The sequence below is a fragment of the Qipengyuania sp. 902 genome, from assembly GCF_051195295.1.
In the GTDB taxonomy this organism is placed as follows: Bacteria; Pseudomonadota; Alphaproteobacteria; order Sphingomonadales; family Sphingomonadaceae; genus Qipengyuania.
Window position 1 is genome coordinate 164,369 of sequence record NZ_JBNJLJ010000003.1, and the last position, 56,773, is coordinate 221,141.

The 56,773-nt window shown below is 64.6% G+C and carries 51 protein-coding genes and 1 tRNA gene (2 of these 52 cut by a window edge); 40 read left to right on the top strand and 12 right to left on the bottom strand.

The window, feature by feature from the left end; genetic code table 11:
• The 6 genes in view from lepB to ACSH0F_RS10470 are tightly spaced (at most 59 nt apart) and all read left to right on the top strand, a layout consistent with a single transcriptional unit that may run on beyond the window.
• Positions 1–682, top strand: the 3' portion of a protein-coding gene (gene lepB / locus ACSH0F_RS10445) for a signal peptidase I (protein ID WP_435202517.1). 203 nt of this gene lie to the left of the window's left edge; 682 of the gene's 885 nt are visible here — the last part of the coding sequence; its start codon lies beyond the left edge, outside the window; the stop codon is at positions 680–682.
• 26 nt (positions 683–708) lie between these two features.
• Entirely contained in the window at positions 709–1,812 is a 1,104-nt protein-coding gene (locus ACSH0F_RS10450) for an AI-2E family transporter (protein ID WP_435202519.1), read from the top strand.
• 4 nt (positions 1,813–1,816) lie between these two features.
• Positions 1,817–3,058 carry a DUF3089 domain-containing protein gene (locus tag ACSH0F_RS10455; RefSeq protein WP_435202521.1) on the top strand — a complete coding sequence of 414 codons (1,242 nt, stop codon included), beginning with the start codon at positions 1,817–1,819 and terminating at the stop codon, positions 3,056–3,058.
• Complete coding sequence (gene ruvX / locus ACSH0F_RS10460) at positions 3,037–3,522, top strand: Holliday junction resolvase RuvX (RefSeq protein ID WP_435202523.1); 486 nt, start codon at positions 3,037–3,039, stop codon at positions 3,520–3,522. Before ACSH0F_RS10455 ends, ruvX begins: the two co-directional genes overlap by 22 nt.
• Before the next feature lie 59 nt (positions 3,523–3,581).
• Positions 3,582–4,040, top strand: coding sequence for a PaaI family thioesterase (locus tag ACSH0F_RS10465; protein ID WP_435202525.1), 459 nt, complete (start codon positions 3,582–3,584; stop codon positions 4,038–4,040).
• Complete coding sequence (locus ACSH0F_RS10470) at positions 4,033–4,449, top strand: PaaI family thioesterase (RefSeq protein ID WP_435202527.1); 417 nt, start codon at positions 4,033–4,035, stop codon at positions 4,447–4,449. Before ACSH0F_RS10465 ends, ACSH0F_RS10470 begins: the two co-directional genes overlap by 8 nt.
• Here the strand turns inward: ACSH0F_RS10470 and ACSH0F_RS10475 are convergent.
• Together ACSH0F_RS10475 and cobS are read right to left on the bottom strand one after the other, a co-directional pair.
• Positions 4,446–6,671 (bottom strand): transglycosylase domain-containing protein, encoded by a 2,226-nt coding sequence (locus ACSH0F_RS10475; RefSeq protein WP_435202529.1) that lies wholly within the window; start codon positions 6,669–6,671, stop codon positions 4,446–4,448. The two genes, ACSH0F_RS10470 and ACSH0F_RS10475, sit on opposite strands and share 4 nt — an antisense overlap.
• 49 nt (positions 6,672–6,720) lie before the next feature.
• Positions 6,721–7,713, bottom strand: coding sequence for a cobaltochelatase subunit CobS (gene cobS, locus ACSH0F_RS10480; RefSeq protein WP_435202531.1), 993 nt, complete (start codon positions 7,711–7,713; stop codon positions 6,721–6,723).
• A 55-nt stretch (positions 7,714–7,768) separates the two neighbouring features.
• On the opposite strand from cobS, the gene ACSH0F_RS10485 reads away from it, so the two are divergent.
• Entirely contained in the window at positions 7,769–8,614 is an 846-nt protein-coding gene (locus ACSH0F_RS10485; RefSeq protein ID WP_435202533.1) for an oxygenase MpaB family protein, read from the top strand.
• On the opposite strand, the gene ACSH0F_RS10490 is transcribed toward ACSH0F_RS10485, so the two are convergent.
• Positions 8,611–9,306, bottom strand: coding sequence for a winged helix-turn-helix transcriptional regulator (locus ACSH0F_RS10490; protein ID WP_435202535.1), 696 nt, complete (start codon positions 9,304–9,306; stop codon positions 8,611–8,613). The two genes, ACSH0F_RS10485 and ACSH0F_RS10490, sit on opposite strands and share 4 nt — an antisense overlap.
• Before the next feature lie 83 nt (positions 9,307–9,389).
• Between ACSH0F_RS10490 and ACSH0F_RS10495 the strand changes: the two genes are divergently transcribed.
• Together ACSH0F_RS10495 and ACSH0F_RS10500 are read left to right on the top strand one after the other, a co-directional pair.
• A complete protein-coding gene (locus ACSH0F_RS10495; RefSeq protein ID WP_435202537.1) occupies positions 9,390–9,752 on the top strand; it encodes a DUF1428 domain-containing protein in 363 nt (120 codons plus the stop codon).
• 132 nt (positions 9,753–9,884) lie between these two features.
• Entirely contained in the window at positions 9,885–10,325 is a 441-nt protein-coding gene (locus tag ACSH0F_RS10500; protein ID WP_435202539.1) for an SRPBCC domain-containing protein, read from the top strand.
• Here the strand turns inward: ACSH0F_RS10500 and ACSH0F_RS10505 are convergent, their stop codons facing one another.
• Positions 10,326–10,919 (bottom strand): J domain-containing protein, encoded by a 594-nt coding sequence (locus ACSH0F_RS10505; RefSeq protein WP_435202541.1) that lies wholly within the window; start codon positions 10,917–10,919, stop codon positions 10,326–10,328. It abuts the gene before it with no gap.
• 60 nt (positions 10,920–10,979) lie between these two features.
• On the opposite strand from ACSH0F_RS10505, the gene ACSH0F_RS10510 reads away from it, so the two are divergent.
• The 5 genes from ACSH0F_RS10510 to ACSH0F_RS10530 are packed head-to-tail and all read left to right on the top strand — an operon-like array spanning position 10,980 to position 14,598.
• Positions 10,980–11,252 carry a BolA family protein gene (locus tag ACSH0F_RS10510; protein WP_435202543.1) on the top strand — a complete coding sequence of 91 codons (273 nt, stop codon included), beginning with the start codon at positions 10,980–10,982 and terminating at the stop codon, positions 11,250–11,252.
• Positions 11,249–11,980: a glutathione S-transferase gene (locus tag ACSH0F_RS10515; protein ID WP_435202545.1), complete on the top strand. Its 732-nt coding sequence runs from the start codon at positions 11,249–11,251 to the stop codon at positions 11,978–11,980. The genes ACSH0F_RS10510 and ACSH0F_RS10515 overlap by 4 nt, the downstream gene beginning before the upstream one ends.
• Positions 11,977–12,867 (top strand): pirin family protein, encoded by an 891-nt coding sequence (locus ACSH0F_RS10520; RefSeq protein ID WP_435202547.1) that lies wholly within the window; start codon positions 11,977–11,979, stop codon positions 12,865–12,867. Before ACSH0F_RS10515 ends, ACSH0F_RS10520 begins: the two co-directional genes overlap by 4 nt.
• 10 nt (positions 12,868–12,877) lie before the next feature.
• Positions 12,878–13,690, top strand: a complete 813-nt coding sequence (locus ACSH0F_RS10525; RefSeq protein WP_435202549.1) for an SDR family NAD(P)-dependent oxidoreductase — start codon at positions 12,878–12,880, stop codon at positions 13,688–13,690.
• Positions 13,690–14,598 (top strand): alpha/beta fold hydrolase, encoded by a 909-nt coding sequence (locus ACSH0F_RS10530; protein ID WP_435202551.1) that lies wholly within the window; start codon positions 13,690–13,692, stop codon positions 14,596–14,598. The genes ACSH0F_RS10525 and ACSH0F_RS10530 overlap by 1 nt, the downstream gene beginning before the upstream one ends.
• Here the strand turns inward: ACSH0F_RS10530 and ACSH0F_RS10535 are convergent.
• Positions 14,595–15,659 carry a DUF2332 domain-containing protein gene (locus ACSH0F_RS10535; RefSeq protein WP_435202553.1) on the bottom strand — a complete coding sequence of 355 codons (1,065 nt, stop codon included), beginning with the start codon at positions 15,657–15,659 and terminating at the stop codon, positions 14,595–14,597. The genes ACSH0F_RS10530 and ACSH0F_RS10535 overlap by 4 nt on opposite strands.
• Before the next feature lie 41 nt (positions 15,660–15,700).
• Between ACSH0F_RS10535 and hisG the strand changes: the two genes are divergently transcribed.
• The 11 genes from hisG to ACSH0F_RS10590 all read left to right on the top strand — a co-directional run bounded on the left by hisG (position 15,701) and on the right by ACSH0F_RS10590 (position 30,525).
• On the top strand, positions 15,701–16,357 hold the full coding sequence (gene hisG / locus ACSH0F_RS10540; RefSeq protein ID WP_305932098.1) for an ATP phosphoribosyltransferase: 657 nt from the start codon (positions 15,701–15,703) through the stop codon (positions 16,355–16,357).
• Positions 16,357–17,649 carry a histidinol dehydrogenase gene (gene hisD, locus ACSH0F_RS10545; RefSeq protein WP_435202555.1) on the top strand — a complete coding sequence of 431 codons (1,293 nt, stop codon included), beginning with the start codon at positions 16,357–16,359 and terminating at the stop codon, positions 17,647–17,649. The genes hisG and hisD overlap by 1 nt, the downstream gene beginning before the upstream one ends.
• Positions 17,646–18,098: a transcription antitermination factor NusB gene (gene nusB / locus ACSH0F_RS10550; RefSeq protein ID WP_435202557.1), complete on the top strand. Its 453-nt coding sequence runs from the start codon at positions 17,646–17,648 to the stop codon at positions 18,096–18,098. The genes hisD and nusB overlap by 4 nt, the downstream gene beginning before the upstream one ends.
• Positions 18,099–18,159: 61 nt before the next feature.
• Positions 18,160–18,660: a tetratricopeptide repeat protein gene (locus ACSH0F_RS10555; protein ID WP_435202559.1), complete on the top strand. Its 501-nt coding sequence runs from the start codon at positions 18,160–18,162 to the stop codon at positions 18,658–18,660.
• Between the two features lie 53 nt (positions 18,661–18,713).
• Positions 18,714–19,571 (top strand): thiamine-phosphate kinase, encoded by an 858-nt coding sequence (gene thiL / locus ACSH0F_RS10560; protein ID WP_435202561.1) that lies wholly within the window; start codon positions 18,714–18,716, stop codon positions 19,569–19,571.
• A gap of 151 nt (positions 19,572–19,722) precedes the next feature.
• On the top strand, positions 19,723–21,879 hold the full coding sequence (locus ACSH0F_RS10565; protein WP_435202563.1) for a sodium-translocating pyrophosphatase: 2,157 nt from the start codon (positions 19,723–19,725) through the stop codon (positions 21,877–21,879).
• A gap of 181 nt (positions 21,880–22,060) precedes the next feature.
• The gene (locus ACSH0F_RS10570; RefSeq protein ID WP_435202565.1) at positions 22,061–24,127 is read left to right on the top strand and encodes an alpha/beta hydrolase family protein; all 2,067 of its coding nucleotides are present in this window, start codon (positions 22,061–22,063) and stop codon (positions 24,125–24,127) included.
• A gap of 22 nt (positions 24,128–24,149) precedes the next feature.
• Positions 24,150–25,478: a GNAT family N-acetyltransferase gene (locus ACSH0F_RS10575; RefSeq protein WP_435202567.1), complete on the top strand. Its 1,329-nt coding sequence runs from the start codon at positions 24,150–24,152 to the stop codon at positions 25,476–25,478.
• On the top strand, positions 25,475–26,350 hold the full coding sequence (locus tag ACSH0F_RS10580) for a transcriptional regulator (protein WP_435202569.1): 876 nt from the start codon (positions 25,475–25,477) through the stop codon (positions 26,348–26,350). The genes ACSH0F_RS10575 and ACSH0F_RS10580 overlap by 4 nt, the downstream gene beginning before the upstream one ends.
• A 21-nt stretch (positions 26,351–26,371) precedes the next feature.
• Positions 26,372–27,271 carry an acyl-CoA thioesterase gene (locus ACSH0F_RS10585; protein ID WP_435202571.1) on the top strand — a complete coding sequence of 300 codons (900 nt, stop codon included), beginning with the start codon at positions 26,372–26,374 and terminating at the stop codon, positions 27,269–27,271.
• Between the two features lie 371 nt (positions 27,272–27,642).
• Complete coding sequence (locus ACSH0F_RS10590; protein ID WP_435202573.1) at positions 27,643–30,525, top strand: Ig-like domain-containing protein; 2,883 nt, start codon at positions 27,643–27,645, stop codon at positions 30,523–30,525.
• Between the two features lie 109 nt (positions 30,526–30,634).
• On the opposite strand, the gene ACSH0F_RS10595 is transcribed toward ACSH0F_RS10590, so the two are convergent.
• The 3 genes from ACSH0F_RS10595 to ACSH0F_RS10605 form a co-directional block, all read right to left on the bottom strand.
• The gene (locus ACSH0F_RS10595; protein WP_435202575.1) at positions 30,635–32,548 is read right to left on the bottom strand and encodes a hypothetical protein; all 1,914 of its coding nucleotides are present in this window, start codon (positions 32,546–32,548) and stop codon (positions 30,635–30,637) included.
• A 229-nt stretch (positions 32,549–32,777) separates the two neighbouring features.
• Positions 32,778–33,521 carry an anti-sigma factor gene (locus ACSH0F_RS10600; protein ID WP_435202577.1) on the bottom strand — a complete coding sequence of 248 codons (744 nt, stop codon included), beginning with the start codon at positions 33,519–33,521 and terminating at the stop codon, positions 32,778–32,780.
• Positions 33,514–34,032 carry a sigma-70 family RNA polymerase sigma factor gene (locus tag ACSH0F_RS10605; protein WP_435202579.1) on the bottom strand — a complete coding sequence of 173 codons (519 nt, stop codon included), beginning with the start codon at positions 34,030–34,032 and terminating at the stop codon, positions 33,514–33,516. The genes ACSH0F_RS10600 and ACSH0F_RS10605 overlap by 8 nt, the downstream gene beginning before the upstream one ends.
• A gap of 218 nt (positions 34,033–34,250) precedes the next feature.
• Between ACSH0F_RS10605 and ACSH0F_RS10610 the strand changes: the two genes are divergently transcribed.
• Positions 34,251–36,038 (top strand): DEAD/DEAH box helicase, encoded by a 1,788-nt coding sequence (locus ACSH0F_RS10610; RefSeq protein WP_435202581.1) that lies wholly within the window; start codon positions 34,251–34,253, stop codon positions 36,036–36,038.
• A gap of 15 nt (positions 36,039–36,053) precedes the next feature.
• On the opposite strand, the gene ACSH0F_RS10615 is transcribed toward ACSH0F_RS10610, so the two are convergent.
• Positions 36,054–36,881, bottom strand: a complete 828-nt coding sequence (locus ACSH0F_RS10615; protein ID WP_435202583.1) for a universal stress protein — start codon at positions 36,879–36,881, stop codon at positions 36,054–36,056.
• A 191-nt stretch (positions 36,882–37,072) separates the two neighbouring features.
• On the opposite strand from ACSH0F_RS10615, the gene ACSH0F_RS10620 reads away from it, so the two are divergent.
• Positions 37,073–37,810, top strand: a complete 738-nt coding sequence (locus ACSH0F_RS10620) for an EcsC family protein (RefSeq protein ID WP_435202585.1) — start codon at positions 37,073–37,075, stop codon at positions 37,808–37,810.
• A 17-nt stretch (positions 37,811–37,827) separates the two neighbouring features.
• On the opposite strand, the gene uvrC is transcribed toward ACSH0F_RS10620, so the two are convergent.
• Entirely contained in the window at positions 37,828–39,786 is a 1,959-nt protein-coding gene (uvrC, locus tag ACSH0F_RS10625) for an excinuclease ABC subunit UvrC (RefSeq protein ID WP_435202587.1), read from the bottom strand.
• A 64-nt stretch (positions 39,787–39,850) separates the two neighbouring features.
• On the opposite strand from uvrC, the gene ACSH0F_RS10630 reads away from it, so the two are divergent.
• The 4 genes from ACSH0F_RS10630 (at position 39,851) to ACSH0F_RS10645 (ending at position 44,867) form a co-directional block, all read left to right on the top strand.
• On the top strand, positions 39,851–41,134 hold the full coding sequence (locus ACSH0F_RS10630) for an APC family permease (protein ID WP_435202589.1): 1,284 nt from the start codon (positions 39,851–39,853) through the stop codon (positions 41,132–41,134).
• Between the two features lies 1 nt (position 41,135).
• Entirely contained in the window at positions 41,136–42,308 is a 1,173-nt protein-coding gene (locus ACSH0F_RS10635; RefSeq protein WP_435202591.1) for an NAD(P)/FAD-dependent oxidoreductase, read from the top strand.
• 157 nt (positions 42,309–42,465) lie between these two features.
• The gene (locus ACSH0F_RS10640) at positions 42,466–44,079 is read left to right on the top strand and encodes a wax ester/triacylglycerol synthase family O-acyltransferase (protein ID WP_435202593.1); all 1,614 of its coding nucleotides are present in this window, start codon (positions 42,466–42,468) and stop codon (positions 44,077–44,079) included.
• Positions 44,076–44,867, top strand: coding sequence for an esterase/lipase family protein (locus ACSH0F_RS10645; protein WP_435202595.1), 792 nt, complete (start codon positions 44,076–44,078; stop codon positions 44,865–44,867). Before ACSH0F_RS10640 ends, ACSH0F_RS10645 begins: the two co-directional genes overlap by 4 nt.
• 4 nt (positions 44,868–44,871) lie before the next feature.
• Here ACSH0F_RS10645 and ACSH0F_RS10650 read toward each other — a convergent pair whose 3' ends face one another.
• The gene (locus tag ACSH0F_RS10650; protein WP_435202597.1) at positions 44,872–47,604 is read right to left on the bottom strand and encodes a hypothetical protein; all 2,733 of its coding nucleotides are present in this window, start codon (positions 47,602–47,604) and stop codon (positions 44,872–44,874) included.
• A 234-nt stretch (positions 47,605–47,838) separates the two neighbouring features.
• Between ACSH0F_RS10650 and infA the strand changes: the two genes are divergently transcribed.
• From infA to ACSH0F_RS10675, 5 genes are all read left to right on the top strand, one after another.
• Positions 47,839–48,096, top strand: coding sequence for a translation initiation factor IF-1 (gene infA, locus ACSH0F_RS10655; RefSeq protein ID WP_011413465.1), 258 nt, complete (start codon positions 47,839–47,841; stop codon positions 48,094–48,096).
• A gap of 6 nt (positions 48,097–48,102) precedes the next feature.
• Positions 48,103–48,678 (top strand): Maf family protein, encoded by a 576-nt coding sequence (locus tag ACSH0F_RS10660; protein WP_435202600.1) that lies wholly within the window; start codon positions 48,103–48,105, stop codon positions 48,676–48,678.
• 55 nt (positions 48,679–48,733) lie between these two features.
• Complete coding sequence (locus ACSH0F_RS10665) at positions 48,734–49,633, top strand: ribonuclease E/G (RefSeq protein WP_435203163.1); 900 nt, start codon at positions 48,734–48,736, stop codon at positions 49,631–49,633.
• Entirely contained in the window at positions 49,626–49,814 is a 189-nt protein-coding gene (gene yacG, locus ACSH0F_RS10670) for a DNA gyrase inhibitor YacG (protein WP_435202602.1), read from the top strand. Before ACSH0F_RS10665 ends, yacG begins: the two co-directional genes overlap by 8 nt.
• 90 nt (positions 49,815–49,904) lie before the next feature.
• A tRNA-Phe gene (locus tag ACSH0F_RS10675) sits at positions 49,905–49,979 on the top strand.
• Between the two features lie 5 nt (positions 49,980–49,984).
• On the opposite strand, the gene ACSH0F_RS10680 is transcribed toward ACSH0F_RS10675, so the two are convergent.
• Positions 49,985–50,905 carry a hypothetical protein gene (locus ACSH0F_RS10680; protein WP_435202604.1) on the bottom strand — a complete coding sequence of 307 codons (921 nt, stop codon included), beginning with the start codon at positions 50,903–50,905 and terminating at the stop codon, positions 49,985–49,987.
• Positions 50,906–50,965: 60 nt separating this feature from the next.
• On the opposite strand from ACSH0F_RS10680, the gene wrbA reads away from it, so the two are divergent.
• The 4 genes from wrbA to ACSH0F_RS10700 form a co-directional block, all read left to right on the top strand.
• Positions 50,966–51,568: an NAD(P)H:quinone oxidoreductase gene (wrbA, locus tag ACSH0F_RS10685; RefSeq protein ID WP_435202606.1), complete on the top strand. Its 603-nt coding sequence runs from the start codon at positions 50,966–50,968 to the stop codon at positions 51,566–51,568.
• 38 nt (positions 51,569–51,606) lie between these two features.
• Positions 51,607–52,911, top strand: a complete 1,305-nt coding sequence (locus ACSH0F_RS10690) for a cation:proton antiporter (protein ID WP_435202608.1) — start codon at positions 51,607–51,609, stop codon at positions 52,909–52,911.
• A 111-nt stretch (positions 52,912–53,022) separates the two neighbouring features.
• On the top strand, positions 53,023–53,826 hold the full coding sequence (gene purC / locus ACSH0F_RS10695) for a phosphoribosylaminoimidazolesuccinocarboxamide synthase (protein WP_278327273.1): 804 nt from the start codon (positions 53,023–53,025) through the stop codon (positions 53,824–53,826).
• Positions 53,827–53,934: 108 nt separating this feature from the next.
• Positions 53,935–56,773, top strand: the 5' portion of a protein-coding gene (locus ACSH0F_RS10700; RefSeq protein ID WP_435202611.1) for a M16 family metallopeptidase. 56 nt of this gene lie beyond the right edge of the window; only the first 2,839 of its 2,895 coding nucleotides appear in the window; it begins with the start codon at positions 53,935–53,937; its stop codon lies off the right edge, out of view.

Consider the following 56,773-nt stretch of genomic DNA (forward strand, 5'->3'; position numbering starts at 1 on the left):
CAGCAAGTATCCCTATGGCTGGAACTGGTCCTCGATCAGCTTCCATCTCGCCCCGCGCGGCGACTGGCGGGTGATGGCTGACACGCCCGAATATGGCGACATCGTAATCCCCGTGCACCCGGAGCGCAACGAGGATTACATCAAGCGCGTCGTCGCATTGCCCGGCGACCGGATCGCTGTGCGCGGCGGGCAGATCATCCTGAATGGGACGCCGATCGAACAGCGGGTGGAGCCTGCGCTGGACGTGCCGCTCGATGCCAATTCGCGCTGCGACGGCTTCAATCTCGACAATTTCCGCGCCCGCAACGACGCCGGTGAGCTGGTCTGCCGGGTGCCGGTGATGCGCGAGACGCTACCCAATGGCGCGACCTATCTGGTGATCGACCATACCCGCACGGCGCTCGACAATTTCCCCGAGATCACCGTGCCGGAAGGCGAAGTCTTCGTGATGGGCGACAATCGCGATCATTCCTCCGACAGCCGTGAGCTGGTTAGCTCGCGCGGCCTGCTCGGGCCGATCCCGCTGGAGAACATCGGCGGCCGGGCGGAGTTCATCACCTTCTCACTCGACGGAACGACCACGCTCAACCCGGTGACCTGGTGGACGAGCCTGCGCGAAGGGCGGGCGTGGTCAACGTTGCGCCCCGCGGTGGTGGAACGCCGGAGCGCCACGGCGAGTTGATCCCTTCGAACAGGGGAGCAAATAAGATGTCCGACAGCGAGCGCAGCGACCTCGGCAGGAGCCCGACCCGGATCGACAGCCGGGCACTGCGCCTCGAAATCGGTAAGGCCTTTACCTGGGGGATCGTAATCGGCCTGCTGGTGCTGGCGGTCTACATATCCCAGTCGCTGCTCGTAATCTTCGGTGCCATGGTATTCGGCGCGCTGATCGATGGCGGAGCACGCCTCTTGGCCCGAATCCTGCCGATCGCTCGTGGTTTCCGCATCGCCATCGTGCTGTTGCTGACCGCAGCATTTCTTATCTGGCTCGGCTATTTCGCGGGTTCCCAAATTTCGCAGCAGGCGGCACAGTTCCCCGATATCGTCACCGAGCAGATCGGCCGCACGATTGGCTGGCTGCAGTCGAAGGGCTTTGCGATCGAATCCGGCGACATTCGCAGCTTCGCAGGATCGCTGGCAAGCGGCGTGGGGACGGTAACGCAGGCCATCGGCGGCGTCGTCGGCGGGCTGACGACGCTGTTCCTTATCATGATCATCGGCATCTATTTCGCCGTCGATCCCGACATCTACGAGCGCGGGGCGGCCTGGATGATCCCGGCGCGCCACCGCGATGCCTTTTACGACACTTTCAGCCACATGGCGAAAACCCTGCGCCGCCTGCTGGCAGGGCGCTTGCTCGGCATGTTGTTCGAAGGCTTCTTCACCTGGATCATGCTGGCTTTCGGCGGCATGCTGATCGGCATCGATCCGGTGCCGATGGCTGCCCTGCTCGGCCTACTAACGGGCCTACTAGCCTTCATCCCCAATATCGGCGCGATCGTTTCCGGCGTGCTGATGGTGCTGGTCGGCTTTTCCGGCGGGACCGACATGGGGCTCTATACGATCTTCGTCTATTTCCTAGTCCAGAACTTCGACGGCTACGTCATCATTCCGATGATCGCGAAAAAGACCGTCGATCTCGCCCCCGCGCTCGTCTTGTCGGCACAGCTGATCTTCGGCGTGCTGTTCGGGATTCTCGGGATCGCGCTCGCCGATCCGCTGCTGGCGATGATCAAGACCGCCTTGCAGCGCCGCTCTGCTCGGATGGAGGACGTGGACGACGTGAAGACATTTGAACCGAAGGACGCCTGAACGCATGGTCCGCAAGTTTCTCTACATCGTCTCGTTCCTGATCGTGCTGGTTATTGTCGGCGGGATCGCGCTGTCGATCTGGTCGCGTGAAGCGACCGAGATCGCGTTCGTGCCGCGCGGCGACTTTGTCGAGCAGGAGCCGCTGGACCAGAACGCCTACCACAACCCGGCGATGTGGTATTCGCGCCCCGGCCTCGGCGCGAACGATCCGGCCCGCTATCAGCCTGCGGTCGCGGAAGGCTACCCCGATCCGGCAGAGCGCACGCCATCCCCAGATGCGCCCGCCGCAGAGCAAAGCCTCGACCGCGGCGCACCGCAAGTCGGCGTGAATTCGCAGCCCGGCGAGATCGCAAACCCGCGCGAGCTGCCGGATTTCGCGGTCTTCTTCGTGCCCCCGACCAGCTATACCAAGGGTGCCCTGGGTGACTGGAACGCGCCGTTGAACGATGCCGATACCGACCAGCTGGCACGCGTATTCCTGCGCGGCCTCGCCAGTCCCTTCAACCGCGCCGACGAGGTCTGGGCGCCGAAATACCGTCAGGCAGCAGTCGGCGCTTTCCTTACCGACCGCGAGGAGGCCACTCGCGCCATCGACGCGGCCTATGTCGATGTCGAGCAGGCGTTCCGTTATTTCGTCGAGAGCGTCGGTCCGGACAAACCGATCGTGCTCGCCGGGCACAGCCAAGGCGCAGCCCATGTTCTGCGCTTGCTGCGGGACGTGGTTGCGGGAAGCGACCTCGAGCCGCGCATCGCGGCGGTCTATGCGCCCGGCTGGCCGATTTCGCTGGCGCACGACCTGCCCGCCCTGCCCCTGCCCGCGTGCGCATCGCCCGGCCAGTCCGCCTGCGTCTTCAGCTATCTGAGCTTCGCTGACGACGGCGATCCCGGGCAGCTACTCACACGATATAGCCAGATGCCGGGACTCGATGGAGAGCCGCGCGGGACCGAGGACCCGGTGCTCTGCGTCAATCCGCTGACCGGCATGACCGGCGGCTCAGCGCCTGCCAGCGACAATCTCGGCACTCTGGTGCCGGAAGACAGCCTCGCCACGGCGGAGCTTGTCGCAGGTGCGGTCGGCGCGCGCTGTGGAGAGAACGGGATTCTCTACATCGGCGATCCGCCCGAACTGGGCCAGGGCGTGCTGCCGGGCGGAAATTATCACGTCTACGACATCCCGCTGTTCTGGAAAAACTTGCAGGAAGACGTGGTGCGGCGGGTGACGGCATGGACGCCCGCGCAATCGTAACCGACAACGCGCTGGAATATGGCGACGCGCTGCCCGATGGCGGTGCCTTGCTGGGGCTGGACGTCGGCACCAAGACCGTCGGCATTGCGACCTGCGACCGCGAGTGGCGCTTCGCGACGGCGGGGAAAACGCTGCAACGCGGCAAGTTCGGCAAGGATAGCGAGAGCCTGCGCGCGCTGGCGAGCGAGCGCGGCATCAAGGGCGTCGTCATCGGCCTGCCGCGCAACATGGATGGCAGCGAAGGCCCGCGCGCGCAGGCGAGCCGCGCCTACGCCCGCAACGTCGCGCTGGCGCTCGGCCTGCCAGTGCTGCTGTGGGACGAGCGCTGGTCCACTGCCAGTGCCGAGGGCGCAATGATCGCGCAGGACATGAGCCGCGCCAAACGCGCCGAGCGCATCGACAGCCACGCCGCCGCCATCATTTTGCAGGGCGCAATCGACACGCTGGCCGGCGGCGGGTTCTAGGCCGATTGGCCATTAAATCGATTGATGCCGGACGATAACGCGCGCTATCGGGCACCGCGATGACCGGCGAAGCACGCAAATTCGATCCTGCTGAGGCAACCAAGTTCTTCACCGCCCGCGGGCATTCGGGCTGGCTGGGCCTCACCTATTCCGACCATGGCGACGACTGGGTGGAGCTGGAGCTGCCCTGGCGCGAGGACCTGCTCGGCGAAGAGGGGCAGCGGGTGCTCGCCTCCGGCCCGATCCTCAGCCTGATGGACATGGCCAGCGGCATGGCGATCTGGCGCACGATGGACGAATTCAGCGCCATCGCAACGCTGGACCTCAGAGTGGACTATGTGCGCCCGGCGCGCGAAGGGGCGAGCGTTTTTGGTCGCTCGCAATGCTATCGTCTGACCCGCAGCGCCGCCTTCGTCCGGGGCCTTGCCCATGACGGCGATGCCGAGGATCCGGTCGCGCATATCCAGGCTGTTTTCATGAAGATTGCGCCGCAAAGTCCGGTGGTGCCCAATGGCTGAACCGACCGATATGGATGCGCTGACTCCCTATGCACGCTCGCTCGGCATCCGGTTGGAGCGCCGGGAGGACGACGGCACGCCTGTCATGCGGGTGGAGTTCGACGAGACCGTCGAAGGTCGCCCGGGGCACTATCATGGTGGGGCGACCGGGGGATTGCTGGAAACGGCGGGCTATGCACTGCTCCGGACAGAGCTGGAGCGCCGGGATCGCTCGGCCGTGCTCAAGCCGATCAACATTACGGTGCAGTATCTGGCGGCAGGCAAGAGCCAGGCGACATACGCCAAAGCACGGATCACCAAGCTGGGTCGTCGCAGCGCGAACTTAACGGTCGAGGCGTGGCAGGACGATCCGCAGCGCCCGATTGCCACAGCGGTCATGAATGTGCTGATGGCGGAGCCGCAAGGCTAGAAGCGAGCACTCTCCAAATCGCGCAGGCGTTCGTCGCGCTGGCGTCTGATTTCCTCGTAACGCTCCTCGGCCTCGATCTGGCGTTCTTCCGCCCGGCGACGTGCCTCTTCGATCGCTTGGTCGTCGATCCCGATCCCGTCTTCGCCGATCCGTATATCGATCGGAATGCCGTCGACCTCGGTCGAGAACACCGCCTCGCCGTCGCGAATCCGGATACGCGAATTGCCATCGCCCACCGGGATATCGCCGATGTCGGGCACATCGAGCGGCTCGACGGGCGTGCCCGGATCGCGCTGTTCGCGCGGCGCAGGCTGGCCGGTCGCCTGTACGCCGAGCGCGCGGTTCATGAAGTCCCGCCAGATGCGCGCCGGCAGGCCGCCGCCGGAAATCCCGTCGAGTGGAGAGTTGTCGTCGTTGCCGATCCACACGCCGACCACCAGATCTCCCGCATAGCCCACGAACAGCGCGTCGCGATTATCCTGCGTCGTGCCGGTCTTGCCGAAGTTCGGACCGCTCAGCATGGCCGCGCGGCCGGTACCTTCGTTGATCGCGGCCCGAAGCATCTGCTGCATATCATCCCGCGTCGATGACGAGAAACTGGATGGCCCGTCCCAGAGGTTCTCAAAGAACCCGCGCTCCGGCTTCGCGAAAGCGTGGGCCTCTGCCGGATAGGCATTGCCGGCCACGGCGGCATAGGCGGAGGTGAGTTCCAGCAGGCTCATCGTATTGGTACCCAGCGCCAAACTGGGATCGCCCTTGGCGAGCGGCGAGGTGACGCCGAGGTCGCGCGCCAGCTGGATCACCTTCTCGCTGCCGACCTCTTCGAACAGGCGCACGGCGGCGACATTGCTGGACTGCGCGAAAGCCTCTTCCAACGTCAGACTCTCCGAATAGCGATCGCGAGAATTCTTCGGGCGATAGCTGCCCTGGGTGAAGGCGGTATTCGCGATACGATCGTCGGGGTCCCAACCGGCCCGCAAGGCAGCGAGATAGACGAACAGCTTGAAGGTCGATCCCGGCTGGCGCTTGGCCTGCGTCGCGCGATTGAACGGCGATTTCTCGTAATCCTTGCCGCCGATCATCGCCACGACTTCGCCATTGGGTCGCATCGCGACGAGCGCCACCTGCGCGGAGCCGAGCGGCGCACGGCTCGTCACATCGCGCGCGATCGCCTGGAGGCGGCTGTCGAGCGTGGTCGTCAGCGTTTGCCGGGCATAGCCCCCGTCGGCCTCCTTGCGCGCCTCGGGCAGCGCCCAGTCGGCGAAATAGGTGCCGGTCGGCAAGTCGCTCTTGAGCCGCACATCGAGCGATGGGGGCGTCATCCCACGCGCCTCGGCCTCGGTGATGTATCCCGCCGCCACCATCGATTTCACCACCAGGCCCATGCGCTGTTCGGCGCGGTCGTAATGCTTGGTAGGGGCATAGCGGGACGGTGCCTGGAGCAGGCCCGCCAGCATGGCCGCCTGGTTGGGCTTGAGGTTTTCCGGCTTGCGGTAGAAATAGTGCATGCTGGCCGCGCGCAGGCCATAGACGTTGTCGCCGAAATACGCGTTCGAAAGGTAGCGTTCGAGGATCTCGTCCTTGGTCAGCCAGCTTTCGAGCCAGAAGGCAATCAACGCTTCGCGCGCCTTGCGGGTCAGCGTGCGTTCGGGCGTCAGGAAAGTGAACTTTGCAAGCTGCTGAGTAATCGTGCTGCCGCCACCTGTGCCGGTAAAGATTGCTCGCCCGATCCCGCGGGGATCGACGCCCCAATGGTCGTAGAAACGCCGGTCCTCGATCGCGAGGAAGGCCTCCACCACATGCGGCGGCAGGGCGTCCACGTCGACCGGCTCGTCCACGATAGCCCCGTTGCGGGCAATCGGCGTTCCGTCGGCAGCCAGCAATGTGATCTGCGGCGGGGCAATCGGTTCGAGCGACTTGGAGAGCGGCGCGGTGATTGCCAGCCAACCGGCCAGCAGGATGAACAGGGCAATAAGGGCCAGCATAATGCGCCCCGCCCACCAGCGCTTCCGGCGGCCGAGCCAATAGTCTCTTTGCCACCAGCGCAGCCGGCGGCGTTCTTCGGCTTCAAAAGCATGATCGAGACTGGAGAGCCGGTCGTCCCAATCGTCGTAAGGCGACTGGTCGTAATCGAACGCGTCATGCGTCGCGTAATAGCCGCTATGGCCCGACGGCTCGGGCTCGGCTTGCGGCCTGCGTCTGAAGGAATCGAATACGCCCATTGCCTACTGTATTAAACAAATAATACAGTTATGGATAGAGGGCGCAGGCTTAACCCTTGCCAACGACGCTTTCCGGCAGGTCCTCGCCGAAGACCCGCTGGTAATATTCCGCGACCAGCATCCGCTCTTCCTCGTCGCACTTGTTGAGGAAGGAGAGGCGGAAGGAAAAGCCGACGTCCTTGAAGATCGCATAATTCTGCGCCCAGGTGATCACGGTACGCGGGCTCATGACGGTCGAGATATCGCCGTTGATGAAGCCTTGGCGCGAAAGATCGGCGACCTTGATCATGTCCGCCAGCACCTTGGGATCGAGGTCAGGGTTCTTCGCCTCGACGATGTTCTGCTCGGTCTCGGCAGGCAGGTAGTTGAGGCCGACGACGATGTTCCAGCGGTCCATCTGACCCTGGTTGATCTGCTGCGTGCCGTGATAAAGCCCGCTCGTATCGCCGAGGCCGACCGTGTTCGCGGTGGAGAACAGGCGGAAGTTGGCATCGGGGCGGATCACGCGGTTCTGGTCGAGCAGGGTCAGTTTGCCCTGCTGCTCCAGCACGCGCTGGATCACGAACATCACGTCCGGACGGCCGGCGTCGTATTCGTCGAACACCAGCGCCACCGGATGCTGCAAGGCCCAAGGCAACAGGCCTTCGCGGAATTCGGTCACCTGCAAGCCATCGCGCAGCACGATCGCGTCGCGCCCGACAAGGTCGATACGGCTGATATGCGCGTCAAGATTGATGCGGATGCACGGCCAATTGAGGCGCGCGGCAACCTGTTCGATATGCGTGGATTTTCCGGTGCCGTGATAGCCCTGGACCATCACCCGGCGGTCGTGGGCGAAACCGGCCAGGATGGCGAGCGTGGTGTCCGGATCGAACACGTAATTCTCGTCGAGATCCGGCGTGCGCTCGTCCGGCTTGGAGAAGGCCGGGACTTTCCAGTCGATATCGATCCCGAAGGTTTCGCGCACATCGACTTCAGTGTCGGGCGCGGAAAGCACCGTCTTGGCGGCGGCATCGAAGCTCTTGTCGGTCATGTCGTTCATCGCCTGCGCGACCTAGGCATTTATATCCGCTGCGCCAAGCCTATATTGGCTGGCGATGCCGCAAGACCCCCTTTCAGAGAAGCTGCGCCTCAAACTGGTGGAGCGGGTACGCGGCGTGTTCAACGATGTCGAAGGCGGCGAGCAGCCGGTGCCGGTTTCGGACGAGGCATTGTTCGAGAAGGATTCGCCGATCCGCCTGGTGCATGCGGACATCGTCGGCATGATGGTTGGCGGCATTCGCGGTCTGCTGCTGCAGATGCTGCACCCCCACGCGCTACAGGGCGTGCTCGACCATTCGAATTTCCGGGCCGACATGCACGGGCGCCTGCGCCGCACCGCGCGCTTCATCGCCGTCACCACCTTCGGTCACCGCGACGACGCCATGGCGGCGATCGAGCGGGTCAATCGCATCCACGCAAAGGTCGGCGGCACGCTGCCCGACGGAACGCCCTATGAGGCGACCAACCCGCGTACTCTCGCCTGGGTTCATGCCGCAGAGGCGACCAGCTTCCTCGCCGGCTACCTGCGCCACGTCCGCCCCGACATGCCGGGCAGCGAGCAGGACGAATATTATCGCCAGTTCGCCGTCATCGCCCGCGCGCTGGGAGCCGATCCGGTGCCGCTGGACCGGCGCCAGGCGCAGGCGCTGTTCCGCGAACTGCGCGGCGACTTGCAGACCTCGCCAGCGGCGCGAGAAGTGGCGCAACTGGTATTGACCCAAAAGCCCGATGGTTCGCCGCCGGCGGTTCAGGCGATGCTGGGTGCAGAAGCAGTCGCGCTCCTGCCGCCCTTCGCCCGCTCCATGCTCGGCCTGGAGCGGCCCGGTCTCGCCAGCATCCCCGCACGAGCCGCGACCTGGGGCATGGGCCGGACATTGCGCTGGGCGTTCCGACAGGGCTAGGCGAGCTTGTCCGGCAGCTCGAAGATATCGGCATAGGCGAGCGCGCGCTCGCGATCCCCCTCAATGACAAGTCCCGCCTCGTCCTCGAGCTGCGAGACCGGAACCCCGGCGTACAGCATAGCGGCCATGACCGGTGCAGCAGGAGCGCGAAAAACCGCATCCGCCTCTCGCAGCTCGCCCCGCGAGATTTGAAGCGCGCCCTTACGCAGCGTCGCGATGAATTGCTCGCCCGCGAAGTCGAACCCGATCTCCGAATCCATGCCTTGCGCCTTCTCCTGATCGAACATGGTGCGCATCGATAGCATCAGCGAGACCGGCGACAGTGGCAACGTCGGATCGTGCTGCGCGGACATTGCGGCCCATCGACCGAGTTCCTGTATCAGTGGCTCGGCCGCATATCCCCACTCGGAAAGTTCGTAGACCTGAGCGGAAACGGGTGGCGGGAGCTTGCGCCTTTTCAGGACCCCCGCATCTGACAGGCCAGCCAGCCGCTCGGTCAGAACCTTGGCCGATACGCCGGGCAGGCTGGCACGCAGATCCGAGAAGCGCCGCGAGCCAAACATCAGTTCACGGATGATGAGCAGCGACCAGCGCTCACCGATGAGTTCCATCGCGAAGGCCGTCCCGCAAGCATCGTCATACCAGCGACCATGAATGCCCAGACCCGGATTAGTTTCTTTTGGTAACTTCATTGTTGCTTTTTGTAACTCAAAGGAGGATGTCTGGCAAATGGCGAGCCGCAGCCGGCTCGCTTGTTGGATGAGGAGAGTTTTGAATGACCTATGTCAGCGGCTTCGTGCAGCCAGTGCCCGACAGCAACCGAAAGGCGTACATCGCCGCAGCCGAGGCCGGCTGGGTACTCTTCAAGGAGTACGGCGCCTTGTCGATGATGGAAAATTGGGGCGACGATGTTCCCGAGGGAAAGCAGACCGACCTTCGCCGGGCCGTCTCTCTCGACGAGGGAGAAAGCGTGGTCTTCAGTTGGATCGTCTGGCCCGACAGGGCGACGGCCGACGCCTGTTTCGCCACGATGGAAACGGACGAGCGCTGGCAAAAGCTCGACATGCCGTTCGACGGCAAGCGCATGATCTTCGGCGGATTCGAAACAATTTTTTCCGCGGCTACGATGGAAACGTGAGCGAAAACTGCTCACGTTTGCTCCGCCAGTCCCGGTGAGGCCCACCCAAATCGCGCGATGCGAAGCCTATGCCAATGACATCGACTTTATCGCGCAATCACGAGCGAACGACTGATTTCAAGGATGCCTGCCATGCACAAACTCTCGATCACCCGCAGCATTCACGCCGCCCCCGAGAAGGTGTGGGATGTCCTCGCCAACCGGCAGGAAGAATGGTGGTGTGCCAAGCCCTGGACGATCGAAATGATCGCGCAGGAGAGGCGTCCCGGAGGGCGCAGCGCGATGATCATGCGCGGCCCCCAAGGCGAGGAACTGCCGCAGGAGGGCATTTTCCTCGCATGGGACGAGGGCCGTCGCTTCGTGACGACCGACGCCGTAAAATCTGACTTCGAACCCTCCGATCTCTTCATGATCGGGATTTGGGAGATCGAGGCCGATGGTGACGGCACCCGCTACACCGCCCGCGCCCGCCACTGGACGGAAGACGCGATGAAGCAGCATGCGGACATGGGCTTCGAGGAAGGCAGGGGTGCCTGCGCGGACCAGCTCAAGGCGCTGTGCGAAGCGGACTGATCAGACGATTGCGCGCGATTTCCTGAGCAGCTGGTAGGCTTCAACCACCCGCCCCAATCGCGCTTCGTGGCGTCGGTCCCCGCCGTTACGGTCCGGGTGATAACGGCGCACCAGTTCGGAATAGCGGCGACGTAGCCGTTGTCGGTCGATATTCGTGCCGAGGCCCATCGTCTCCAGCGCCTCGGCCTCCTCGCGGCTGAAGCGCCCATCCATCGCCATCTCCGCTTCGCGCCGGGCGCGGCTGCGGATGCCTGCGGCCCGCGCGGAGATCGCGTCCAGTGGGTCGTCGTAATCGGCCCAGCGCGGCATTCCGTCGACACCGGCGGTCGGGCGATACGCCGGTTGTTCCGTCCGCCAGCCCGCGCCCGGAGCCTGCGCGTGGTATATTTCCTCCGCGCTCATGCCCTCGAACCAGTCGTATCCCGCGTTGAATTCGCGCACGTGGTCGAGGCACAGCCATTGCCACTCGCCCGGACCGTCGAAGCCATGCCCGCGGCCACCGGGGGCGCGAAATTCGCCGGCCTCTTCGCAAGTAGGGTGGGCGCAGACCCTGCCGGTATCTTCGTATCGTCCGTGGAACCTCGTCTGGCGCATTCGTTGTAGAATGGGGAGCAATGCTCGCCATGCAAACCCCGCAAGAGGAGAAATTGCCCAATGGCCGGACAGGTACAGCAGGAAATGGAAGCGCTTCTTACCGAGGCTTTCGAGCCCACGCGCCTCGAAGTGATTAACGACAGCGCCAAGCACCACGGCCACGCGGGTGACGACGGCAGCGGCGAATCGCACTTTACCATCGTCATCGAGGCTGCGGCCTTCGCCGAGAAGTCCCGGCTCGAACGCCAACGGATGGTCAACAAAGCGCTCGGCGACATTCCGGGTAAGCGGGTGCATGCGCTCGCCATCCAGGCATCGGCGCCGACGCCATGACGTCGCCCGCCTACGACCTCTGGTATTGGCCATCGATCCAGGGACGTGGCGAATTCGTGCGCCTGTTCTTGGCAGCCGCCGGGATTACATACCGCGACCGGGCGCGAACCGGCGATGCGCAGGCGCTGGTCGAGGATATGGAGGCGCGCGAAAAGAGTGGCCAGTTCGCGCCCTATGCGCCGCCCTATCTCGTCGAGCGGGAGAGTGGCTTCGCGATCGCTCAGGTCGCGCATGTCCTAGCCTGGCTGACCGACAGGCACGATCTGGGCACCGGCGATGCGGCGACCGATCTCCACCTGATCCAGTTGCAGCTCACGATCACGGACATCGTCGCCGAGGTGCACGACACCCATCACCCGGTGGCGAGCGGCTTGTATTTCGACGACCAAAAGGATGCGGCAAAGCGTGCCGCCAAGGCATTTCGCGAAGAGCGCATTCCGAAATATCTCGATCATTTCGAAGCGGCCCTGTCCGTCAAACCAGGACCTTTCATGGCGGGCGCAAAATGGAGCCACGTCGACACCTCGCTGTTCCAGCTGGTCGAAGGTCTACGCTATGCTTTCCCGCTCCGGATGGCCGCCGCCAGCGACGACTACCCAAAGCTCATCGCCTGCCGCGACGCGGTGGCAGAAATCGAAGGCGTCGCGAGCTATCTGGACAGCGAGGCGCGTATCCCCTTCAATGAGGATGGCATCTTCCGCCATTACGAGGAGCTGGATGACGCATGAGCCAGATCACCGAGACGCTGACCCCAACCACCCACGATCTCGGCCAGTTTCAAGTGCGCCGCGTGCTTCCGGCGAAGGCACGATCGATGGTCGGCCCTTTCATTTTCGTCGACCAGTTCGGGCCGGCGCAGCTCGATCTCGGCAGCGGGATGGACGTGCGCCCCCATCCGCATATCAACCTCGCGACGGTAACTTGGTTGTTCGAAGGCGCGATCGACCATCGCGACAGCATCGGCAGTTTCTCGACCATCCGGCCGGGGCAGGTGAATTTGATGACGGCGGGCAAGGGGATCGTTCATTCGGAACGCTCGCCCGCAGAGGAGCGCCGCGCAGGACCGAAGCTCTACGGCATGCAGACCTGGCTCGCCCTGCCCGACGGGCGCGAGGAGATCGATCCGGCTTTCGAAGCGGTGAAGGATCTTCCCGTGATCGAGGACGGCCGCGCGAAGGCCGTGGTGATCATGGGCGAATTGTGGGGCGAACGCGCTGCGACCACGACCTACGCCGACACGATTTATGCGGAAATCGTGCTCGCAGCAGGCGGCGCGATTCCCATCGAGGACGAGGCGGACGAACGCGCCGTCATGCTGGTGGGAGGCGAGGCGGAGCTTGACGGGCACAAGCTCGAGAAGTTTGCGCTTAATGTTTTGCAGCCGGGGCGCGATATGACCCTCGAAAGCAAGTCCAGCGGGCGGGTCATGCTGCTCGGTGGCGAGGCGTTCGAAACGCAACGTCATGCGTGGTGGAACTTCGTCAGCTCCAGCCGCGACCGTATTCAGCAAGCCAAGGAAGACTGGCGCGAAGGACGCTTCGCCGACGTGCCGGGCGATAGCGAAGAGCGAATCCCGCTGCCCGATGGCGCACCCAAAACCGTAACCTATCCTTGAGGGGGATCATATGAACTTCGAAGGCAAGACCGCCTGGATCACCGGTGCCAGCAGCGGCATCGGCGCAGCACTAGCGCGCGAGTGGACCAAGAGGGGGGCACGGGTCATCCTCTCCGGTCGCGACGAAGCGCGGCTGACCGAAGTGGCGGACAGCATCTCTACCGAGACGCTCATCCTGCCCTTCGACGTGCGCGACGATGACGCCATGAAGGACGCGACCGACAAAGCCGTCGCGTGGCACGGCGTCGATATCTTCGTTGCCAATGCCGGAGTGTCCCAGCGCAGCGCGGCAGTCGATACCGACATGCAGGTCTATCGCGAGATCATCGACATCGACCTCACCGCGCAGATTGCCGCGACGCAGGCGCTGCTGCCGCATGTGACCGAGCGCGGCAGCGGACATTTGCTGTTTATCAGTTCCATCGCCGGCAAGGTCGGCGTGCCGATGCGGACGGCCTATTGCGCGGCGAAATTCGGTCTGGCCGGCTATGCCGACGCGCTGCGCGCCGAACTCTCTCAGAGCGATGTGCAGGTTCATGTCATCTACCCCGGCTCCGTTGCGACCGATGTCAGCCGCAATGCCCTCACTTCCGACGGCAGCAAGCGCGGGCGTTCGGACAAGGTCATCGACAACGGCATCCCGCCGGGCGAGGCGGCGAAATGGATCGTCGATGCCGTCGCCAGGGGCGAGCGCGAAGTGATCGTGGCGCAGGGCATGGAACAGGCGATGGGCGAGGCGCGGCGCACCCCGGAGCAATTGCTCAATCAGGTCGCCGCAATGGTCGCGAGCGGCTACATGGAAAAGATGAAGGCCGAGGGCTGATGGCCGGGCTGGAGCAGAAGCGCGTCACACTTGCCAACGGGATCGAGCTGGATATCGTCGATGAGGGGCCACGCGACGCCCCGGCGCTGATCTTCCTACACGGCTTTCCCGAAAGCCTTCGCACCTGGCGCAACCAGATCCCGGCATTCTCCGACCGCTATCGCTGCATCGCGCCCGACCAGCGCGGTTATCGCGGTTCGTCCAAACCGCAGGAAGTCGAGGCCTATACGCCGGACAAGCTTATCGGTGACGTCTTTGCGCTCGCCGATGCGCTGGAGATCGATCGCTTTACCATCGTCGGCCACGATTGGGGCGGCGCGATCGCCTGGGGCGTGGCCTATACGGGCATGATGAACGGCCGCGTGACGCGAGCGGCCATCGCCAATGCACCGCATCCGCTGCTGTTTCCGAAACTGCTCTACACCAATCGCGCTCAGCGGGAGGCGAGCCAGTATTTCTCGACGTTCCGCGACACAGTGAACGATGCGTTGATCCGCGAGCATGGCCTCCTCCCCGTCCTGATGAAGGCTTTCGAAGGGCGCGAGGTCGCCTCGACGATGGAGCCCGAAGAGCAGGCCCGGCTGCTGCAGGACTGGTCCGATCCCGATGCGGCTATCGGTATGCTGAATTACTACCGCGCAAGTCCGATGGAAGTCCTGCCGCTCGATGCGCCCTACAAACTACCCAACGATTACCAGCCCTTCCCCTTGCCCAAGCTGACGATCCCCACGCTGGTCATCTGGGCGATGGACGATCAGGCACTGCCGCCCGCCAATCTCGACGATCTCGACGAGGTCATCGACAATCCCGAGATCGTCCGCATACCGGACTGCGGCCATTTCGTGCAGTGGGAAGCGCCCGAGGCCTATAATCGGGCGCTGGCCGAGTTTCTCGAACGAACCGACTAGCCGAGCCACTCCACCCATTCGCCGTGCGCATGGGCATTGGCGAGATGCACCTCCTCCTCGCCACCGGGCCAGTAACGCACATGCAGATCATGTGCGAAAGTCTCGCGATTCGTTTCGAGCGACAGCCAGGCGAGCGGGCGGTCGGCGTCGGCGGCCTCGCCCGCCTTCTCCATCGCAGCGGTGATCCGCTCCTGCGTGAAATCGGGAAGATACTGCCACATGATCGAATGCATCAGCACGCGCGTGACGCCCTCGTCCTGCGGTTTGGTCAGCTCCTGCTCCACCCAATCGCCCGCGTCCATCCGCTCGATTTCCGGCGGCATGCGCTCGGCCAGTGCAATGGCGGCGTCGATCCGTGCCATGCGCTGGAAGGCTTCGGGCCAAACGTAGCTCTTGAGCCGTAGCGCCTGCGCCTCGTCGGTCAGGTCGACCGGAGCGATGTCGCTGCCGCGCGCGTCGACCAGCATCGGCTCGCTCTCTGGCGGCGGCGATCCGCGCCATTCCGGCTCGATGACCATCCGGCTCGCCGAAGGCCCCACCCGAACACCGCCGAGATTGTAGCGATAGCGGCCCATCATGGTGTTGATGCCCCCGCTCGCGCCGATCTCCAGCAGCTCGAATTGCGGCGCGACCCGGCCATCCGCCAGCCACAGCAGCCCCGCCATCAGGCTCGCCGAGCGACCCGCCTCGTTGGTCTGCGGCGGCCCGTCGAGCCATGGCATCAGCCTCGCATCGTAAGTCTCGACCAGTTCGCGCACCAGCGCATCGACCTGCCCCTGGTCGCTCATGCGCCCGGCGTAGACGTCCTCCAGCCGCGGCTCCTCGCCCGACAGCAGGAGGTTGTGAATGCCGCCTGCGATCCGCAACGGCATGGCATCGCGCAGGCTCAACCCTTGCCAGCCATGAACCCGGCGCGCGGTCGCAGCCTGGCTATCCTCCAGCGCGAGCAGGGCGCGGACGATCCGCGCCGTTCCGGGCGCACCGTTCTTTTCGGCATGTTCGGCCTGCCACGCAATCGCTTGCGGAACCGAAACGATATCCATGACCGCCTGGTCTGCCATTCGTGTTGCCCTTTGTCCCTTCGCTGCCTATCTGCGCGGCCATGAGCGACAGCCTGACCTTTGCCGTGCCCAAGGGGCGGATCCTCGACGAGGCCCTGCCCGTCATGGCGCGCGCCGGCGTGGTGCCTGAAGAGGCGTTCCACGACAAGGCCAACCGCTCGCTTACCTTCGGCACCACGCGCGACGACATGCGCCTGATCCGCGTGCGCGCCTTCGACGTCGCGACTTTCGTGGCGCATGGCGCGGCGCAAATGGGCATCGTCGGCTCCGACGTGATCGAGGAATTCGACTACGCCGATCTCTATGCGCCGGTCGATCTCGACATTGGCCACTGCCACCTCGCGGTTGCCGAGCCTAAGGAAGGTGCTGCCAGCGTCGACGGGGCGAGCCATGTCAGGGTCGCCACCAAATACCCGAACCTCACCCGTCGCTTCTTCGAGCGACAGGGCGTGCAGGCCGAATGCGTCAAACTCAATGGCGCCATGGAGATCGCACCATCGCTCGGCCTGTGCGGGCGGATCGTCGACCTTGTGTCTTCTGGCCAGACACTCAAGGAAAACGGACTGGTCGAGACCGGCCATATCATCGACATCACCGCGCGCCTGATCGTCAATCGCGCTGCACTGAAGACCGACCCGCGGGTTGCCGCGCTGGTCGAGGCGTTCCGCCGCGACGCGACCGAGCGCAAAGCCGCCTGATGCAGTTGCTCCGCACTTCCGACGCCGATTTCGAGGCGAAGTTCGACAAGGTCGTACGCGACCGGCGCGAGAGCGACGGCAATGTCGCGCGCGATGTCGCGAACATACTCAACGAGGTGAAGGAGCGCGGCGATGCGGCGCTTGTAGATTACACCGCTCGCTTCGACCAGCACCGGCTGACCTCCGACAGCGACTGGCGCATTTCAGCCGAGGATTGCAAGGCGGCTTATTACGCCCTCGATGGCGAGCTTCGCGACGCGCTCGAACTCGCTGCGAGCCGCATTCGTGCCTATCATGAGAGCCAGCTCCCCGAAGACCGCGATTATACCGACGATATCGGCATGCGTCTCGGCGCCCGCTGGCTTCCGGTCGATGCGGCGGGGCTTTACGTACCTGGCGGGCGCGCGGCCTATCCCTCTTCGCTGCTGATGAATGCCGTTCCCGCAAAGGTCGCTGGGGTGGAGCGGCTCGTGGTGGTCACGCCGACACCCAAGGGCGAGAGCAATGCGCTTGTTCTTGCCGCAGCCCATATCGCGGGCGTGGACGAGGTCTGGCGCGTCGGCGGCGCGCAGGCCGTGGGCGCTCTCGCCTACGGCACGCAGCGCATCGGCAAGGTGGATGTCATCACCGGCCCCGGGAATGCCTGGGTCGCCGAGGCCAAGCGCCAGCTCTACGGTGTCGTCGGCATCGACATGGTTGCAGGACCCAGCGAGATCCTCGTCATCGCCGACAAGGACAACGACCCGGACTGGATCGCCGCCGATTTGCTGAGCCAGGCGGAGCACGATCCAACCAGCCAGTCGATCCTCATCACCGACGACGCGCCGCTCGCAGGCATGGTCCGCGATAGTATCGATCGCGCGCTCCTGTCGCTACCCACCGGCAAGACCGCGCGCGCCAGCTGGGATGCGCATGGTCTGATCGTCATCGTCGACAGTCTCGATCAGGCCCCTGCCCTCGCCGATCGCCTCGCCGCCGAGCATGCGGAACTGATGGTCGCCGATCCGCGGGCGATGTTCGACATGCTGCGCCATGCCGGCAGCGTCTTCCTCGGCAAGCATACACCCGAAGCGGTCGGCGATTATGTCGCCGGCCCCAACCACGTCCTTCCCACAGGGCGCCGGGCGCGCTTTGCCAGCGGGCTGTCGGTGCTCGACTTCATGAAGCGCACCAGCTTCATCGACGCCTCCGATGCGGCGCTGGCCGCCATCGGCCCCGCCGCCGTCAAGCTGGCCGAGGCGGAGGGCCTACCCGCGCACGCCCTTTCGATTTCCGTGAGACTGAACAAGTGACCCAGACCAGACGCAGCCAGGCCCGCAGCGCCGCCCGCCTCGGCGCCGTGCAGGCGCTCTACCAGCAGCAAATGGAGGGCACGAAGCTCGCCAAGCTGCTCGACGAGTTTCACCAGCACCGCCTCGGCCGCGTGATCGAAGACGACGAATATGCGGAGGCGGATGTCGACTTCTTCGACGATGTCGTCGCCGGTGTGGATGCGCGGCGCGAGGAGATCGACGGTTTGCTGACCGCCCGCCTCGCGCAAGGCTGGACGCTGGCGCGGCTCGACAAGACCATGCTCCAGATCCTGCGGGCCGGAACCTACGAACTGCTCGCCCGGCAGGATATCGGCAAGGCTGTGTCGATCAGCGAATATGTCGACGTCGCCAAAGCATTCTTCGACGATCGCGAGGCGAAATTCGTGAACGGCATCTTGGATGCGGTCGCGAAAGAGGTCGGGCGCTAAATCTTGCTTTCAATTCCGTTCCATGGTCCCATTGCTTGGATCGCATTAACGAGGTGACCCGATGTTGAAAGCAGTCGCAATCCTTGCAGCATCCAGCGTTGCCTTTCTGTCGAACGCCGGTTGGGGAAATACGCATTCGTCGAATGATACCTCGACCATCTCGAATATTCGGCCGGGTAATGCCACAGAGCGTTACTCCTCGGGCTCGTCGCTGCGACACAATATCAAAGCATGGTTGAGGCAAGGCGATTTCGACATTGCCATTCCTTCACTGCGCTCGCTGGCAGAAACTGGCGACACGTGGGCGATGCGCGAGCTTGGCTGGCTGTCCGCCAATGGCAAAGGCGTAGCATATTCGCCTGCCGCTGCGATCGACTGGTTCACCAAAGCAGCAAATCGTGGCGACCACCGCTCGATGCTGCTTCTCGGCACCGCTTATGCTCGCGGGATCGGAGTGAAGGAGGACGTAACCATGGCTCGCAGTTGGTTGCGCCTGGCAAGTGAATCCAACGAGCGGGACGTAGCAAGTCCCGCTATCGACGAGTTGAGAAGACTCCGTTGACCTCGCCCTGGCGAGCACTTTTAGCGAACGCCAAGCGCTGATTTTCGATTAGAATGTCTGCGGAAAACACATTCATCGCCTCGCTTCGCGCATTGGCGAAAGCGCCCGAAGCTCGCGGTCTGGATGACGATGCTGCAGTCATCGAGTTCGGCAAGCAAACGCTTGTCGTCACACATGACACGATTGTCGAAGGCGTCCATGTGCGCGATACCGACGATCCGGCCGATATCGCGTGGAAGCTCATTGCGGTAAATCTCTCGGATCTTGCCGCAAAGGGCGCGCGCCCCTTGGGTGTGCTCGTATCGCACATGCTCGGCGAGGGCGACGATCGCTTCATTCTGGGACTGAGCGAAGTCCTTGCACATTACGACGTCCCCCTCCTCGGCGGCGATACCGTTGGAGGTACGGGAAGACGTGTGTGGGGCTGCACTGCAATCGGCGATGGCACCCACTGCCCAGTACCCGACAGGCGCGGTGCCAAGCCAGACGATGCAATTTTCATTACGGGCGCACTCGGGAAAGCTTTGCTCGGGTTCGAAGGCTTTGGAGGGTTCGAACACGCCTATCTCCGCCCGAAGCCATTGCTCGAGGAAGGTATCGCCCTCGCCCCGCATGTGGGCGCCATGATGGACGTGAGCGACGGCTTGCTACTGGACGCCGAGCGGATGGCGCGCGCCAGCGGTACGACGTTTGCCTTGGATAGCGCTCGCATCCCGGTCGCGGACAATGCTCGCTTCGAAGACTGCATACGCTGGGGCGACGACTATCAACTGCTCTTCACCGCATCTTCCGAAACCGCATTGCCCATCGCCGCCACGCGTATCGGGTCGGTTCTGGACAAGGGTTCGACACTCCTCCTGCTCGACGGTTCACCGCCCGATCCAAATCGGCCGCTCGGCTACCAACATTAAAGACTTGCGCGACCAGTAATCGACAGGCGCGGATTGCTGCGCTTTTCGACCTTGTCACGCAAGACATGGCCCGTATACCTCTGCCTACAACCGCCCGCTTTCCAAACGACGGGCGTCGCAAGACATAAACAATCGGGAGGGGGAATTTTCCGTGGACCTAGTTCTCATATCGATCGGGTTGGGACTGCTTGCCGTCATTTACGGCTTCGTTACCAGCCGCCAGGTGCTCAGTTCGGGTGCCGGCAATGAAAAAATGCAGGAAATCGCCGGCGCCATCCAGGAGGGTGCGCAAGCCTATCTGAAGCGCCAGTACACAACCATCGGCATGGTCGGCGTGGTCGTCGCCGTGCTGGTGTTCGTGTTCCTCGGCCTGATGCCGGCGATCGGCTTCATCATCGGTGCGGTGCTGTCGGGCGTTGCCGGCTTTATCGGGATGAATATCTCGGTGCGCTCCAATGTCCGCACCGCAGCAGCCGCGCAAAGCGGCTTGCAGCAGGGGCTGACGCTGGCGTTTCGTGCAGGTGCGATTACCGGCATGCTCGTGGCAGGCCTCGCCCTGCTCTCGATCGCGGTTTTCTTCTGGTATCTCGTCGGGCCGGCAGGCTTTGCCGCCGATAGCGACGAAGTGGTCTACGGCCTCGTCGGCCTCGCTTTCGGCGCCTCGCTGATCTCGATCTTTGCTCGACTCGGTGGCGGTATCTTCACCAAGGCCGCCGACGTCGGTGCCGATCTCGTCGGCAAGGTCGAGGCGGGCATTCCCGAAGACGATCCGCGCAACCCCGCCGTTATCGCAGACAATGTGGGCGACAATGTCGGCGACTGCGCAGGCATGGCCGCCGACCTTTTCGAAACCTACGTCGTCACCGTAGGGGTCACCATGGTGCTGACCGCGCTGCTGTTCAGCGATGTGCTGGGAGACCTGCTGCTGCCGATGATGGCGCTGCCGCTGCTGATCGGCGGGGCCTGCATCGTGACGAGCATCATCGGCACCTATTTCGTCAAGCTCTCCAAGGGCGGCACGAATGTCATGGGCGCGATGTACAAGGGCTTCATCGTTTCCGCCGTGCTGGCGATCCCGCTGATCTGGGTCGTCATCAGCTTCGCGTTGGGCGGCATGGGTACGGAGATCGGCGGCGCGGCAGCGGGGATCGATCCCGGTGCACCGCTGGCGGAAGAAGGCACGGCCGAACAGGTCGTCGGCTTCAGCGGCTGGGACCTGTTCTGGTGCTCGGTCATCGGCCTGGCCATCACCGGCCTCATCATCTGGATCACCGAGTATTATACCGGCACCAACTACCGCCCGGTACGCTCGATCGCCAAGAGTTCGGAAACGGGCCACGGCACCAACGTGATCCAGGGCCTTGCGATCAGCCTTGAGTCGACTGCCCTGCCCACGCTCGTGATCGTAGCTGGGATCATCGCCACCTTCCAACTCGCAGGCCTGATGGGCATTGCCTATGCGGCTACCGCCATGCTGGCATTGGCGGGCATGGTCGTGGCGCTCGACGCCTATGGCCCGGTGACGGACAATGCAGGCGGCATCGCCGAAATGGCCGGTCTCGACGACAGCGTTCGCGAGAAAACCGACATGCTCGACGCGGTCGGGAACACCACCAAGGCCGTGACCAAGGGTTACGCGATCGGTTCGGCGGGCCTCGGCGCGCTGGTGCTGTTTGCCGCCTACACGACCGACTTGGCGAAACTGTTCCCCGATGCGGACGTCGATTTCAGTCTTGAGAACCCTTACGTCATCGTCGGCCTGCTGCTCGGCGCGCTGCTGCCCTACCTGTTCGGGGCGATGGGCATGACCGCCGTTGGCCGCGCAGCCGGTGACGTGGTGGTCGACGTGCGTGAGCAGTTCGCCAACGACAAGGGCATCATGGCCGGCACCAGCAAGCCGAACTATGCCCGTACGGTGGACCTCGTGACAAAGGCCGCGATCAAGGAAATGATCCTGCCGTCGATGCTGCCCCTGCTGGCACCAATCGTGGTCTATTTCGCGATCCTGTTCCTGGCCGGCCAGGAAAACGCCTTTGCCGCGGTCGGGGCCCTGCTCCTCGGCGTGATCATCGGCGGTATTTTCGTGGCGTTGTCCATGACCGCCGGTGGCGGCGCATGGGACAATGCGAAGAAGTACATCGAAGACGGCAATCACGGCGGCAAAGGCTCCGAAGCCCACAAGGCTGCCGTGACCGGCGATACCGTGGGCGATCCTTACAAGGACACCGCGGGTCCGGCCGTGAACCCGATGATCAAGATCACCAACATCGTCGCTTTGCTGCTGCTGGCAGCGCTCGCGGCAAGCTAATCACCTTCAATCCTCGTGGGAAAAGACCCCGTCCGGAGCGATCCGGGCGGGGTTTTCACTTGAAGTTCAGCCGCCGAATTGCATTATAGATAGTGGACAGGGGCGATCATTTCACGATCGAGCGAGGGGTTTGCTCAGGATCTCTGTCCTTGGGACTCACTTAGGGACGCAGGACTGCATCATGATTATTGCCAAGCTCGCTCTGCGCGCGTCGAGCGCCGTAGCGCTCGCGCTCGCCACCACTTCCATCGCGGTCGCACCGCAGGCCGCCGCTCAGGAAGCGGCTCCGCAGGTACCCGAACTCGTCGACGGCCGCATTCCGGTCGCCGAGTTCGTCAAGCAGGCCAATATGAGTGGCACGCGCATTTCGCCCGACGGCCGCCATCTGGCCTATCGTACCGGACAGGGCGGTCGTGAAGTCCTCGTGCTTCTCGACCTGGAGAACCTCGGCACCCCGCCGAAGCTGATCCTCGCCTCCGAAGAAGCGCGCGAGGCTGGCGAGCGGACGATGACGAGCTTCCGCTGGGTCGGCAACGATCACGTCGTCATGACGGTCATCAGCCGTGAAAACATGAACGGTCAATTGGCCGATTTCCGCCGCCTGGTCGCCTACGATATCAATAGCGGTGAAATGGTGCAGCAAGCCTGGCGCGATGCCGGCTTCGATGCAGGCCAGATACTGAACATCAATCACGATGACGGTACCTATCTGCTCCAGCGCGACAGCGTGGCCACCAGCACGGAGCGCTGGGGCATCCCCGAAGTCGTCGAAGTCGATGTGTCCGATGGCAGCTACAAAACCGTCCAGCGCACCAACCCGGTCGTCAGGGGCTGGGTGGCCGATGGCAATGGCATGGTCCGCGCCGGCTTCAACAGCGATAGCAAGAACGGCAAGGTGCGCATGCTCTACCGTTCGGAAAACGACGCGAACTTCAAAACCGTTTACAACGAGGCGGACGCCAGCTTCACCGGTACGCTGCCTAGCCCGCGCATGTTCATTCCCGGGACGGACGACGCGTATGTGATCAGCCGCGAGGATGGTTACGACAAGCTCTACCGCATGAACATGAACACCATGCAGCTTGGCGAGCCGATTTTCGAAGTCGAAGGCTACGACCTGCAGGGCATCATTACCAATCAGGACAACACCAAGGTCGTCGGATACTACACCTTCGATGGCACCATGCGCCGTGTCTTCACCGATCCGACCTTGAAAGCGATCAAGGGCGGGCTGGAAGAGGTCTTTGGCCAGGACGAGGCGGTAATCGTCGATTACACGGACGATTTCAGCAAGGTCATCGTATACGGCGGCGGAATGCGGCGCCAAGGCGGCTACTATCTCTACGACACGCAGTCGGGTTCGCTGCGACTGTTGAACTGGACGCGGACCGCGCTCAAGGACGCGCCGCTCAATCCAGTCAAGGCGGAGTGGTATACCGCCAGCGACGGCACCCGGATCCAGGCGATCGTGACCTATCCGCGCCATCGCATGGGCGAAAAGAACCTGCCCGTCGTGGTCATGCCGCATGGCGGACCATTCGGCGTCCAGTCGGCCACCAACAGTGCGGAGCCGTGGAACCAGCCGCTTGCGGAACAGGGTTATGTCGTCATTCAGCCGAACTATCGCGGTTCGGGCGGCTATGGCCGCGCTTTCGAGGAAATGGGCCGTGAGCCGGGCGGCTACGGTAAGCGCATGCAGGACGATCTCAACGACATCCTCACTGCCTATGGCGAGAAGGGCGTGATCGATCCGAACCGGGCCTGCATCATGGGCTGGTCCTATGGCGGCTACGCGGCCGCTCGCGGTGCTCAGCGCGATCCGAACGTCTGGAAATGCGCGATCGCCGGAGCCGGCGTCTACGACATGCCGCTGATGAACAAGTGGGACGCGCGGAACCTTGGCCGCTTCAACAGTGGCTTCCAAGCAACGTCCGAGGATCCTGAGGGCATTTCGTCCGCACGCAATACCGATGGCCCCTGGGCTCCGATCCTGATCGTGGCGGCAAAGCGCGACGCGCGTATCCCGATGGAACAGTCCGACACCCTGGTCGACAATCTGAAGAAGTCGGGGAAGGTCGAAGGCCGGGATTTCCGCTACGTTGTGCAGGAACAGGGGACCCATAACCTCCCCTATGACGACGTGCACATCCAGTGGATCGAGGAAGCCTACGCCTGGCTGGAGAAGTACAATCCGGCGTACATCCCCTCCGACGGGGACAGCGCGCCGGCACTCGTCAGCTTCGACTAATCCTGAAGACAAGCGATCATATGTGCCCCGTCCGGAGCGATCCGGGCGGGGCTTTCATATTCAACAGCGAGTTTGCCCCGTTGCGGTACGCTCCGAGTTCGCAAGCTGCATCTTAACCCCTCCCCTGATATGGACCGGTCATCGACAAGCGGTCGCATGCGTGTCGAGGGAGGCGAAAACGATGCACAGGGGCGGCCTCGCACAGGCGAGCAAGCTCGGCGCGATGCCGAGAGCCGCATCGTGCGGTCTTCCCGATGGGTTTCATCTGCTCGATTGGCGAAAGGTGGATCTGGAGGGGCTTCAGGCATCCTGGAGGCGGCTCGCCGACCATGCATTGGTTCCGAACGCGTTCTTCGAAGCGGGCTTTTTGGTGCCATCGCTCACCGTCTTCGATCGGGAGGGAGAGGTTTCGCTCGCCCTACTGGTCGAGGGCGGTCAGACTCGCGCGGTGATGCCGTGCACCTCGAGAAGCGACTACCACGGTCGTCGGCTGCCACATTGTGCAAACTGGCTACACGCCAATATGTTCTGCGGCGTTCCGCTCGTCGAAGCGAGCTATGAGGAGGCCTTCTGGACCGCCTATCTGGCAACCTGCGACCAGCAAGCCGGCTCCTCGTGGTTCGCGCATTTCTCGTACCTGCCTGCCGACTGCGCGGTCACTCGCGCACTTGAGAAAGTCAGCCTTTCGCAGCATCGCCAAATGCAGATCGTGCACCGGGAAAGTCGGGCTGTTCTCAATCGCGGGAGCATGCCTGAAACCCATCTGGCACAAGCCATGGCACCGAAAGTCCGCAAAGAGCTCCGTCGCCAGCGAAGGCGCCTCGAAGAGCTCGGCACTGTCGAAACCGTACGGTCGCGAGCGCAGGAAGGACTGCAGCGCTGGATCGAGGACTTTCTGTTGCTCGAAACCAAAGGCTGGAAAGGCGAAAGCGGTTCGTCGCTGGCCTCGGACACCCACACGACCGCGCTGTTCATTCAGGCGCTAACCCGTGCTGCGGAGCTGGGGCGGCTCGAGCGCCTATCGCTGACACTCGACGGCAAACCGATTGCAATGCTTGCCACTTTCCTCGCACACCCCGGCAGCTTCTCTTTCAAGACCGCGTTCGACGAAGAGTACGCGCGGTATTCGCCAGGCATGCAGCTCCAGGTCGAGAACCTGGCCCTGCTGGACGATCCGGACCTCGCCTGGTGCGACAGCTGCGCTGCGGAGGGCCATCCGATGATCGAACGGATCTGGCGCGACAAGCGCGAGATGGTTTCAATTACCGTCGAGGCCGGCAGCGGCTGGCCACGGCAACTGGGCAAGCTCTGGGCACGTATCGAGGCTTGGCGGATGGAGCAGCGCCGATGACGGTCCACGACCCCGATCTCGCGCTAGACCGCACTGTGCAGGTCTTCCCCGAGGATACGCTGGCGACCTTCGCCGCCAACTATCCCGAGACCCCGCACACCCTCTCCCACCGCCTCCAGCTCGACGAGCGGCTGACCCTCGACGCGCTGGCCCTCCTTGCCGGCCAGCTCCCCGACGGCAGCATCGAGTACAACCCCGGCAACCTCCCCGTCGGCGTCGACGGCAAGCCGGGCAGCAACGGCCTCACGATCGAGGAGACCATCCGCCACATCGCCACCAGCGACAGCTGGGCGGTGCTCAAGAACATCGAGCAGGTCCCCGAATACCGCGACCTGCTGCTGTCCCTGCTCGAAGAGCTGCGCCCCGCCATCGAGGCGACGACCGGCCCCATGCTCACCCCGCAGGCCTTCGTCTTCATCTCCAGCCCCGACGCCGTCACCCCCTATCACTACGATCCGGAGCACAACATTCTGCTCCAGCTGACCGGCTCCAAGACCATGACCCAGTTTCCCGCCGGCACCCCCCGCTTTGCGCCCGACACCTGTCACGAGAGCTATCACCGCGGCGGCGCGCGCGAGCTGCCGTGGTCCGACGACCTGCTGGTCGGCGGCACCCCCTTCACCATCCGCCCGGGCGAGGCGGTCTACGTTCCCGTCATGGCGCCGCACTTCGTCCGCAACGGGCCCGAAAGCTCGATCTCCCTCTCCATCACCTGGCGCAGCGGCTGGAGCTATGCCGAGGCCGAGGCGCGCTGCTTCAACGCCGCTTTGCGCCGCATCGGCCTCTCCCCCCGCGCGCCCGGCCGCTGGCCCGCCGCCAACCGCGCCAAGTCGACCGGCTGGCGCATCATCCGCCGCTTGACGCGAGCGTAAGGTCCCCGCAAAGCCGCTCGGGTGAGCGACACCCAGACCCCCGAGCAACTCGTCGCAGGCCTCGTCCGCCTGCTCACCGTCACCCGCGATGGCGAGGACGCGTTCAGCGCCCCGCAGCAGCCCGGCGGCGTCGGCCGCGTGTTCGGCGGCCAGGTCATCGCCCAGGCGCTGCAGGCCGCCCAAGCCACCGCGCCGGAGGGTCTCGAGGCCCATTCGCTCCACGCCTACTTCCTGCGCGGCGGCAAGGAGGGCGTCGACATCGCCTATGCCACCGCGCGCGACTTCGATGGGCGCAGCTTCGCCAACCGCCGCGTGGTCGCTACGCAGGACGGCAAGCCGATCCTCAACCTGACCGCCAGCTTCCAGCGGTCCGAGGACGGCCTCTCTCACGACGACACGACCATGCCCGACGTGCTGCCGCCGGAAGAGCTCAAGCCCGACATGGAACAGCGCCGCGCCATGGTGGAGCGGATGGGCGACCGCATGAGCGAGGACCAGCGCAAGTTCGTCCTGCGCCCCCGCCCGATCGACATGCGCACCAACGACAAGCTGCACTGGATGAACAGCGAACCGCGCCCGCCGCGCGCGCATAGCTGGTTCCGCACGGTCGCGCCCCTGCCCGACGATGCCGCGCTGCACCGCGCGGTGATCGCCTATGCCAGCGACTACACGCTGCTCGGCACCAGCGCCCTGCCCCATGGTCTGAGCTGGATGCGCGGCGAGCTGGTCGGCGCCAGCCTCGACCACGCGATCTGGTTCCACCGCCCAGCCCGCGCCGACGAATGGCTCCTCTACGCCACCGACGCCCCGTGGAGCGGATCGGGCCGCGGCTACAACCGCGGCCGCATCTTCAACCGCGCCGGCGAACTGGTCGCCAGCGTCGCGCAGGAGGGGATGATGCGGAAGCGGGTCCGCAAGTAGCGAAGCGGTAGGACAGACAAGAACGCGTCAAGAAGGACGCCTGATCCCCATGTAGGACAGTTGTTGGGCTGCCCGAGGGCGAGTACCCAAACATGGACCGCATGATACACAGTCCAGGGCGGAAAAACCTCAGGGTGCGCGAAAGGCGTGCCGAGGATGGGAAAGAGCGGCGCGGGGATAGCACCGGGCGAGGATGTAGGAAAACCGAGCAAATCGGCGCCCACGTGCAGGTATGAAAAATTAACCACACTCGCGCCTGAAATCTTAACGATCAAACCGCGAAATCCCTTGATTCTGCGGTTTTTGCGTAGTCCTTCGTTTACCTTTGCGTCGTAGAGCGGCAAGCCTGATCAACTATCCGGGCCCCGTCCATGTCGGAAATCGTAGCTTCGCGTTTTACCTATCTCGAGCGCACCACTTCGGCCTATCGCACCTCGCCGGTCGAGCCCGACGCCCCCACTACATGGGGTGGCTATGACCTGATCGCGGCCGCCACGCTGCTCGCCAAACAGTCTGCCAGCCTTCAGGTGCCGACACTTCCCTCCTTGGAAATTTACGAGATCCAGGGCGCAGGCCACGTATCCGCTCATGTCGGCGCGACGGTTTTGACCCAGGGCATCATCACCGCCATCGACCGCGGCGGCTTCTGGCTTCAATCGGCCGTGGGCGATGGCGACAGTGCCACCTCGGACGCAATCTTCGTTCGCCATTCTGTCGCCGGCGTCGCCGTCGGCGATGCGATCACGGTCACCGGTGTCGTGGGTGAGCAGGCGCGCGGAGCGGGCCTGACCATAACGGAGATTACCGCACAGACGGTCAATGTGCACAGCCACGGCAACGCTCTTCCCGAGGCAATCCTGATCGGTGCCAACGGCATTCTCCCGCCGACCTCGGTTATCGAGGACGACTCGCTCGGGTCCTACGATCCGGAGACCGACGGCCTGGATTTCTGGGAATCGCTCGAAGGCATGCGCGTGACGCTGGAAACGCCGCAGGCGATTTCCAACACCAACAGCTATGGCGAGACCTATCTCGTCGCTTCGCATGGCGTCGGCGCGACCGGCATGACCATTCGCGGCGGACTTGCCATCGGCGAAGGCGACTGGAATCCCGAACAGATCCAGCTCGACGACCGGCTCTACGACCAGCCTTACCTTACTGTGGGAGATCAGCTGGCAAGCGTCACCGGCATCCTCGGCTATGGCTACAATCACTACGAGCTGGTTGCGACCGAGCGCGCCGTTGTTACGCGTGATGCCACCCTCACTCGCGAAACCGCAGATTTCAGGGGCGATGCCAATCACCTGACCGTCGCGACCTACGATCTGTCGAACCTCGACCCCTACGATGCACGCTTCGCTTCGGTCGCCAACGACATCGTAAACCGGCTGCAGTCCCCCGATGTCATCGCCGTCCAGCGCGTGCAGGATGCCGATGGCCAAGGCACCGGAGCCGATCTGTCGGGCCATGATACCGCCGACCGCCTGATCGAAGCGATCTTCCAGCAAACCGGCGTGCGATACGTCTATGTCGAGATCGCGCCGGACGAGATCAATTCGACCGCCGGGCAGGAAAACGGCAACGTCCGCAACGGCTATCTCTACCGTCCCGACCGCGTGGAGTTGGTCGAAGGGAGCCTGCAGGTCATCGACCACGCCATCTTCGAAGGCACCCGTAGCCCGCTGGTCGCGACCTGGAGCTTCAATGGCGAGGAAGTGACCACGATCAACGTCCACTTCACCACGCGATATGGCAGCGATCCGCTGTGGGGCGCGGTGCAGGACCCGTATCACGCGGGCACGATCATGCGGACCAACCAGATTGCCTCGGTAGACGAATATATCGAAGCGATGCTGGCGGCCGATCCGGACGCCAACGTCATGCTCACTGGTAGTTTCGGTGGTTATACGTGGGAAGCAGCACAGCGGCAGCTGACGGATGACGGGCTGCTGACCAATCTTACGAACTGGCTCGACGCGGGCGACCGTTATACCTCCATCGTCGATGGCAATACGCAGCAATTGCACCACACGCTGCTGAGCGGTGGGCTGCTCTCCCGCGCCGAGTACGATATCGTCCATCTCAATTCGGAATTCGCCGGTCTGGGCCGCAATTCGGCCAACGATCCGCAAGTTACGCGTTTCTATATTCCGAATGCGCCGGAAAACCTGCGTCTTGCCGGCAATAGCGTGGTAGAGAACGCAGCCGCTGGTACGGTGGTCGGACGGCTCGTGGCCGACGACACGCTCGGCGATCGGCTCACTTACGAATTGCTCGACGATGCCGGGGGGTTCTTCGCCATCGATGCTGCCTCCGGCGTGATCACCACCACCGCGCCGCTCGATTTCGAGGAGTTGGCGGAATACCGCCTGGAAGGCCGCGTGACCGACACCGCAGGCCTGAGCACATCGGGCAATTTCACGGTCTCGGTACTCGATGCCAACGAGGCACCGGTTGCAGTGAATGACAGCCTCTCCGTCGTCGAGGGCGAAGTCGCAATCGACCTTGCAGCGCATCTTCTCGGCAACGATGCGGACCCGGACGGTGGCGAATTGCGGATCCTGTCGGTCGATACCGATGGGACGACCGGCACGGTAGAATTCGATCCCGAGACGCAAAGCCTGCGCTATTTCGCCCGCGGCGGGGCGATCGACGGACTCGCGCAGGGCGAAAGCCTGCTCGACACTTTCACCTATACCGTGGTGGACGCAAACGGCGCGACCCACACTGCTCGGGTAACGATCACTGTCGCTGGCGCGGTCGATGGCGTGACGCTGTATGGCGGCAACGGGAACGACGTGCTGCATGGCAGCGAAGGCGACGATTTTCTCTATGGCGGCAACGGCACCGACACGCTGATCGGCTACGGCGGCGACGACTGGCTGGAGGGCGGTCACGGCAACGACATTCTGACCGGCGGCGAAGGGTCGGATATCTTCGTGGTCGAGAAGGCCGGAGGCCACGACTTCGTCACCGATTTCGACATCCATGAAGACATGATCCACGACCGCGACGATCTGGGCCTCAAATCCTGGTGGCTAGAGGATTACGACAACGACGGCACTCTGGATCTTACGCTGATGTTCAACAAGGGTGCGAAGATCACCCTCGCCAACGTCTGGGAAACGGTTTTCCAGGGGCAGGATGGCACGGATGTCGATGCACTGGTGGACCAGATCGCTTTCTACCATACGACCCACGCTGGAGCAGCAGGTCTCGAACCTTTGAGTGCGGTCACCGAATTTTCCGTCTGAGCGCCCAACGCTTGGTCTATCTCACGCACAAAAAAGAGGCGGAGCGCATCTGCGCCCCGCCCCTCCCTGCCTGGTCCGCAGGGGGAAACTTGCGGACCGGACCTTCTGCTTACCAGGAAGCCTGGAAGCCGGCCCGGGCGCCTACCTCGCCGGAGTCGAAGCCTACGCCGACGCCGCCGGTGAACACCGTGCTGTCGCTGATGCGGTAGCCGAAGCTGGCCGAGCCTGCGACGCGCTCGTTGAAGTAGCCGAAGCCGCCGGCCACGCCGAAGGTCTTGCTCGGCATGATGATCGGCGATTCCATGGCCAGTGCCAGCGCGACGCCTTCATTGGCGCGGCGCGCCTGGACGTTGTTCTCGTCCGCCAGGTCGAACAGGACGCTCGTCTGGTTCTGGAGGTCCGAGATCGCTGCCGAGTTGGCCGCGATGGCGCCGGTGTTGTTGGCGATCAGCATGGAGTTGGTCATGATCGCCGCCGAGTTGGCCTGCACGTCGCTGAAGCTGGCAAGATTGCTCAAGCCGTTGGAGCTGCTGACGCCGAGTGTGCCGTTGGCATCCGCCGTGACGAAGGCGATCGGGCCGATCTGCGAGCCGCTGCTCGCGCCGAGCGAGGCGACGACCACCTGGCCATCGTTCGTGGCAGTCGCACCATTGCCGATGGCGACCGAGTTCGCACCCGAGGCGACGGCCTCGTTGCCCATCGCGATCGCACCGTCGCCGCTGGCTGCGGCTGCTTCGCCGACCGCGACCGAGCGGACGCCCGATGCATTGGCGAGGTGGCCCAGCGCGGTGGCACGCTCTGCGCCGGCAACCGACTGCCAGCCGAAAGCGCTAGCGCCCGGACCGGTAGCAACACTTTCGCCGCCGATGGCCGAGGTCGAGTTACCCGTCGCCATTGCATCGGCACCCAGCGCGAGTGCGTCGACACCGTCGGCTACCGAACCGTCGCCGTCGCCGTCGCCGTCGCTACCGATGGAAATCGCTCCGACGCCGCGGGCTTCCGCGTCGCCGCCGAGGGCGATGCCGGCATCGTCGGTCGCCAGTGCGCCGAATGCGCCGCCGTCGGTATTGCCGCCGATAGCGATGCCGCCGCGACCCTGGGCCGCTGCCGCTTCACCCACGGCCACCGAAGCGAAGCCGTCGGACGTGGCGAGGTGACCCAGCGCGGTTGAGCGTTCCGCATTGGCGCGGGCCTGCCAGCCATAGGCCGAGGCCCCCGGACCGGTCGCGACGCTCTCGCCGCCGACAGCAGTCGTGGAGTTGCCCATCGCCATGGCGGTATCGCCCACTGCCAGCGCATCGATGCCGTTGGCGATCGATTCATTGCCGATTGCGGTGCTGAAATCGGTCTGCGCGTCGGCATTTTCGCCGATGGCAGTAGACCGTTCGCCCTGTGCCATGGCAAGGTGGCCCAGCGCGGTGGCGCGCTCTGCGGTGGCTTCGGCGCGCCAGCCGAAAGCGCTCGCGCCCGGGCCGGTGGCAACGCTCTCGCCGCCGACGGCCGAGGTCGAGTTGCCCATCGCCATCGCGCTGTCGCCGACTGCCAGCGCATCGATGCCGTTGGCGATCGATTCATTGCCGATTGCGGTGCTGAAATCGGACTGCGCGTCGGCATTCTCGCCGACTGCGGTCGAACGCTCGCCCTGCGCGGTGGCAAGGTGACCGACCGCGGTGGCGCGCTCGCCGGTCGCTGCCGAACGCCAACCGATGGCGCTGGCACCCGGACCTTCGGCAAAAGCTTCGCCGCCGATCGCCGTGGTGGACGGGCCGCGAGCCGTGGCGGGCGCGGTACCCTCGTCGTCGCTGCCGACAGCAACGGCATCGGTGCCGTCAGCAATCGCGCCGGTACCGACGGCGACGCCGCCGTCGCCGGTCATGGTCGCATCGGTGCCGCACTCGGTCGAGTTGGTGTTCGCGTCGTTGCATTCGGGCGTGCCGTCGGCCTGCGCGGACGTCGCCATAGCGAACATGGCAGTGCCGGCGAGCAGCGCGGCTGCCAGGCGGGTGTTGGTTGTCTTGATCATATGCTTTCTTCCTATTCGGACCAGAAAGCCGATCTGCGCGGGTCATCCCCTCCCACAGTGGACGGCGATCACCATCCGGGCTGCGCGAAGACCTGCGGGTCTCGGCTGCCGTCCCGACCGGGACAGCGCGCGCAGCTACCCGGACGGTGCCCGATCGGATGCACCGTGGATGAACAAAACTTTCAGATAAACGGTAAGTGGTTGTTTCTTAAACAAAGAAAATGCAGCGTCAGACCCTGTCGAGCGCGCCGGCGATGAGGATCGGCGGTGTCGGAGCGTCGTGCGGAACGCCCGTGTCCTCTTCGAACGTGACCGCAAGCGTCGAACCTGCAACCAGCAGCTCGGCCTCGCGTGCCGAGAGATCGCGCGCGAAATTGCCACTCTGCGGGATGGACCCGAGCGAGACCGGTGCGCCGCCCTCCGGAATGACCCAGAGTTCGGGGGCCTGACCCTCGCCCGCCGTAAAGCCGTCGATGGATAGCGAGAGGCGCCGGTTCTGCGGATCGATCACACCTGCAAGCCTGCGGCCGGCCTCCTCGTCCTGCAATTGCGCGACGAACTGCTCGCTGGGCGCGAGTGCGACATCGGGCGGCAGCGTTTCAACCGTTTCGGGCGTGGAAAGGAACAGCACTAGCGCGGCAGCCGCCGCACCCAGCCCCGCAATCGCCGTCGCGATGCTCCAAGCGGAAGGTCCGCGCGACGGCTCCGGCATAGTCGCAACATCCGCCGGCGTATCCGCATCCAGCCGAGCTTCAATCCCGGCCCAGACGGACGGCGACGGCAGCATCCGACCGGCGGCCTCACCCATCGCACCCAGTCGGCGTTCCCACCACGCCACGGCATCGGCAAAGGATGCGTCGCTCAGCATGGAGCGCTGCGCCGCGCTGCGCTCGTCTCCTTCGAGCACGCCGAGAGCATATTCGCCTGCACGGACGAAGGGATCGTCTTCCAGGATGGCGGGATCGTCAGCCACCGAGGCACCCTTTCAGTCCGGCAAGCCCGCGCCTGATCCAGCTCTTCATCGTGCCAAGCGGTACGTTGACCTTCTCGGCGAGCTCGGAATGCGAATAGCCTTCGAAGAACGCCAGCTTGATGGACCGGCGATGGTCGCCTTGCAATTCCTCGAGACATCGCGCCAGCGCGCGATTGTCTTCCATGTCGCAAAGCCATTCGTCGGCGGGCTTGATGTCGTCGTCCTCGACCTCTGGCAGCGTGTCGCCCGCCAGTTCCTCGCCGCGGGCAGTCCGGCGCAGATCGTTGAGCGCCGTGTTGCGAGCAATCGTGCAAAGCCACGTGATGGGGCTGCCCTTGCCCGGGTCGAAGCGGGCGGCGCGTTTCCAGACCTTGACGTAAACGTCCTGCAGAAGGTCTTCGGCCCGCTCCCGCTCCCGCACGATCCGCACGATCGTCGCGAACAGCTTGGCGGACGTCATTTCGTAGACGGTATGCAGCGCGGGCCGGTCGCCCCTGGCAACCCCCGACATGGCATCCAGCAATTGTGCGCGCCTGTCGATTAGGCTGCCCCCCTGTTCCGGCGGGAACTGTTTGAGTCCAAGGGCTTTGTCAACAGTTGAAGCAAGCCTTCGCACTTGCACAAAAAACCACGAGCCAAACGCTGCGCTTTGCGCTATAGGGCCCGCACTACCCGCGCGCCCAGAGCCGTGCCCCATGCACCGCAGCGCCGGACAACACACGAGATTCCATGTCCTTCGAAACCCTTCCGCCGGTGATCGGCGATGCGCTCGCCGCACGCGGCTATGATGCGCCCACTTCCGTCCAGGCTGCCGTCATCGAACCCGAGGCCAAGGGCCGTGACCTCATCGTGTCGGCGCAAACCGGCAGCGGCAAGACGGTCGCCTTCGGCCTCGCGCTGGCAGACGAGCTGCTGGCCGAGCTAGGCGGTACGCCGCTCGCCGAAAAGCCCCTCGCCCTCGTAATCGCGCCCACGCGCGAGCTGGCGCTACAGGTCAGCCGCGAGCTCGGCTGGCTCTATGGCGGCGCGGGCCTGCGCATCGCGACCTGTGTCGGCGGGATGGATGCGAGCAAGGAACGCCGCAATCTGCGCGGTGGCCCAGCGATCGTCGTCGGCACACCCGGGCGCCTGCGCGACCATATCGAGCGCGGGGCGCTGGACCTTTCCGGCCTGATCGGAGTGGTCCTCGACGAGGCGGACGAGATGCTCGACATGGGCTTTCGCGAGGACCTGGAAGAGATCCTCGACGCGACGCCCGACGCGCGGCGCACGCTGCTGTTCTCCGCCACCATGCCGCGCCAGATCGAGCGGCTGGCCGAGCGGTACCAGCGCGATGCGCTGCGCCTCTCCCTCGTGGGCGAGGATCGCGGGCATGGCGACATTGCCTATCAGGCGATCACCGTCGGCCCGTCGGAAATCGAGAATGCGGTGGTGAACCTGCTGCGCTTCCACGAGGCCGAGACGGCCATCGCTTTCTGCGCCACGCGTGAAAGCGTGCGGCGGCTCCATGCGACCCTTCAGAATCGCGGCTTCGGCGTCGTGGCGCTGTCCGGCGAGCATTCGCAGAGCGAGCGCAACAGTGCGCTGCAGGCCCTGCGAGACGGCCGCGCTCGGGTGTGCGTCGCGACCGACGTTGCGGCGCGCGGGATCGACCTGCCGAGCCTCTCCCTCGTCATCCATGTCGAAATCCCGCGCGATGCCGAAACGCTACAGCACCGTTCGGGCCGGACGGGGCGCGCCGGGCGCAAGGGGACCGCGGCCATCGTAGTGCCTTACAACCGTCGCCGCCGGGTCGAAGGCATGCTGCGCGGTGCCGGGATCGACGCGCAATGGATGGACGCGCCGACTCCGCAGGCGATCCGCAAGAAGGACCGCACGCGCCTGATCGAGGCGATCACCGAGCCGCGCGAATTCGAAGACGACGACCGCGAGATTGCCGCCGACATCATGAGCCGGATGAGCCCGGAGGACATTGCCGCCGCGCTTGTCCATGCCCACCGCTCGGATCTGCCTGCGCCCGAAGAGCTGCTCGCCAACACGCCCGAAGCGCGCGAGAAGGCGAAGGCCGAAAAGCACCGTCCCGGCTTCGAGGATGTGGTGTGGTTCAAGATGGACATCGGCCGCCGCCACAATGCCGAACCGCGCTGGATCCTCCCGCTGATCTGCCGCCGCGGGCACATCACCCGCAACGAAATCGGCGCGATCCGCATCGGCCAGCACGAAAGCTGGTTCCAGGTGCCGCGCGCCGTCGCTGCCAAGTTCGCCGACGCCGTGGCGCGCACCGCCTCGCCCGACGACGAGCAGGATGGCATCGCCATCGTTGAATCGCCGGAGGGCCCCCGCGTGGAGGCGCGCCAGAACCGCACGCACGGCGGAGCGAAGGTCCATGCCCGCCCGATGGGCAAGCGGGATCATGGCGGTCCGGGCAAGCGCCCCGGCGGCAAGCCTCCCTTCAAGAAGGGCAAGACGGGCGGTGGCAAACCTTTCAAGGGCAAGCGCAAGCCTGCGAAGGGCTAAGCTGACCGTCCGCGCTCAGTGCGTGAGCAGCAGCGGCACCGTCACATCGCCCAGCATGGCGCGGGTCGTTCCGCCGAAAATCCGCTCGGCAAGTCGGGTGCGGCCATAGGCGCCCATCACGATCAGCCCAACCTTGCGCGCTTCTCCGGCCTTGCGCAGCGCGGCGTCGACACCGTCCTCGTCCTCGCCGATCTCGACCATCTCGCAAGCGATGCCGTGGCGCGAGAGGTAGTCCGCTCCGGCAAGCGGCGGCAGGTCCGGCAAGTTGCCGGCGCCTCCCTTGCGCGCCTTCTCCGTTGCGGTTGCCAGATAGACGTGGCTCGCCTGGCGCAGGAAGGGCACCGCTGCTTTCAGCGCGTGGCTCGCTTCCGCCGACCCGTCCCAGGCGACCAGTACCGGTGCGCCCACTTCGAAGCGCTGGCAATCCGCCGGGAGCACCAGCACCGGACAATCGGCGGTCACCGCCAGCTCCCCGGCAGTGAACGACGCGCCTTTCGAATTGGAGCGGGGCTCTTGCGCGCCGACCACGACGAGATCGTTGAGCGAAGACGCGTGTAGCAGCGCGAGGGCCGTCGGCCCGGCGGCATCGACCCAGTCCCACGCGACGCCTTCGTTGGCCATGTCCTTCTGCGTCGCTTCCTTCAACGCGGCTGCCTGCTCGCGCCAGACCGGCACCATCGCAGCGAAGGCGGCGCCATAGGGATCGACTGCGCCCGCGGCCTCGTAAGGTATCGCGTGCAATAGGGTTAGATGCGCATCGAACGCGCGCGCAATGTCGAGCACCGCGTCGAGGCGCTTCGAAAAGCCGTCGTCGCCGGTGGCGTTAAACAGGATGGATTTCATGATGCGTCTCCTTCTCGATTGTTCCGCAACAGACATGCCCCCAGTGCCGTACTTGCCTGACAACGTTATTCCGAGTGCAAGGCTATTTCCTTGATCTGGCGCAAACGCGTCCGGAAATCGGCGGTGCGACGGTAACCCCGCCTAACCCTAGGAGAACTGGAACGCGCCAGCCTGTCGGCCATTGCCCCTGTATGGACATTCAACGCGAGCAGCGGAATTTTCTCCAGAGCAAGCCGTCGCGCCTCGGCAGGGGCATCGAACGCCTGACCCACCCCTTGGGCAAGACTCTCGCAGATATGGTACCGAAGCGCGCGGTCGAGATGATCCTGAACGGCCTCGACCGGGCCGTCGATGCGCCACAGCTGGTCCGCTTCGATCACGATCCCAAGGATATGGACGCGGCCCATCGTGCTGCCGAGAAGGTCACCCGCGCGGCACGCAGCGTCAGCGCGACGACCGGCGCGGCGGCGGGCCTGGGCGGCGCCTTGTCGATGAGCGCAGATATCCCGGCGACCATTGCGATCGCCCTGCGCGTCATCCGCGACACGGGCCGTGCCTATGGTTTCGAAGGCGAAGGCGAGGCCGAGAAGCTGTTCCGCCTTCAGATCCTCGAGCTCGCGGCGCTGAACGATCCGGAGCAGCGCAAGGCCCGCATCGCCGATCTCGAACAGGGCATCGGCGGGGAAGGCCAGCTGGTCCACGCCGACCACGAGCACATCACGCCTATCGTCGACCAGGTGGTCGAGCGCATCAGCCGCGCCCTCGCCTTTGCCTCCGTCCGCAGCCGCATCGGCATGGTCGTGCCGCTGGTCGGATCGGTGGTTGGCGGGATCGTCAACTCATCGTTCCAGAACGACGTCGGCAAGGCCGCCCGCTTCGCTTTCCAGGCCCGCCGCCTTCGCGCGGAAGAGGGTGTGATCGAGGGGTAAGCGGCGCAAAGCCCGCTCTACCCACCCGCGTGATAAAAATCGTAGATCTTCTGCGCGACCGCCTCGCTGATGCCGGGCGCGCGTTTCAGGTCATCGAGCGCGGCTGCGCGTACCTTGCCCGCCGTTCCGAAATGCAGCAGCAGCGCACGCTTGCGCGAGGGGCCGATGCCGGGGATTTCGTCCAGCGGGCTGGCGGTGATGGCGCGGCTGCGCTTGGCACGGTGGGCGCCGATGGCGTAGCGGTGGACCTCGTCGCGCAGGTTCTGGAGATAGAATAACAGCGGCGAATTGACCGGCAGCGTCTTCTCGCGCCCGTCGGGGAAGTGGAACACCTCGCGCCCTTCGCGGCCGTGGTGCGGGCCCTTGGCAATGGCGATCAGCGGCAGGTCCTCGATCCCCATCTCCGCCAACGTATCGCGCACGCTCGACATCTGGCCCTTGCCGCCGTCGATCAGGACGAGGTCGGGCCAGACGGTCTCGTGGCTGTTCTTCTTCCCCTCCTCGCCGTCCGGGTTCTCGGCGAGATTGCGGAAGCGGCGGCTCATCACCTCGCGCATCATGCCGAAATCGTCATTGGTCTGCGCGGTCTTGATGTTGAACTTGCGGTACTGGCCCTTCTCGAACCCTTCCGGCCCGGCGACGACCATCGCGCCCAGCGCCTTGTCGCCCTGGATATGGCTGTTGTCGTAGACTTCGATGCGCTGCGGCACATCCTCCAGCTCGAGGAATTCTGCCAGCTCGCGCTGGATCTTGGCCTTGGCGCCGCTTTCGGCCTGTCGTCGCTCAAGCGCCTCGACCGCATTTCGCTGCGCCTGCTGCATCAGCTTGCGCCGCGTGCCGCGCTGGGGGATCGAGATGGCGACGGCGTGCCCGGCCTTCTCGCACAGCGCCTCGGCGATCAGCTCCTGTTCGGGCAGTTCGCGATCGACGAGGATGGTCTTGGGCGGCGGCACTTCCTCATAAAATTGCAGGAGCACATCGGCGAGCACCTCCGCCTCCTCCACATCGCCCGTGTTGCGCGGGAAGATCGCGCGATGGCCCCAGTTCTGCCCGCCGCGGATGAAGAAGGCCTGCACGCCCATGTGCCCGCCTTTGGCCGCCAGCGCGAAGACATCAGCATCGCCGACACCGCTGGCATTGATCGCCTGGCTGCCCTGGATGAAAGTCGCCGCGCGCAGTCGGTCGCGCAGGATGGCGGCGGTTTCGAAGTCGAGATCCTCTGCCGCCTTCGCCATCTGCTTTTCGAGGTCGGATTGCACGGCGCTGGACTTGCCGCCGAGGAAATCCTTCGCCTCGCGCACGAGACTCGCATAGCCCGCCTCGTCGATCCGCCCGACGCAGGGCGCGGAGCAGCGCTTGATCTGGTACAGCAGGCAGGGCCGGTCGCGATTGTTGAAGAAGCTGTCGGTGCAGCTCCTCAACAGGAACAGCTTCTGCAGCGCGTTCAGCGTCTTGTTCACGCTGCCCGCGCTGGCGAAGGGGCCGTAGTAATTGCCCTTGGCCCGCCGCGCGCCGCGATGCTTCTGGATGCGCGGGAAAGCGTGATCGGCGCGCAGCAGGATGAAAGGGAAGCTCTTGTCGTCGCGCAGCAGCACGTTGAACGGCGGGCGATAGCGCTTGATCAGCTGCGCTTCGAGCAACAGCGCCTCGGCTTCCGAATTGGTGACCACGATCTCCATCCGGCGGCACTGGCTGACCATACGCTGCAACCGGTTGGTCAGCGCTTTCACCTGCGTGTAATTCGCCACCCGGGCCTTGAGGCTACGCGCCTTGCCGACATAGAGCACATCGCCGCGCGCATCGAGCATGCGATAGACGCCGGGACGGGGTTTGAGCGTCTTTACCGTCTCGCGGATCGCGGCGAGGCCGGCTTCCAGATCGGGCTGGGCGCTGGCGACGGTATAGGTCGCGCGTTCCTCGTGGAAACGCTCCTTGCCTCTCGGGTCATGGGGGGAACCGGCTTTCGTGCGCGACATGGGTGGCAGATAGTGCGCGCACTCCGCTTGTGCAAAGCCGCGTTTCGCGCCATCCCCACTCGCAATGGACGGGAAACACATCGCACCGCCGCGCACGGTCGGCTTCTGGGGGACCGCGCTGTTCCCGCTCAACGGGATGATCGGGGCCGGCATCTTTGCCCTGCCTGCTGTTTTGGTGGCCGCAGTCGGCAATTTCGCGCCGTGGATGATGCTGGTGGGCGGCGTGCTCTTCCTGCCGCTGGCGCTATGTTACGCCTGGATGAGCGCGCGGTTCGAGCATAGCGGCGGTTCGGTGCTGTATGGGGAGGCGGCGTTCGGGCGCTTCGTAGGCTTCCAGGCCGGCTGGGCGCGCTATGTCAGCGCGATCGTGACCGCGGCGGCGAACATGCATGTGATGGTCGCCTATCTCGCGGTAGTGTTCCCGGGGCTTGACGGACCGGTGGCTGCGCCCGTGGCAGTGGCGGTCGGGCTGGCGATCATCACCGCGATCAATCTTTACGGCATGCGCGCTTCGGTCGGGACGCTGGGGGTCATGACCGCAATCAAGCTGGTGCCGCTTGCCGCGCTGGTCGTGTCGGCCTTCTTCGCGGGAGGAGAACTGGGCGCGATCGCGCTGCCGCAATTCAGCCAGGTCGAGACGGTGATCCTGCTGACCTTCTACGCCTTCATCGGCTTCGAGGGCGTGATCGAGGCGGCGGGCGAGTTCAAGAACCCCAAACGCGATGTGCCACTGTCGATCGTCACCATGGTGAGCGGGGTGACGCTGATCTACATGGCGGTGATCTGGGCCTTCATCCTGATCGGCCCCGAATTCGCGGGCGAGAACAATGCGCTGGCCGGATCGGCCGAAGCGGCGATGGGCCAGATCGGCTCGCTCGCCATCGTGATCGCGGCCAGTTTCAGCATCGGAGCGAACAATTTCGCCAGCGGCGTCGCCCAGCCGCGATTGATGTACGGAATGGCGCGGCGCGGCATGTTGCCTAGCTGGTTCGCCTATGTGCATCCGCGCTTCCTCACGCCGTTCAACGCGATCCTGTTCTATGGCGTGGCGGCCATCCTGTTCGGCCTGTGGGAAGGCTTTACCGTCCTGGCCGTGGCGGGCACGCTGATCCGGCTTGTGACCTATATCGTGACCAGCTGCGCCCTCCCCGTGCTGGAGCATCGCGAGGGGCGCATCGTGCCGCTGCACCTCGCCTGCGTGATTTTCGCCGTCGGCAGCTCGCTGTTCATCGCCAGCCAGACGGCGCTGCAGGCGTGGCTGGTCCTCGGCGGCATATTGTTGGTCGGTGCGGTGCTGTACTTCGTCGCCGCGCGGCAGCAGCCGGACTACGCGCTCGACGAGGCCTGACATGGCGGAGCGTTACGACGCAATCGTCCTCGGCGCCGGGGCCGCCGGACTGATGTGCGCCGCGAGGGCAGGCCAGCGGGGCAAGCGCGTGCAGGTCCTCGAACGCGCGGAGAAGCCGGGGAAGAAAATCCTCATTTCAGGCGGCGGCAGGTGCAATTTCACCAATATCGGCGCGGGTCCGGCGAATTACCTTTCGCAAAATCCGCATTTCGCGAAGAGCGCGCTGGCGCGGTACACCGCCCGCGACTTCCTCGAACTGGTCGAAAGTTACGACATCGCCTGGCACGAGAAGACACTCGGCCAGCTGTTCTGCGACGGATCGGCCAAGCAGATCGTGGAAATGCTGCTTGAGGAATGCGCGAAAGGCGACGTGGATGTGCGCTGCGGGGAGGAAGTGGCATCGGTCGAACATGACGGCGATTTCACCGTCACCACGCAGACCGCGACATACACCGCACCAGCCCTCGTGGTCGCCACCGGCGGGCCGTCTATCCCGAAGATGGGCGCAACCGGTTTCGCCTACGATCTCGCACGGCAATTCGGGCTCAAGGTGGTCGAGCCGCGCCCTGCCCTCGTCCCACTGACGCTCGGCGGCGAAGAGGTCCTGTTCCGCGAAATTTCCGGCGTCTCCGCGCCGGTCGTCGCAAGCGCGGGCAAGGCCAGCTTTCCCGAAGCCGCCCTGTTCACCCATCGCGGCCTGTCCGGACCGTCGATCTTGCAGGCGAGCAGCTACTGGTTGTCGGGTGAGCCGGTGGTCGTGAACTTCCTACCCGGTCACGCCGATGGCTGGCTGCTCGACGCCAAGCGCGAAACGCCGCGCGCGACGCTTGAATCGCTGCTGCGAGAAGCGCTCCCCGACCGGCTGGCAGACATTCTCTCCGAAAAACTGGGCATAGCGACCGAACTCGGCAACGCGCCCGACAAGGCGCTACGGACCGCGGAAGAGCGGCTGCGCCGATGGACCTTCCGCCCCAATGGCACCGAAGGTTTCGGCAAGGCCGAGGTGACCGTCGGTGGCATTTCGACAGCCGAACTTTCCAGCAAAACCATGGAGGCAAAGCGAATTCCCGGCCTCTACGCCATCGGCGAAGCGGTCGACGTCACCGGCTGGCTTGGCGGCTACAATTTCCAATGGGCCTGGGCGAGCGGGGTCGCGGCTGGCGAGGCTCTGTAAGGTCCCGCCGTTAGGGAAGGCGTTGACGGGCGCGGCAAGTTGACCGGAACCGCAGATTCGCTAGCTTCTTATGTTACGGACCCGTGAAAACACGGGCCGCGCAGGGGATGCCGCCACACACTCGCAACGGGTCTGGGGCAGCGCGGAAAGGAACTTCATGCGCCAACTCCAGGGTATGGATGCGAGCTTCGTTGCGCTGGAAACGCGCAATTCGCCGATGCACATCGGCTCGATCCTGATCTACAACCCGGAGACCGCACCCGGCGGCTTCGTCCGCTTCAAGGATATACTCGCCTTCTTCGAGAGCCGCATGCAGCTCAGCCGCACGATCCGCCAGCGGCTGGTGCGCGTACCCTTCGACCTCGACTATCCCTACTGGATCGAGGACCCGGACTTCGACCTCGAATACCACGTCCGCCACATCGCCCTGCCCAAGCCGGGCGACTGGCGGCAGCTTTGTATTCAAGCCGCGCGCATCTTTTCGCGCCCGCTCGATCTCAAGCGACCGCCGTGGGAGTTCACCATCGTCGAAGGGCTGGATAACATCGAAGGCGTTGCGAAAGGCAGCTACGCCATGGTGACCAAGGTCCATCACGCCGCAATCGACGGGATGAGCGGGGTCGATCTGCTGGAAGCCATGCACACGCTCGATCCGAACGAACCGCCGCCGAACAGCCCCGACGACTGGCAGCCGGAGAAGGTGCCGAATCCCGTCGAACTGCTCGGCAAGAGCTATTTCAACGCGATCACCAATCCGATGAAGCAGCTGGAGGTCGCGGCGAAGGCCGCCCCCGGCCTCGCGAAAGCGCTGAAGGGCATGGTTGCGAAGGAATTCGACCTGTCGCGCGAGATGATCGCGCCGAAGACCCGCTTCAACCGCAAGATTTCGGGCCACCGCGTCGTCGAGGGCCGCAGCGTGCCGCTGGCCGATATCAAGATGATCCGGCAGGCGGTCGATGGCGCGAAGGTCAACGACGTGTTCCTCGCTATCGTGGGCGGCGCGATGCGGAAATATCTGCTCGCCAAGGACGACCTGCCCAAAAAGACGCTGACCGCCATGGCCCCGATCTCGGTCCGTACAACGGACGAGAAGGGCGATATGGGGAACCAGGTCGCCGCCATGGTCGCCCCGCTGGGTACGCATATCGAGGAACCGCTGGACCGGCTGCAGTATTGCCACGACCGCACGAAGAATTCGAAAGCGATGACCGAGGCGATGGGCGCGCGCAACATGACCGAGGCGAGCAAGGTCAGCCCGGCCCTGTGGATGAGCCTCGGCGCGCAGCTCTACACCCGCCTTGGGCTCGCCAATCGCGGCGTCGGGCCGATCTTCTCGACCGTGGTCACCAATGTCCCCGGCCCGCCGGTGCCGATCTATTCCAGCGGCGCGCGGCTGGAGAGCCAGATGGGCCTCGTCTGCCTGACCGACGGCATGGGCCTGGGCCACGTCGTCCAGAGCTATACCGACGAAGCGACGATCAGCTTCACCGCCTGCCGCGAACTGCTGCCCGATCCCGATTTCTACATCGAGTGCATCGTCGAAAGTTTCGAGGAATTGCGCGATGCCGCGAAGGCGCCGGCGGAGGCACCAGCGAAGAAGCCCGCTGCCAAGAAAGCTGCGCCGAAGAAAGGCGCGACACCGACAAAAAAGCCCGCCGCGAAGACGCAGGCTGCACGGAAAACTCCCGCCAAGCCCGCCAAGGGGGGCACGAAAAAGGCCGCCAGCCGTTCGAAGGCCACCCCTAAAGGGAAAGGATCGCAAACATCATGACTACCGCAACTGCCGAGACGGCAACCGAAGCGCGCCCGCCGCATACGCTGCTCGCCCTGACCGAGCCGACCCGCGCCATGGGCGAATTCGCCAGCTTCCTCGCGCTACGCCCGCTGCTCAAGAGGCTGCCGAAGGGCGACGGGCATGGCGTGCTCGTGCTGCCCGGCTTCATGGCGTCGGACACTTCGACACGCCCCTTGCGCGCCATGCTGGAACGGCTCGGCTACGATGCGGTCGGCTGGAACCTCGGTCGCAATCTGAGAGTCGACAATGCCCGCATCGAAGCGATGATGGCTTGCGTGGACGAGATCCACGACCGCACCGGAGACAAGATCTCCATAGTCGGCTGGAGCCTCGGCGGGGTTTTCGCCCGCGAGCTGGCCAAGCTGGCGCCCGAAAAGGTCCGCATGGTCATCAGCCTCGGCAGCCCGATCAGCGACGATCGCAACCACACTAATGCGCGGCGGCTGTTCGAACTCCTCAACGGACGCGAACCCGAGCCGATGCAGACCGGCAATTTCCGCGATCTCGCCAAGGCGCCACCGGTGCCGACCACCTCGATCCTGACCAAGGGCGACGGAGTGGTCCACTGGCGCGGGTCGGTCCAGGCGGCCGATCACGAATGCTGCGAGAATATCGAGGTGATCGCCAGTCATATCGGCCTCGGCGTCAATCCGGCGGTGGTCTATGCCATTGCCGACCGCCTCGCCCAGCCGATAGGCAAGTGGCATAAGTTCAGCCCGCGCGGCATCGCCAACATCGCCTTCCCGCGCTCGCGCCTGCACTGACGCGCTAGAACGCCTTCCGGACGTCGATGCCGAGATAGCGCCCGGTCGGGTCGATCCGCAGCGGATCGTAGGCATCGGGCACCACCCCGTCCTCGTCCACTACGCGGCGGCGCGCGTCGAAGATGTTGTCGGCCTTGAGCGAGACCCGCAGGCCCTTGAGCCAGCCCTCGTCCTTGTCGAACACCTCGCCGAGATCGGCGAAGAGCCGCAGGTCGAGGGTCGCAAGATCGTCGAAGAACAGGTCGCTCGATCCGGGCAGCCCGCTGCCGTTGAGCCGCGCCTTTCCGGTGTATCGGCCCGACAGCCGCAGTCCGTAGCCTTGCCAGAACAGGCCGCCCTCCACCCGCGCGGAGTTCTCGGCAATTGCGCCGCCGCCCAGCACGTCGCCGGCGAGCTGGTCGAACAGCGGCCCACCGTCTGCCAACAAGATCTCGTTTTCGAGCGCACGATCGAAATTGACGCTGAAGAAATAGCGTGGTCGCTTGTCCTCATCGTCGCCGCCGCGGTTAAAAGGGTTCATCCCACCGCGTCGCCCGCCACTTCGGCTGGCCTGACCTTCCGTCTGTGCGCCATCGGCAGAACACATCCGCTCGCGCAGCGCCTTGAGCCGCTCGGGGTCGATCCCCCCATCCTCGTTCCTTAGCCGAGCCAGCATGGCCTCCGGCAAGCCATCAAGCTGAGGCGGATCGACGCAGATGGCCGTGCGCATGGCGGCGAATCGTTCACTGCCCTGCTCTGCGCCCTCTCCGCAAAAACGATCCCGCGCAGCGGCGATCTTTTCCGGATCGGGATTGCCGCTGTCGTCCAGCAGGCGTGCGCGGAACTGTTCGGGGATCTGCGAGAGGTCGGGCATCTCGCCTTGCGGCAAGTCGCAGAAAGCCTTGCGCAGCCCTTCCATGCGCGCCGGGTCGAAGTCGCCACGCGCGCTTGCCCCACCCTGCGATTCACGTTGTCCCCCTCCGCGCTCGGAACGCTCCTCGCGCTCCGGTGCCTTGCCGATCTGGCCGCGCGCGTTGAACCCGATCGACAAAATGCGGCTGCGCGTCTCGAACAAAGTAATCGGCCGTCGATCGACCGCCAGCAAGTCTCCATCGGCATCGCGCGTCACGCGGTCAGGAAAGGCTTCCTCGAACGCCGCGCTGAATCCGGGCGTCGAAGTGACATCGTTCGAGCGATTGATCCCGTATTCGACATTCAGTCGTGCATCCTCCCAAAATGGCAGGCGCCAATTGCCGGAGAACTTCCAGTCCGACTGCGTCTCCGCGACAAGGTTCGGATTGCCGCCGGTGACCAGGGTGACCAGCTCGGTCGCCCCGCTGGCATAGTCGAACACCGGCACGTTGAACTCGTCGATCCGCGGGCTGCCGAGATTGGTCAGGCTCGGCGCGACTTCGCGGCGGAAATAGGTCGCGCCCAGCGTCAGATTCTCGAACGGCCGCCAAGTTGCGCCTGCCGTCCAGTCGGTCAGCACGCCAAAGTCGGACAGTTCGTCGATCCCCGCGGACAGGTTCAGGCTGAGATCGCCAATGGCGCCCAGCGCTCCGTCGCGTTCGGCGATGGGCACGGCGAGATTGATGCCGCCGTCGACCCGCCTGCGAGTGAGCGACAGATCAGTGTCGGAGCGGGTATCGGCGCTCTCGATGCGCTTCCAGTCGAGACCCGCATCCAGGGTCACGGCCACGTCGCCGGCCGGAAGCGTGACCGGATAGCCGGTCAGGGTGGCGTTGTTGGTAATGCTGTAGGTCTTGCTGTCGGCGACATCGAAGCCCGACGCGTCGAAGCGGTCGATTTGCGTCTCGCCATTCGTGAAAACGGCGTCGGAAATGAAATTGGCTTTCCAGTCGCCGAACGCGGAATTGAAGGTCCCGCCGAGCGAGATTGTGTCGGTTTCGCTTCGCCGTTCGAGCGGTGTCAGCCCATCGTTCGCCAGCCCAGAAAGACTACGGCTGCGGTCGCGGTTGAGGGTGGCGTTCAGGCTGATGGAATCGCCGCTCTCCATGAAGGCGCGCGCATAATTCGCGGTCAGCTCGCCAGCCCAGGTGTCGGACATCAGCGAGCGGAAAGGGGCTTCGTCTTCGCGCCCTTCGATGGCGAGCCCGCGCTCCGCCTCGGTGAGCAGGCTGCGATCCTCGACTTCGGCATTGAAGTTGACCCGAGCTTTCTCGCCTATCCGCAGATAAGTGAGTTCCTGCTCATTATAGGAATAGCCGCCGCGCGAAGGCTGCTCGTATTCGACCTCCGCAGTGACGCTCTGGAAATTGGGTTTGAGGATGATGTTCACCACGCGCTGGTCGGGGGAGTAGCCGAAGCGCTGGGCCACTTCTTCCGGAAACACCTCGATCTTGGCGACGGACTCCGGCGGATAGGAGCGGAATTCGCGCCAGCTCGACACGCGGATCCCGTTGATCAGGAACACCGGCCGCCCGCCGCCGCGGCTGCCGCGGGCCCCGCTACTGGTGGCAGGCTGGATCGCTTCGATAATGTCGGCGATCGAACCGCCACCGAAAGCCGCGATGTCTTCCTCGTCATACTCGGCGATGGGTGGCTGATCCACGATCAGCTGGCCGCGAATGCGCGTGCTGGTGACGACGATCGTGTCGTCGTCATAGTCCGGCTCCTCGGCCTCCTGCGCGTCGATAGCGGGCTCCTGCGCTATCTCCGCCGCTTCTTGTGCGAGGCCAATATTCGCCGAGACAAGCGCGGCGAGCGAGACGGTAATGGCAAGGCAATGCTTCAAGGGATCAGCTTTCGTATTTCGATGTAACCGCCCCTCTCTTCCGTCAGTGTCGGAAACCCTTCACCGTTACAACCGGCGATCACGTATCGGATTGTAACCGGTCGAAGCGCATCCCACATTGGTCGGACAGCGGCCCCTTGGCGCGGCGACGAGCGCCGAGGCTTCCCTTTTCGCAGGCTTCCCGCTACAGGGCGCGACCACCAAACTTCACTCAGATACGGATAGACAGACTGCATGGCCAAAGAAGAACTCCTCGAAATGCGCGGCAAGGTGGTCGAGCTGCTGCCGAACGCGATGTTCCGGGTAGAGCTCGAAAACGGCCATGAGGTGCTTGGGCACACTGCCGGCAAGATGCGCAAGAACCGCATCCGCGTGCTGGTGGGCGACGAAGTGCTGTGCGAACTGACACCCTACGACCTCACGAAGGCGCGCATCACTTACCGCTTCATGCCCGGCCGTGGTGGGCCGGGTCAGGGCCCCGGCCCGCAGTAAGCGCGCGTGAGCTCGCCAAGGCTCATCCTCGCATCGGCAAGTCCCCGCAGGCGCGAGCTTATCGCGCGCCTCGGCGTGACGCCGGACGCCATTGCTCCCGCCGATATCGACGAGACGCCGCACAAGGCCGAACTGCCGCGCGACTATGCCAGGCGCATGGCGCGCGAGAAGGCCGAAGCGGCCGCATCGGATGATGGCTTCGTGCTGGCGGGCGACACGGTCGTCGCCGCAGGCCGCCGCATCCTGCCCAAGGCGGAGGACGAGGCGACAGCCCGCCAATGTCTCGAACTGCTCTCCGGCCGCCGCCACCGCGTCCTCTCGGCCATCGCCCTACGTGCGCCCGACGGCACCATGCGCGAGCGGTTGAGCGAAACGGTGGTGCTGTTCAAGCGCCTCTCTGCAGAAGAGATCGACGCCTACCTCGCCAGCGGCGAATGGGACGGCAAGGCGGGAGGCTACGCGATTCAAGGCATTGCGGAGGGCCTGATCAGCCGCATTCAGGGAAGCCATTCTGGCGTGGTCGGGTTGCCGCTGTATGAAACACGCGCAATGTTAAAGGCGGCGGGGTTCGACATTGCCTGAGACTGGGCCGGAGTGGCTCGTCGAGCATGGCATCGGGGAGACGCGCGCGCTGTTGATGGATGGCGACAAGCCCGTCGCCGCAAAATTGCGTTGGCCGGGCGAGCTTGTTCCTGGCGAAGTCTTCGAAGCCAAACTGCTCCGCAAATCGGGATCGCGCGGTGTGGCCCTACATCCGTCGGGCCGAGAGGTGCTTGTCGATCGCCTGCCGCGCGACGCGAGCGAAGGTTCTCAACTCTCGCTTATGATCACGCGCGCCGCCATCACCGAACGCGGTCGCTTCAAGCTCGCGGCTGCCAGACCGACGTCGGCAACATCCACATCGACAGACAGTCCGATCGAAGCCGGAAAACCCGTCCGGAGTTTTCCCGACGGTGCGTGGGAGGACATCTGGCACGCTGCATCCTCCGGCGAAGTGAAATTCAGCGGCGGATCGCTGCTCTTCGCCGTAACGCCGGCGATGACCCTGATAGACATCGACGGCGACCTCTCGCCGCGCGAGCTTGCGCTCGCCGCCGTGCCGGAAATCGCGCGCTGGCTGCCGCTGTTCGACCTCGGCGGGTCCATCGGGATCGACTTCCCCACCCTCGAAGCCAAGGCGGACCGCAAAGCGGTGGACGCAGCATTGGAACACGCGCTTGCGGACTGGCCCCACGAGCGCACCGCCATGAACGGCTTCGGCTTTGTCCAGGTCGTCGCGCGGCTCGAAGGCTCCTCGCTGCTCCATCGCTTTGCCACTTCGCGCATCGGCATGGCCGCGCGCACGGCGCTGCGTCGGGCGGAAATGGTCGAGGGGCCGGGCATGACCCTTCTGACGGTCCATCCCGCGCTGAAAGCCAAGCTCAAGCCCGAATGGCTTGCGGAGCTCGAACGCCGCACCGGTCGCCCGACGCGCGTCGAAACCGATCCCGGTCTTGCGATCGAGGCGGCGCAGGCCCAGATCGTGCCGCATGACTAAGCCAGCCAAGCCCTGCCCGATCTGCAAGAAAGCCCGCAGCGAGGAATTCAGCCCGTTCTGCTCCAGCCGCTGCCGCGATCGCGACCTGTCGAAATGGTTCGGCGACGGTTATAGTGTGGCCGGTCGCCCCGCTCTGCCCGAAGAAATCGCGGCGGAAGTGACGGGCGCGCAGGAAGACTGAATTCCCCCCTTGCCAAGGAGCGCCAGCTTCGCCATAGGCGCGCTCTCATTGCTCGCGGGGCCTTGTCCGGTCCTTTTGCCGAAGCAGTGTGCCCGGGTAGCTCAGTGGTAGAGCAGACGATTGAAAATCGTCGTGTCGGTGGTTCGACTCCGCCCCTGGGCACCACTTCGCTACCCGAGCGATTTCAGCATGTCCGTGACTGCATTCACGCTCTCGCTCAGCGCCGCCAGATCGCGCGGACGGGTCAGGCGATAGACCGGGGCGTGCGACACAATTTGCGCCGCGATGGCTCCCTGCTGCGCCCATAGGCCCATCTCCTCCAGCGCTTCGGGCCGGTAGATCGTCCCGGCAAGCACCGCCGCCAGTGCCGCACCGCCGGTCAGCCGATCCAGCGCGAGTTCGCTTCCGCTTTGGAGCACCACGATCGCGTCGAGCGGCATGGCTCCCACGCCCGCATGGTGCGTGGCAACCCGGCAGTGAAACTTGTCGTCGCGCAGCCAGTCCCTCACGATGATCCGGTCTCGCCAGCCGAGATGGTCGATCGCCTGGCTCCAAAGTTTCAATCGGCTGCTTGACGGATAGACATGTGCGGCATTCTCGCCCGGTGCCGCACGGCTGAGATCGTCTGCCACCAGCGTCGCGCCGCTGGCGATCATCGCCGCCGCCATGGTGCTCTTGCCCTCACCCGCCTCACCGCAGAAGATTACGCAGCGGCCGCCCAGTTCGACCGCGCTGCCGTGCCACATCGCGTGCCCGCGCTGGTAACCTAGCAAGCCCCAAGCGCTGCCGAGGGTGAACAGCTGCAACTCGCGTGGATCGGCGCTAAGCGAGGGATGCAGCAGGATGCGCCGCCCTTCCTGAACCTGCCACCCGCCAACCCCGTCCACTGCGAACCGCACGCCATGCTCGCCGATGCCGGTGCGGCCGTCGCTCGGACAATCGGGACATGGTTCATCTGACAGCGTTATCGCGATATCCGGCTCGCCCTCGTCATCGGTACGAAACGCTTCCCACGCCTCGAGCTCGATCTGCGAGCCGACGAGCAGGCCGGAATGGCGATAGCGCCACGGCAGGACAGGACTTCCCATCATGCGGAACCCCTGCCCGCGCCGCACGCTTTGACCATCGAACCGAACAAAAAGGAATCCCCCATGACCCGCATCCTCGTGCTCTATTATTCGTCCTACGGCCACACTGCCAAGATGGCAGAGGCAATTGCCGAGGGCGTGCGCGAGGCGGGCGCCGAGGCGGCGGTACGTCACGTGCCCGAAACCGCTCCGCAGGAAGTGGTGGAGAGCGCCGGTTTCCAGCAGATGGAAGGCCATGAATGCATCGGCGGGCCGGACGAACTGGCGGAGTACGACGGGATCATCGTCGGCAGCCCGACCCGCTATGGCCGGATGAGCAGCCAGATGGCGGCCTTCTGGGACCAGACCGGCGGACTATGGCAGAAGGGTGCGCTGATCGGCAAGGTCGGCGCAGCCTTTACCTCCACCGCGAGCCAGCATGGCGGGCAGGAGACGACGCTGTGGTCGATCCTCAACAATCTGCTGCACATGGGCATGACGGTGGTCGGTCTCGATTACGGTTTCGAAGGACTGGTCGGCGTCGACGAGGTCAAGGGCGGCGCGCCCTATGGTGCCACCACGATCGCCGATGGCGACGGATCGCGCCAGCCGAGCAAAGTCGAACTCGATGGTGCGCGCTATCTCGGCAAGCGGGTAGCGAACACGGCAGCGAAACTTTGCGGCTGAGGGTTGTGCTGGCGTGATGCCGCGCTAACCCCTCCGGGATGCACGAGACAGCCAGCAGTGCGCTATCCGCCTTCGAGCTTGCCGCAATCCTCGTGGTTGCCTCGGCCCTGCTGGGTTGGCTCAACCATCATTTCATCAAGCTGCCGCATGTCATCGGGTTGACGGTCATGGGCGCGTTGGCGGCGATCGTGTTGACGGCAGTCGACGCAGTCGTGCCAGGCATCACGCTGGACGACTGGGTGACCGAGACGCTCCAGCAGCTCAATTTCACCGAAACACTGCTGCAGGGGATGCTGAGCTTCCTGCTTTTCGCTGGTGCCTTGCATGTCGATCTCGACCGACTGAAGGTCGCATGGCTGCCGGTCCTCCTGCTATCCACAGTGGGTGTTCTTGTTTCGACCGTGCTGGTCGGACTCGCCATGTGGGGCGTCGGCATGCTGCTCGCTCTGCCGATCGCGCCGATCTGGTATTTCGTTTTCGGCGCGCTGATCGCCCCGACCGATCCGGTGTCGGTGCTCGGCGTGCTGAAGGAAGAGAACGTCCCCGCATCGCTCCAGAGCGCAGTTGCGGGCGAAAGCCTGTTCAACGACGGCGTGGGCATCGTGGTCTTCATCATCCTGTTGGGCGCGGCGGTGAGCGGCAATGAATTCTCCCTGTCCGAAGGCGCACGGCTGTTCGCGATCGAAGCGGGCGGCGGGATCCTGGTAGGGCTGCTGTTCGGCTGGATCGGCTATCGCGCGCTCGCCAGCATGGATGAATATACGCTCGAGGTACTGATCACGCTGGCGGTGGTGATGGGCGGCTATGCGCTGTGTTCCTATCTCCACATCTCCGGCCCGCTGGCGATGGCGGTGGCCGGGCTGCTGATCGGCAACCAGGGGGTTACCTACGCAATGAGCGACGTGACGCGCGACTATGTCGTGAAGTTCTGGGAGCTGGTGGACGAGCTGCTCAATTCGGTCCTGTTCCTGCTCATCGGGCTGGAAATGATTGTGCTGACCGTCGGCTTCGATGAAGCGGCGCTGGCCTTGGTCGCTATCCCGATCACCTTGGCAGCGCGGGCGATCGGGATCCTCATCTCGACCAAGGCCATCCCCGCCGCGCGCTTGCAGGACAAGGGCGCAGGCCGCGTGCTGTGGTGGGGCGGATTGCGCGGCGGCATCTCTATCGCGCTCGCCTTGTCTCTGCCGCCCGGCGAGACGCGCGACCTGATCCTCGCCGCGACCTTCGCTGCGGTGCTGTTCAGCGTCCTGGTACAGCGCGCCACGCTAGGCCGGCTGATCGAGAAGCTGAAGCGCGATCATGCTCCGGCAGTCGAAGAAGACGCCCCAACTGTCCACTGATTGCTTTAGCTGGGCCGCTTCTGTATGCGGCTTGCCGAACGCCCCGGGCAGCGGTCGCATCCGATTCCGCCACCGGGGCGCAGGCTTTTTTAAGCGCGAAGGAACAGCTGCATGGCACGTCGCCGCCAGATTTACGAAGGCAAGGCCAAGATCCTCTACGAGGGTCCCGAACCCGGCACGCTGATCCAGTATTTCAAGGACGATGCGACCGCCTTCAACGCCCAGAAGAAGGGCACGATCAACGGCAAGGGCGTGATCAACAACCGCATCAGCGAATTCGTGTTCACCCGCCTCAGCCATATCGGCATCCCGACGCATTTCATCCGCCGCCTCAACATGCGCGAGCAGCTGATCCGCCAGGTCGAGATCATCCCGCTCGAAGTGATCGTGCGCAATGTCGCGGCGGGCTCGCTCAGCAAGCGCCTCGGCATCGAGGAAGGCGAGCTGCTGCCGCACACGCTACTCGAATATTGCTACAAGGACGACAGCCTCGGCGATCCGCTGGTGTCCGAAGAGGAGATCGCCTGCTTCAACTGGTGCAGCCACGAAGAGCTGCAGGACATGGCCAGCATGGCGATCCGCATCAACGACTTCCTGTCCGGAATGTTCGCCGCGATCGACATCAAGCTGGTCGATTTCAAGCTCGAATTCGGCCGCATCTGGGACGGCGATTACAGCCGCGTGATCCTGGCCGACGAGATCAGCCCCGACGGCTGCCGCCTATGGGACATCAACACCGGCGAAAAGCTCGATAAGGACCGCTTCCGCCGCGACCTCGGCGGGGAGAGCGAGGCCTATCAGGAAGTCGCCCGCCGCCTGAAGCTGCTGCAGGACGACGATAACGGCCCCGGCGAAGTGCTCGACATGAGCGCGCACCGCAGCCGCTTGCGCTCCCCGGTAAAACCCAAGAAATAGGCATAGGACGCACGCACTATTGCGGCGCGCTCCGCTTGCGGCGCGGCGATTTTGCCTTAGGCTGACGTCCGGACTTGCCGCTGTTGCGGCGCAATCGGGACGCATTTCATGAACAGCCTCACCCCGCGCCGGCGCATTGCCGGCCTGCCCCTGCTCGCTCTGGCAGCCGCGACCTGCCTTATGCCTGTGCATTCAGCTGCGCAGGAAAGGGAACAGGCCGCTGAGGTCCAAATCGAGCCGAGCACCGTCACTGGCTGGAACTTTCCCGTCTACGACATCCCCGCCGACCCCGCCGTGCGCTTCGGCACGCTCGACAACGGCCTGAAATACGCGATCATGCGCAATGCGACGCCGCAGAACGAGGTGGTGCTGCGCATGCGCTACGACGTCGGCTTCATCGACGAACTCGACGGAGAGCTAAACGCCGCGCACTTCATCGAGCACATGGCCTTCAACGGGTCGACCAATGTGCCCGAGGGCGAGATGATCAAGCTGCTCGAGCGCGAGGGGCTGAAATTCGGCGCCGACACCAATGCCTCGACCGGCTTCGACGAGACGATCTACAAGCTGGCCCTGCCCCGCAATGACGAGAGACTCATCGATACCGGCCTGATGCTGATGCGCGAGATCGGCTCGGAGCTGACCATCACGCAAGGCGCGGTCGATCGTGAGCGCGGCATCCTGCAATCGGAAATCCAGACCCGGAACAGCTATCAGGCCCGCAACGCCCGCACGTCCTTCGAATTGCTCGCGCCGGATACGCTTTACGCCACGCGCTATCCCGGTCCCGATGGCGCCGGCCCCACCGCCACGGTGACCGCCGAGCAATTGCGCGCGATGTACGAGCGCTATTACCGGCCGGACAATGCCACGCTGGTGATCGTAGGCGATGTCGATCCCGACATGATCGAGGCCAAGATCCAGGAGCGCTTCGCTGACTGGCAGAAGCCGGAGGAGCCGCTATTCGTGACCGATGTCGGCATGATCAATTTCGAACGCGCTCCCGCAGCGACCAATTTCGTCGATCCGGCAATCGACTATATCGTCGAGATCACCCGCCAGTCGCCTTACGTCGAGCGCCCCACGACCGTTGCCGAGGCGCGCCGGGCATTCCAGATCGGCGTCGCCTCGCAGGTCATCAACCGCCGTTTGCGGAAGCTGGCGCTTTCACCGGAATCGCCTGTCCTGCGCGCGGGCATGCGGATTGCCGATTTCCAGGATGTCGCGGTGCACGCAGGCGTCACCGTCTACGCCCGCGAGGATCGCTGGGACGAAGCGCTCGCCGCCGGGGAGCAGGAAATCCGCCGCGCGCTCGAATACGGCTTCACCGCCAGCGAGATCACGGAAGCGCTGACCAATCTCGATACGGCGCTGAAGAACGGCGCCGAGCGGCAGGCGACGCGGCCCAGTGCGACGCTGGCGAATAGCCTCATCACAACGCTATCCGACGAGCGGCCCTTCGTGACGCCGGCAACCCGGTACGACGTGTTCCAGCAGATCCGCCCGGAACTGACAGCGGAGGCGGTCCATGCGACCTTCAGGCAAGCCTTCACTGGGTCAGGCCCGCTCATTCTCGTAGCGTCGAAAGCGCCGGTCGAGGGGGGCAAGGATGCGATCCTCGAAGCCTATGAGGCGGCGCAAGAGGTCGCGGTGACGGCGCCGGTCGAGGAGGCGACGTCTGACTTCGCCTACACCGATTTCGGTACGCCGGGCACCGTGGTGGCGGACGAGCGGATCGAAGATCTCGGCTTTCGCGCGCTGACGTTCGACAACAACGTGCGGCTCAATCTCAAGCCGACCGACTTCAAGGACAATGAAGTCCGTTTCCACGTCCGTATCGGTGCGGGAGAGCTTGGCTACGGGCTGGACCAGCCGGGCGCGACGATGATGCTGAATTCGGTCTACGGACTTGCAGGGCTGGAGCAGCACGGTTTCGAGGAGCTGCGCCGCATCCTGGCGGGACGGAACGTCAGTCTCGGCATCGCCTCCGCAACCGATCACTTCCATGCCGCAGGCACCACCAAGGCAGCCGATTTCGAACGCCAGATGGAAGTCACCGCGGCCTATCTGACTGCACCGGGGTATCGCCCCGAAGCCGGGGCCCGGTGGAACGCGATCATCCCGCCCTTCATCGCGCAAACCGACGCCTCGCCGATCAACGTCTTCCGCAACGAGGTTCGCCGCGTGATCGCCGGAGGGGACAAGCGCTTCGGCACGCTGGACGAGCAGGAATTGCTCGGGCTGACGCTCAACGACCTGCGCGCCGCCGTAGCGCCGGGGCTCGAACAGGGTGCGATCGAGATCGCCGTGGTCGGCGATTTCGAAGAGCAGCAGGTGATCGACGCCGCCGCGCGGACCTTCGGAGCCTTGCCGGAGCGGCCCGAGGCGCTCCGCGACTACCCCGATGCACGGCAGGTTTCCTTCCCTGAAGACCGCAGCCTGCGCACGCTCTACCACAAGGGCGAGGCCGACCAGGGCCTGGTCCACGTGGCATGGCCGACCGATGACGACGACAACCACAAGGAAGAGATTACCGGACAGCTCGCCGCCGCGATCATCAGCCTGAGACTGACGGAGAAGCTGCGCGAGGAGCTCGGCGCGACCTATTCGCCCGAAGCCTATTCCAGCATGTCGAGCGTGTTCGATGGCTTCGGCTATCTCGGTGCGCTGGCGATCGTCGAACCGTCGAAGCAGGCATTGGCCTTCGACGCGATCGACGAGATTGCAGCCGAAATGCGCGACACTGCCGTGGACGACGACCTGCTGGCGCGCGCCCGCAATCCGCTTGTCGAACGCATCGCCAAGCGGCGGCGCGAGAACAGCTATTGGGTCGGCGCGCTCGAAAGCGCCCAGCTCCGCGCCGACCGCCTCGACCGCATTCGCCGTTACGAGCCACTGTTGCGCGAAATTACCGCCGCCGACATCCAGGCTTTCGCGCAGCGCTACC

Excerpts from the sequence above, each read along its gene's own strand:
- ACSH0F_RS10450 (WP_435202519.1), top strand. The coding sequence starts at position 709 with ATGTCCGACAGCGAGCGCAGCGACCTCGGCAGGAGCCCGACCCGGATC.
- ACSH0F_RS10455 (WP_435202521.1), top strand. The coding sequence starts at position 1,817 with ATGGTCCGCAAGTTTCTCTACATCGTCTCGTTCCTGATCGTGCTGGTT.
- ruvX (WP_435202523.1), top strand. The coding sequence starts at position 3,037 with ATGGACGCCCGCGCAATCGTAACCGACAACGCGCTGGAATATGGCGAC.
- ACSH0F_RS10465 (WP_435202525.1), top strand. The coding sequence starts at position 3,582 with ATGACCGGCGAAGCACGCAAATTCGATCCTGCTGAGGCAACCAAGTTC.
- ACSH0F_RS10470 (WP_435202527.1), top strand. The coding sequence starts at position 4,033 with ATGGCTGAACCGACCGATATGGATGCGCTGACTCCCTATGCACGCTCG.
- ACSH0F_RS10475 (WP_435202529.1), bottom strand. The coding sequence starts at position 6,671 with ATGGGCGTATTCGATTCCTTCAGACGCAGGCCGCAAGCCGAGCCCGAG.
- cobS (WP_435202531.1), bottom strand. The coding sequence starts at position 7,713 with ATGAACGACATGACCGACAAGAGCTTCGATGCCGCCGCCAAGACGGTG.
- ACSH0F_RS10485 (WP_435202533.1), top strand. The coding sequence starts at position 7,769 with ATGCCGCAAGACCCCCTTTCAGAGAAGCTGCGCCTCAAACTGGTGGAG.
- ACSH0F_RS10490 (WP_435202535.1), bottom strand. The coding sequence starts at position 9,306 with ATGAAGTTACCAAAAGAAACTAATCCGGGTCTGGGCATTCATGGTCGC.
- ACSH0F_RS10495 (WP_435202537.1), top strand. The coding sequence starts at position 9,390 with ATGACCTATGTCAGCGGCTTCGTGCAGCCAGTGCCCGACAGCAACCGA.
- ACSH0F_RS10500 (WP_435202539.1), top strand. The coding sequence starts at position 9,885 with ATGCACAAACTCTCGATCACCCGCAGCATTCACGCCGCCCCCGAGAAG.
- ACSH0F_RS10505 (WP_435202541.1), bottom strand. The coding sequence starts at position 10,919 with ATGCGCCAGACGAGGTTCCACGGACGATACGAAGATACCGGCAGGGTC.
- ACSH0F_RS10510 (WP_435202543.1), top strand. The coding sequence starts at position 10,980 with ATGGCCGGACAGGTACAGCAGGAAATGGAAGCGCTTCTTACCGAGGCT.
- ACSH0F_RS10515 (WP_435202545.1), top strand. The coding sequence starts at position 11,249 with ATGACGTCGCCCGCCTACGACCTCTGGTATTGGCCATCGATCCAGGGA.
- ACSH0F_RS10520 (WP_435202547.1), top strand. The coding sequence starts at position 11,977 with ATGAGCCAGATCACCGAGACGCTGACCCCAACCACCCACGATCTCGGC.
- ACSH0F_RS10525 (WP_435202549.1), top strand. The coding sequence starts at position 12,878 with ATGAACTTCGAAGGCAAGACCGCCTGGATCACCGGTGCCAGCAGCGGC.
- ACSH0F_RS10530 (WP_435202551.1), top strand. The coding sequence starts at position 13,690 with ATGGCCGGGCTGGAGCAGAAGCGCGTCACACTTGCCAACGGGATCGAG.
- ACSH0F_RS10535 (WP_435202553.1), bottom strand. The coding sequence starts at position 15,659 with ATGGCAGACCAGGCGGTCATGGATATCGTTTCGGTTCCGCAAGCGATT.
- hisG (WP_305932098.1), top strand. The coding sequence starts at position 15,701 with ATGAGCGACAGCCTGACCTTTGCCGTGCCCAAGGGGCGGATCCTCGAC.
- hisD (WP_435202555.1), top strand. The coding sequence starts at position 16,357 with ATGCAGTTGCTCCGCACTTCCGACGCCGATTTCGAGGCGAAGTTCGAC.
- ACSH0F_RS10555 (WP_435202559.1), top strand. The coding sequence starts at position 18,160 with ATGTTGAAAGCAGTCGCAATCCTTGCAGCATCCAGCGTTGCCTTTCTG.
- thiL (WP_435202561.1), top strand. The coding sequence starts at position 18,714 with ATGTCTGCGGAAAACACATTCATCGCCTCGCTTCGCGCATTGGCGAAA.
- ACSH0F_RS10570 (WP_435202565.1), top strand. The coding sequence starts at position 22,061 with ATGATTATTGCCAAGCTCGCTCTGCGCGCGTCGAGCGCCGTAGCGCTC.
- ACSH0F_RS10580 (WP_435202569.1), top strand. The coding sequence starts at position 25,475 with ATGACGGTCCACGACCCCGATCTCGCGCTAGACCGCACTGTGCAGGTC.
- ACSH0F_RS10590 (WP_435202573.1), top strand. The coding sequence starts at position 27,643 with ATGTCGGAAATCGTAGCTTCGCGTTTTACCTATCTCGAGCGCACCACT.
- ACSH0F_RS10595 (WP_435202575.1), bottom strand. The coding sequence starts at position 32,548 with ATGATCAAGACAACCAACACCCGCCTGGCAGCCGCGCTGCTCGCCGGC.
- ACSH0F_RS10605 (WP_435202579.1), bottom strand. The coding sequence starts at position 34,032 with ATGTCGGGGGTTGCCAGGGGCGACCGGCCCGCGCTGCATACCGTCTAC.
- ACSH0F_RS10610 (WP_435202581.1), top strand. The coding sequence starts at position 34,251 with ATGTCCTTCGAAACCCTTCCGCCGGTGATCGGCGATGCGCTCGCCGCA.
- ACSH0F_RS10615 (WP_435202583.1), bottom strand. The coding sequence starts at position 36,881 with ATGAAATCCATCCTGTTTAACGCCACCGGCGACGACGGCTTTTCGAAG.
- ACSH0F_RS10620 (WP_435202585.1), top strand. The coding sequence starts at position 37,073 with ATGGACATTCAACGCGAGCAGCGGAATTTTCTCCAGAGCAAGCCGTCG.
- uvrC (WP_435202587.1), bottom strand. The coding sequence starts at position 39,786 with ATGTCGCGCACGAAAGCCGGTTCCCCCCATGACCCGAGAGGCAAGGAG.
- ACSH0F_RS10630 (WP_435202589.1), top strand. The coding sequence starts at position 39,851 with ATGGACGGGAAACACATCGCACCGCCGCGCACGGTCGGCTTCTGGGGG.
- ACSH0F_RS10635 (WP_435202591.1), top strand. The coding sequence starts at position 41,136 with ATGGCGGAGCGTTACGACGCAATCGTCCTCGGCGCCGGGGCCGCCGGA.
- ACSH0F_RS10640 (WP_435202593.1), top strand. The coding sequence starts at position 42,466 with ATGCGCCAACTCCAGGGTATGGATGCGAGCTTCGTTGCGCTGGAAACG.
- ACSH0F_RS10645 (WP_435202595.1), top strand. The coding sequence starts at position 44,076 with ATGACTACCGCAACTGCCGAGACGGCAACCGAAGCGCGCCCGCCGCAT.
- infA (WP_011413465.1), top strand. The coding sequence starts at position 47,839 with ATGGCCAAAGAAGAACTCCTCGAAATGCGCGGCAAGGTGGTCGAGCTG.
- ACSH0F_RS10665 (WP_435203163.1), top strand. The coding sequence starts at position 48,734 with ATGGATGGCGACAAGCCCGTCGCCGCAAAATTGCGTTGGCCGGGCGAG.
- yacG (WP_435202602.1), top strand. The coding sequence starts at position 49,626 with ATGACTAAGCCAGCCAAGCCCTGCCCGATCTGCAAGAAAGCCCGCAGC.
- ACSH0F_RS10680 (WP_435202604.1), bottom strand. The coding sequence starts at position 50,905 with ATGATGGGAAGTCCTGTCCTGCCGTGGCGCTATCGCCATTCCGGCCTG.
- wrbA (WP_435202606.1), top strand. The coding sequence starts at position 50,966 with ATGACCCGCATCCTCGTGCTCTATTATTCGTCCTACGGCCACACTGCC.
- ACSH0F_RS10690 (WP_435202608.1), top strand. The coding sequence starts at position 51,607 with ATGCACGAGACAGCCAGCAGTGCGCTATCCGCCTTCGAGCTTGCCGCA.
- purC (WP_278327273.1), top strand. The coding sequence starts at position 53,023 with ATGGCACGTCGCCGCCAGATTTACGAAGGCAAGGCCAAGATCCTCTAC.